The following is a 56,414-nucleotide window of genomic DNA, read 5'->3' as shown; positions in this document are numbered from 1 at the left end:
CCGTGGTACTCGTGCACCTCGGGTCCGACGGCGGCGACCGTGTCGAAGTCCCAGCCGGGGCAGGAGAGCCCGTCCAGCGCCACGAGCGGACGCTCGCTGCCGAGCAGCCGCGGTGCGTGGTCGCGGGCGAGTTCCAGAACGGCGCGGGCCAGCGCCGGGTCGTACTCGCCCATGACGCGCATTTCCAGCACGCGGTCCCGTGCGACCACGGCATCGAACGAGAAGATCATGCGCGACCAGTGCCAGGCGTCCGGCACGCCGGGTACGGGCTCGGCGCCGGGCTGGGCGGCCAGCTTCGACGTCAGGTCCATGGTGGGTGGCTCCTCTGAGGTAGGGGGCCTGCTCAGGTGCAGGAGTAGTTCGGGCCGGTGTCCTGGCGGTAGGTGGAGGTCATTTTGCCTCCGCCGCTGGAGTTGTCCTTGCGGGACATGGGCTCCATGTTATTGGCGTCGTTGTAGAAGTCATTACGGGTGGGACGGTCGGTGTTGTAGCCCGTCTGGTTCCAATGGTCGACGACCGGGTGCAGGTGCTCGTAGGTGAGGTGGTCCTTGCCGGCGGGCACCGGTTCTCCCTTGGAATTGAACCAGGTCAGCTGGTCCCGCGGGATGCGGTCGCCGGCCTGCGGGTGGCCGGCGGGGAAGCGGGGGGCGCCGCCCTGCGCCTGGCCCTCGACCGTCCACTTGGCCGTCATGGCGTCGTGGGTGCTCTGCCGATAGCCGCCGGGGTATTCGCTGTCGCGGTTGTGGGTGGCCGGGCCGTTCGGGTTCGGGAGGAAGCGGCCGTTCGGCCCCCGCTGCGGCGTCAGGCCGAGGGGGTCGGCGACGGTGAACGGGTTGTCGACGTAGGCGTAGTGGTTGGGGGCCGCCGCCAGCCCCAGCGGGTCGGGGGAGAGGTAGCGGGCTGTCTCGGGGTCGTAGTGGCGGAAGTAGTTGTAGTTCCACCCGGTCTCGGCGTCGGCGTACTGGCCGGGGAACCGCAGGGGACAGGTATCCGGTGTCCGGTCGCCGACCGGCATGCCCCAGGCGGTGGTGCGCAGCCGCCACGTGATCTCCCCGTCAGGGGTGACCAGCTCCGTCGGGGCGCCCGAGAGGTCGGTGACCACGGTGTGGAAGTCGCGGCGGCCCCCGGCGTGGACGACGGTCTGGGTGAGCGGCCGGTGGGTGCCGGAGTGGTAGTCCCATGCGGTGGCGGTGCCGTCCGAGGTCACCTGCTCCGCGAGCCGGGTGCCGTCCCAGACGAAACGGGTCTCCTCGGCCGCGGTCCCGTCACCGCCGAGGCGGCGTTTGGCGATGCGCCGGCCCGCCGCGTCGTAGTCGTACGTCCAGTGCGTGCCGTCGGCCAGCACGGCGTCGGTGAGCTGGTCCGCCGTGTTCCACGTGAAACTGGCGGTGCGGGTCTGGCCGTTGAGGAGCCGCGTGGTACGGCGTACCAGCCGGCCGTCCTCGTCGTATGCGTAGGTGTGACGTCCGCACCGTTCGAGGCGGTTGCCGGCGAAGGTGCGCTCCGTGCCGGGCGTCTCGTCGCCGGGGGTGTCGGCGTGGGTGAGGTTGCCGGCGCTGTCGTAGGCGTACGTCTCGCTCCAGTCCTGGGCGCGCACGGCGGTGACCCGGCCGTCCGGGTCGAGCTCGAACTGTCGCGTGCCGCCCGCCGAGTCCGTGATGCCGCGGAGGTGGCCGTCGGCGCGGTAGGCGTAGGCGCGGTGCTGGAGGGTGTCGGCACCGCGGGTGACGGCCTGGGAGCTGAGCCGGCCCGCGATGTCCCACTCCTGGGACAGCACGAGGTCGGGGCCGATGAGCCGCCGCACCTCCCGGTCGGCGTCGTCGAACGTGAAGCCCACTCGGTCACCCCCGACGTCGAGGGCTTCCGGCCGCCCCGCGGCGTCGTACGACCACGTGGAGAGCACCCCGCTCGGGGTGCGCCGGCTGATGCGCCGCCCCAGCGCGTCGTAGGTCCAGGTGGTGGTGCGGCCGTTGATGTCCTCGGAGAGCTTGCGGCCGAGGACGTCGTAGGTCTGGGTGACCGTGGTGGTGTCGTTGGCGGACCGCAGCAGGCAGCCGGCCGGGTCGTACACGAAGGTGGCGATGCCGTCGGCCGAGTGCTCCTCGACGGTGCGGCCCAGCTCGTCGCGGACGAACACCGTGGTGCGGCCGGCGGCGTTGGTACGGGCGGCGAGTTCACCGGTGGGGTCGGGCCGGTATTCCACGGCCCGGCCCTGGAAGTCGCTCTCGCGGATGAGCTGGCCGACCGCGTTGTAGGCATAGTCCCAGGTGTGGCCGCGCGGGTCGGTGACGGTGGTGAGCCGCCGCTCGGTGTCGTGCGCGAAGGTGTGGGTGGTCCCGTCGGGGGCGGTACGGCTGACGGGCAGGCCGAAGTGGGTGTACGTGAACCGGGACACCTGGCCCAGGCGGTCGGTGTGGGCCACCAGGTTGCCCTCGCCGTCCCACTCCCACGTCTCGGTCGCGCCGTCGGCGAACTCCCGCCACGCCGGCTTGCCCTCGCCGGTCCAGCCGAAGCGCTCGGTGCGCCCGCCGGCGTCGGTGAAGGCGCTGACCCGGCCGAACGCGTCGCGCTCGACGACGGTGGTGTGGCCCAGAGGATCGGTGACCGCCAGCGGCAGGCCCGCCGGGCTGCTCGCCACCGTGCGGGTGTGGCCGAGGGCGTCAGTGACCGCGGACAGCCGTCCGCCGTCGTAGGCGAAGCCGGTGACGGCACCGGCCGGGTCGATGGTGCGGAGCTGGTTGCCCAGGGCGTCGTACTCGTGCCGCCAGGTCGCGCCGTCCACATCGACGATCTCGACGGGCAGGCCCAGTGTGTTGTAGGCAGCACGGGTCGTGCGGCCGTCCGGGCGGGTGACGGTGGTGAGGTTGCCGTCGTCGTCGTAGGTGTAGCTGCTGGTGTGCCCCAGCTCGTCGGTGACCGAGGCCAGCAGGTCGGGGCCGGCCCAGGTGCGGTGCGTGCGGTGGCCCTCGGCGTTGGTCCAGCCGGTGAGGCGCCGCTGCTCGTCGTAGTGGTAGACGGTGGTGCGGCCGAGGGAGTCGGTGTAGCTGTTGGCGCGGTTGAGGCGGTCGTAGGTAAGAGTGCAGGACAGGAAGCCGTCGGACCCGGTGCCGCGCACACAGCGGTCGGCCCCGTCGTACTCCCAGCGGTACCAGCCGTCGTTGCGGTCGACGCGTTCGACGATGCGGCCCGACTCGTCGTAGTCGAAGCGCGCGGTGCGGCCGAGCGCGTCGGTGACCGCGGTGAGGTTGCCGTCGTCGTAGCTGTAGCGTCGCAGGACCGTGCCGGCGTCGCCGTCCTCGGTGCCGAGGAGGCGGAGTGCCACGACGCGGCCGCCGTCGGTGTCGACGGCGATGCGGTATCCACCGCTGTGCCGGATCTCGAAGGGGGTGCCGTCGTCATCCCGCCAGATGTCGATCCGGTGGCCGTTGCGGTCGGATATGGCCTCCAGAGGGAGGGTGACCCGGCCGGCCGCAGCCTCCGCCGGGGTCACGGAAGCCGGCAGGAAGTGCAGGGTGTGCCCGGTGCCGCGGTCCGTGACCAGCATCTCGCCGGCCGGTGTCCCGTCCCAGCGCAGCTCCCGGCGGGGGCCGTGATGGGGGAACACGGCGGTGTCCGGGGCGGGCACGTCGTACGAGAGCAGCATGCCGTCGGCGGTGGCGAGGACGAGGCCCCGCTCGTCGGCCTCCAGGCGCTGGTCGAGGGTGGAGGCCCAGGAACTGCCGAACCACTGACCGCAGCGGTAGGACGACAGGTGGGTGCGCTCGACGACGAGATCGAGCAGGCCGGGCAGGCGTACGTCGGTCTCGGTGAGGATCATCTCGCCCGACACCAGGTCGATGGGGTCGCCGCCCTTGCAGCGGCCGCCCGAGGGCTTCGACGAGCCCACGCCGTCCCGGTTCGCTCCGTCCCGCAGGGAGTCGTCGGAGTTCGGCCGACCGGATCCGGGGCCCTTCGAGGGGCCCTTGGGGCCCCCGCCCTTGGGACCCCCGCCCTTGGGACCCCCGCCCTCCGGCCCGGCCGACGGGTGTGGTGACGAGGAAGGCGAGGTGTGGGGGGCCTTGGGCGTGTCACCGTGCCGGCCCTTGAGGATGTCGTCCATCGCCGACGCGTGTTTGGCGTCGGTTTCGGCGTGGTTCTTCGCCACCTGCCGCAGGCGGTCGCCGGTGTCGTGGTAGAGGTTCTTGACGGCCTTCCTGGCGTCGTCGCCCAGTGTGCCGCCGAGCCGCTTGGCGCCGTCCTCCAGCGCCTTGACAATACGGTTCGTCATGCGAAGCTCACCCCGCTCAGCTTGCTCTTGAACTCCGCGGCGTGCGCCTCCATCGTCTCGGCATGCTTGGTCAGCGCCTGCGAGCGTGCGTGGAGTTCCTCGGGGTGGACGGAGAAGCTCTGCCCCGCGCCCCCGCCTGCGGGGACACCGAGAGCGTTGGCGGCGCCCTTGAAGACAAGCCCGCTCACCGCATTGCCGACCACCTCGACGAGCGGGGTGATGGCAGCCTCGATCACCTGGCCGATGACATACTGCTCCAACTGCTGTTCCAGATAGCTCGTCGCCTTACGGGCCGCCGCGATGATGCCGGCCTCCGCGACCTCGGCAAGACCGAATGTGAAGGCCGCGGCGGCCTGATCCGCGACAAACGTCACGGCAAGCACCACCAGTTCGGCGATGGCCGCCCCCTTCATGGCCACAATGACACCGGCCGCGGCGTCCAGGGCGGTCGCCACCGTGTGGCACGCGGTCACCAGCTCGCGCATGTGACTGGACGACATCTGGCCCCACTTGGCCATCAGGGCGTCGTAGGAGGCGCCCTGATAAATCTCGGACAACTGTTCCACCGACGAGGTGGCGTCCTGGTGGCTCTGCTCGACTTTGTTCGCGAAATCCCTTACGTGGTCGGCGAATTCGCGGACCTTGTCCTCGTTGACATTCGGCCAGTGGATGCCGATGAAGTCGAGAAACGACACCACCGCGTCGGGTAGTTCCAATGCCACAGGGTCCCCCAGGTGAGATCTCGTCAGCCCCGTTGGTGCAACGTATCGCCGCTGATTAAAGGCCAGGCAATCTAATGGTCAGTTTTATCCCAGATGCCGTTGAGGGGTTCGGTGCCGAGTCCCCCATTCGACCGCGACTGTTGGACGAGGCGCCGGCAGCGGCTCGACGTCATCGGTGATCCCATACCGGTAGGCGGCCAGGAGGAGCGGCACATTGACGACTGAAGTGCGTTGCAGAAGGTCGTGAGCAAGGGATCTTCGTGTATGGGCGGGGCGTTGAGTACTGGCCGGTACGGGTGTCGGTCTTGCTGAAGAAGACGGTCACCTCTTCCGGAGCTGTGACCGTCACGGCATCGAAGCTCTTAAAACCCCTATCGGAATGAGTTCAGGCGTCGCCAGCAGATCAGTGCGCATCCGAGGGTGAGGAATACTTCGTGGATGTCGTCGCGGATCTCCCATCGGATCCGCAGGCGGCGGAACCAGTGCAAGTGTGCGAATGCGCGCTCCACGACCCAGCGTTGGGTGTCGAGTCCGGAGACGTGCTCGATGCCCCGGCGGGCGATCAGCAGTTTCACGCCGAGATCCCAGACCATGCGGCGGCACTTGCCGTGGTCGTAGCCGCGGTCGCCCAGCACGGTATCGGCCCGGCCTCATCGACGGTTTCATCACCAAGACCGGACTCGAACCCGGATGTGGCTGAGTGCGCTAGGTGTATCGACCCACAGGGTTGTTCACGCGGGTGATGGGTGACTGGCCTGCGAGTGCGGTGTGGCAGCGGTGGTGGTTGTAGGTGTGGAGGAAGGCTGTCAGGGCTTCGGTGCGCTCGCGGTTGCTTGTGTAAGGCCGGACGTAGCGGGTTTCACCATCTGACGTGCTCAGTTCGTCTGGGTCCTGTTGTTCTGTTTGCGTTTGGTGTCAGTGGTTTTGGGTCATGTGGGCGAGGATCTGGGTGGCGCTGTCGGGCGCGAAGGCGCTGTTGATTCCCTCGGCGGCGCCTTCGGCTGCTTCGATGGAGCGGGGCAGGAGGTCCTCGTAGGCGCGGATGGCGTCGTCGATGGCGGTGTTGTCGATGAGGGCGCGGGCAAGGTCGGCGCCGTCGAGCATGGCGAGGTTGGCGCCCATGCCGGAGAACGGCGACATGAGGTGAGCGGCGTCGCCAAGGAGGGTGAGTCCGGCGGTGTGCTGCCAGGTGTGGGGGACGGGCAGGGCGTACAGCGGCCGGTTGATGTACCCGGTGTCGGTGTCGGTGATGAAGCCGAGCAGATCGGGGTGCCAGCCGGTGAACTCCTTGAGCAGTGCTTCGCATACCGCAGCAGTGTCGGTCAGGTCGAGGCCGGCCTTCTGGTGCCAGTACTCGTCGGTGCGCATGCCGATGTAGATGCGGATGTGCTGGTGGCTGTTGCGCTGGGCGACGAAGCCCTGGTTGTTGTCGAGGGCCATCATGGTGCCGTCGCCGGTGAGCGCGGCGAGTGTGGGGTGGCGGGCATCGGCGTTGTCGAGGCCGGTTTCGACGAAGGTGACACCGGTGTAGACGGGTATGGCGCCGGAGAGCAGGCGGCGGACTTGCGACCAGGCACCGTCGGCTCCGATGACGAGGTCGTGCTCGGTGGTGGTGCCGTCGGCGAAGTGCAGGCGGTGGACGCCGTCGGTGAGTGGTTCGGCGTGGGTGAGCTTGTGGCTCCAGCGCACCGTGTCGGGCTTGAGCGAGTCCAGCAGGAGGTCGCGCAGCTGGCCGCGGTCGATTTCCGGGTTGCCGTCCTCGGTGTCGGCCCTGGGCGGGACGGCGTCGAACAGGACGCGTCCGTCGCGGCTCACCAGGCGCATCTGCTGGCCTTCGGGGCGGGCGAGTGCCAGGAAGTCTTCCAGCAGCCCGGCTTCGCGCAGGGCCTTCTGACCGGAGTCGGGGTGCATGTCGAGTGTGCCGCCCTGGTCGCGGGCGGTGCGGGAGGCGTCGAGGTCGTAGACGGTGGCGGTGATGCCGTGCTGCTGGAGGATGCGGGCGCAGGTCAGGCCGCCGGGGCCGGCGCCGATGATCGCGATGCGGGCTGCGGTGGAGGCGTTCATGGTGGTGCTCCGTCCGTCGGGTGCTCGGCAGGCAGGAGAAGTGGAAGGCCGCGGCCCGGGCAGTGCCACGTGGCCGGCCGTTCCAGAAGAGCACGCCCGACCCAAAAGTGCAACAAGGCAACTTTTGAAGTTGTGCAACCAAGAGGTAGGATTGAGGCATGAGCGAGACGACTGGGGAGCACGCACCGAGGGGGCGCCGCGAGCGTAAGAAGGCCGCCACCCGGCAGTCCCTGGCCGATGCCGCCTTGCGCCTCTTTCTCGAACGCGGCTACGACCAGGTCGGTATCCGGGACATCGCCGATGCGGCGGACGTGTCCACCACCACCCTGTTCAAGCACTTCCCCGTGAAAGAGGCGCTCGTCTTCGACGAGGACACCGACCAGGAAGCCCGGCTACTGGCCGCCGTGCGCGAGAGGCCCCAAGGTCAGTCCGTCCTCGCAGCTCTGCGCGAGCACGCCCTGCACCACCGGGTCAACCCCGGGGGCGCCGACGCGAACTTCCCGGCCTTCGTCGAACTCGTGGAGAGCACCCCGGCCCTGCGCGACTACGCCCAGCGCATGTGGCTGCGCCACGAAACCGCGCTCGCGCACGCCATCGCCGAGGCAACCGGAGCTCCCGCCGACGATCCGGACTGCGCGGCGCTGGCCCACTTCGTCCTGGAAGCGCCCCGCACCGCCCGTGGACGTGCCGACGGCCACGAGACGGTTACCCGTGCCTTCAACATCCTCGAACGCGGTTGGAGCAACATCAGCCCCAGGGCCTGAGTGCGTATGCACCCATGGACTTCGGCTTACGCACCGATGCCTCCATGCCCCCACAGCGCGCGTGCACCACTTCCCGCGCAAACCCGCAGGGGAGAAGTGAGGTGTCCTGTCGCATTGAAGTTGCCCATGGATCTCGCCGTGAGCTGCAGACCTGTCAGGCCGGTTGGGAATCCCGCCGGGCTGCGTTCTCAATGGGGCTGGCTTGTGCAGAATCTCGGAGTGCCGGCCGAACCTGGCCGGGGCAGGCTTGAGCACCCGCCACCGGGTGAGCCGCCGTGCGGCGACTGCGCTCATGAACGCTTCAGGAGCCTCAAAGAGAACGTTACGAACGCCAGGACGATTCCCACGTTCACCATCAGCCGCTCCCAGAACTGATGCCTGAAGAACACGACGTCCACGCCAACCACGACGGCTACCAGCGTGAGCACGTAGAGCACGACGACCGCCTGGCTTCTCACCCTTCTTCTCTCCTACGTGCGGTCGCGGTGGGAGTGAGCAGGAGCAACACCATCTCTCAACACAAGCGGGGCAATGCACCGCCGGTATCGCGGCAGTAGCCGTGCCCCTCGCAGGTCGTACCGCGATCGTCGACTTCGGACCAGCGGCAGGCGGTTGGCCAGGGGCCGAGGATCTGGTGCTTCGCCGCCGAGGTCTCGATCCGCAGGATGCCGTCGGCGTATTCGGCCTTGGTCTGCTCCGCGGAGCAGACCAGCGGTAAGGGTGCCGTGGTGCTCAGGACACCTGGCGGGTGCCCGAGCCCACCGGGAGTTGCTGCCTCAGTTCGCTTCAGGTGATCGAGCTGGTGGTAGCGGCGATCGAGCCCGCGATGGCGGCGTTGGTGTTGCCCCGCGCCGCCCGCTCTCCGGCGCGCTGCACCTGCTCAGGGGTGGCGCCCCGCGCCGCCGCTGCCAACATGGCCTCCGTACGGCGCTGCTCGATCTGCTCTGCTCGCTTACGCCTCAGATTGCTGAGGAATGACATGTGGATCACCTTCCAGGTTGGTGGCACAACAAACGCCCTACCGGGCACGGGTGTTGAACACGGCGAACGCGCCGCCGACAGTCACCTTGCGGTAGTTGCGGTCGTCACGGTTGATTTCGATGGGGCCATGCCCCTACGGGTCACCACCCAGCGTCCTTGCAAGGGCCCGCACGTCGCCGTAGCTGGCTCATCCATGGTGAACCTCCGCGGCTACGGATCCCAAGCTGCCCGCTGAGCCCGGGCCACGTGACTGGTGGATGCGGACTCACCGTGGGGACCGGGCGGCACACGGCTCGCTCCGCGCATCTGCTCAGCCCGCGCCGCGTCGACCTGTCCGGGAAGTGGGCCCCCGGCACTCGCGCGCGGTTGCTCGGCGTCTTTGTCCTCGCGGCGTCAGGTCGCCGGCTCATCGGTGTCGACGCGACGGGCTTGCCCGGTCTGCCGTGCCTGTTCGACGATCTGGTGCAGTGCCGCGATGTGCGCTTGCAGCGCGCTGCGTCCGGTATCGCTGAGGCTCAGCCAGGTGCGCGGGCGCTTGCCCACGTAGCCTTTGCGGACTTCGATGTATCCCGGCTTGCTCAGCGTTGTCACCTGCTTGGACAGCGCTGAGTCGGACATGCCCACCGATTCCCGTACCAAGCCGAACTCCGCCCACTCCGTTGCGGCAAGCAGGGACACGATGGACAGCCTCGTGGGATCGACCAGCAGTGGGGACAGCTCAGCTGCGGCCATCGGGGAGGCCCCCCATACGGTGGCCGCTGCCGGCCAGCGTGGCCAGGCCGGCGCGGAGTCGGGTGCCGAATCCGATCAGTGCGGTGGCCAGGACCGCGCCGAGGATCGTGCTCAGGTAGGGCACGTACATGCTGGTGTGCGCGCTGCCCAGGAGCGCCACGGCCACCACGGAGGCTGCCACCACTGCGGCGAGGGTGAGCCGTGCGATGAGAACGAACCTCGGCGAAACCGCCTGCCGGTGGATCCGGGCGGATTGGCCCAGCAGCGCCGACCCTCGCCTCGTGCGGAGCGCGATGGCGTATCCGACGGCCAGTGCGGCGAAGATCCAGCTTCGCCACACGGCGCTGCCGGGGAAGAAGTCGATGGACGTGCAGTACAGGAAGATCACCGCGCCGGCGAGCCAGTCCAACCAGCGTGGCGCGTTACGCAACGATCCACGGGCCTGCTCGGCGCGCTGGTCGATGTTCCGCAGCGCCTCGGCCGCTTCCTGCGGGGTGGGCTGAGAAGCCATCACTACCTCCGTGCTTCCATGGATTCAATTACTTTCCTGAGGAGAAAGTATCAGGGCGCTTTCCGCTCAGGCAAGTATTTTCCCAGGAAGCGAGGAGGGCGGCTGAGGTGCGGGGTTCGGCCGCGGCAGAAAGCCAGCATGAGGCACGGCCGCACGGCCGCACGGGCCCGGCGCCTTGAAGCGTGGTGATGTTCCTGTTTGCCGTTCGGATGGGCGTCCAGTGGGCGGGCAGCCGAACGGCAGTGGAGGGATCTTCAGCCGGCTGTCGCGAGGGTGTCCGGGACCTCCTCGGTGTGGCGGAGCTGCCGGGCCGGACGGCGGGACATGAGGATGATAAACGCCCACTGGATGTGGGCTTCGGCGTGGGACTGGGGGCAGCGGCTGCTGCGCAAACGCAGTCGGCGGCGGAGCTGGACGTCACACCGGCTTTCACCACCTCGGTCCCGCCCACGCCCGCCGCATCCGCCGCCAGTGCCGCGACCGACACTCAGACGAACAGAACACTGCCGTCGCCTTCGCCGCCGGCATCAGCGGACGTCCGCACCCACGGCACAGCCGCGGCCTCGGCTGGAAGTCGGCCAAGATGGTCGATGAGGTCTACGGGCACGCCGCGCCGAGCGTTGCAGGGAGAGCGCGACGTTTCGCCTGCTCGTGGACGTACGGGCGGCGTGCCTGACCCCGGAGAACGCGCCACAGGTCGCGACCATGCCCCAGGCTCTGTCCACGCCCTCCCGATTGCTGATCCTCGCCCGCCTGCGCGAGGGGCCGTGCGCGGCGACCGAGCTGACCACCGCCGTGGGCATGGAGCAGTCCGCCTGCTCCCACCAACTGCGCCTGCTGCGCAACCTCGGCCTGGTCACCGGCACCCGCCAGGGCCGCTCCGTCGTCTACGCGCTCCACGACAACCACGTCGCCGCACTCCTCGACCAGGCCCTCCACCACGTGGAACACCTCCGCCTCGGCCTCACCGACACCCCCGCCGCAGCTGTCCCGCAGGAGGACGCGGCCGTGCCCGCCGCGGCGCACTGAACGCCGCGGCACAGCCTGGCTCATGGGCGTGGCACTCGCGTCGGTCTGCGGCTGCGGCGGCTCCTCGGACGCCGATGTGAACGGCAGCTCTCGGATCCCGTACCGGCTAGCCTCGATCCACCGGTGTGCTACCTGGGAGATGTGTGGCGGGAACGTGAGAGATGCCTCTTGACCTGTGATGATGGGCTTGCCGAAGGCTTCTTCACGCACGATCGGTGAGGCATCTCGTGGGTGAAAGCGTCCCATGCCGATTCGGTGGTCTTTGTCTGGCTCGACGGAGCGAGTCTGATCGCGAACGCGGGTCTGTTGGCGGTGAACCGGCTGGCGGATTGGACCCGACCGCCCTGGTGCACCAGACCGGTACGGTGAGGACGTGACGCTACCTGACAGTAGATCAGCCGGACATGAGGCTGTGGAGGAAATCACCTATCGCCTTGCTGAGAGCGAGAGGGACAGGTCCGTAGCCATCAAAGGCGAGTTCAGCTCTGACACCGTCTTCGAAGTGTTCGACTCCGGGGACGGGTTCACTATTCGGTCCACTCGGCTGGACCCGCCGGTTCACAAAGTCTTCCCCGACGACGAGCCCGAGGATGATGAGGCGTCGGCGGGTGAGCGTCGGTTCGTCGCGCTGGACGGCGATCGCGTATGCGGCTATGTCGACACGGAGTATGAGCCCTGGAACCGGCGGCTGGTCATTGCCGATATTGAGGTGGCCGGGCCGTACCAGGGCCGCGGAATCGGACGCACGCTGATGAGCCACGCCATCGACTGGGCCCGGGCATGCGGTGCCGGGCACGTCTGGCTGGAAGTGACCAATATCAACGCTCCGGCCATCCGCGCCTATCAGCGGATGGGTTTCACCTTCTGCGGCCTGGACACTTCCCTCTACAGCGGAACCGAGTCCGAGGGGGAAACGGCACTGTTCATGAGCCGTCTCCTCGACTGACTCGCCGGTCGATAGCCATTCCAGGGCTTGAAGATGGAGACGCGGATGGCCTCTGAACTGGGAAGATGGGACTTCCTACGGTTCCGCATCCACAGAGCAAGAGAACATCCGCGAGATGCAGTCTTCCCATGCCGCTTCGGCGGAGTCCGCCGCGTTCGATGACAGAAATCTGGTCGCGTATGCCGGGCTGGTCCCGGTGATGCGGCTGGCAGAGCGGTGCGGGCTCGCCCGTCTGACGGCGCAGAAGGTGGGGCTGAGCGGGGCGAAGAACAGCGCGGGTGCCGCAGCGGACGCCAAGGTCGCCAGCATCGTGGCCGACATGGCCGCAGGCGCGGACTGCATCGACGACCTGGACGTCCTGCGGCACGGTGCCATGCCGACTCTGTATGGCGGAATCCGTGCCCCCTCCACCCTCGGCACCCGCCGACGGCTCACTCCCCGCGTTCACCTTCCTGGAGCCCGCCTGGAAGCACGACGGAAACAGCCAACACCCCAACGATGACGTCGCGCAGGGCGAACAGCTCATCCTCGACGTGTACAACGCGCTGCGCACCGGACCGGACTGGGACAAGACCCTGCTGGTCATCACCTATGACGAGCACGGCGGTTGTTACGACCATGTGCCACCGCCCGCCGGCGCGACACCGCCCGACCAATCGGCCGGAGAAGCCGGTTTCGACTTCACCCGATTCGGGGTGCGCGTGCCCACAGTGCTGGATTCCCCGCTCATCGCGCCCGGGACCGTCTTCCGCGTCCCCGATGACAGCGTGCCGCTGGACCACACCTCGGTGCTCAAAACCATCCAGCAGAGGTGGAGTGTGAATCCGCTCACCGCCCGGGACGCCGCCGCCCCCGGCATCGGAGAGGTCGCCGGAATCACCGGGCTTGATTCCGGCCTTCTGGCGGCGGCGTTGCCACTCGAACTGGAACCGGGACCAGAGCTTGGGAGTGACGATGGGTTCCCACGAGCCGAGCAAGGGGCGTCCCTCGTCGTCGAAGAGGACGACGGACCAGCCGTCTCCGGCCGTAGCAGCTTGGATCCGGTGTTTGCCGGCGTAGGAGACCATGCCCGCGTAGCGGGGATTGCGGAGCATTTTGGCCACCATTGTGGAAGACCAGGTGCGGGCGGCAGGAGGCCCGATCCCTTCGGCATTGAAGGTCTTGGCGATGCTGTAGGCCGATTCCCCCGACATGAAGTCCTGGAAGATACGGACGACGATGTCGGCTTCATCAGGGACAAGTTGTCCTTCGCGCTCACCCTTGCGAACCCAGCCGTACGCGATGCGACCCTGGGCGATCCCATGCGATGAGGTCTTCGAGGTCCCGGGGCTGGCGGACGAGCCGGTCGAGGTCGTAGAAGATCACACCGTCGATGACACCGTTGGCGGGGTCGGCCAGGAGCTGGCGGAATTCGGGGCGCAGGACCATCCAGTCGATGGAGCCGTCGGGCTTGATGACCTTGCGCTTCTTGAAAGCGGAGGTGTCGTTCTCGCGGTAAACCTTGGCGAACGGGCCCCAGCGCAGGCGTGCACGGGTGTCTTCGGCGCCCTCAAGCTGGCGCTCGACGCCGGCCTCCAGGCCGAAGCGGTCAGAGGAGATCCCCAGGTACGCGCCCGGGCGCCCAGGTACGCGCCCGGGCGCTTGGGGGCGTATGCGGCCAGGTGGTCGTGGAGGTTGAGGGTGACCTGTCCGCCGCGGGCATGCGCGGGGACCTCGAAGTCCTCCCAGACGGTGGGGGCTGCTGTGGGTACGGTGTCGGCTCCTGGCGCTCGATGGGTCCGATACCGGGCACTTTCTGTCGAACTCAGGGGTTTGGTGGTGCCGTGGATCCGCTGTAGGATCCGCGGCCGCCTGTATGGATACTGATCACCATGCGCATTGACTTTGACCCCGCTGAGATGTCCCGCAACGAGTTCTACAAGCTCCTGACCGCGGTGGTGGTCCCGCGGCCCATCGCCTGGATCTCGACGATCAGCCCTGATTGTGCTTCTGCGGACCTAGCCCCTGCGAAGTTCTGAGGGAAGTGGTATCGGAGTTGGGACGTTAGCCCAGGTCGGGGAGTGGGGCAACGAGCAATCCGACGCTTCGGTGTGGCGCCCGCCCTCTTCGGCGTCGTGCGACGCTTCAGCTGCCGGAAGTCATGTGCGGATGTCCTTGCGGTCGTCGGAAGATGCACGGATGGGCCAAGCGATTTCGCATGGATCACCGGTGGACCAGACGAAGACGTCTGCAGTGTGGCGTCGAGCAAGCACATGGTTGCTGTCTTCGCCGGACTTGCTGTTCTGATGCCTGGGCAACCGGTGCCCGAGCAGAGCTGACTGCCCTACGGTGGGGCGCTATGAGGGTGTCTTGAGCATCGGCGGCAGCGGATTGCTCACAGCCGTCACCCCGCGGGGCGGGCTGCATGCCAGGATGGGCAGGGCCTCGCGCCCGCACACGGTGGCGGCGCATTTCAGCTGCCGTGTGCCAGCTCCCGTTCGGCGACTGCCCGGAAGCTGTGTGGCGGGCGGCCGGTGAGGCGGTGGACGGTGTCGGTGGTACGGTCCTCGGCTCCGTCGGCGATGGCACGGTCCATGTCGGCCAGCATTGTGGCGAACTCCAGCGGTATCTGTGTGGCCAGGCGGTCACGCGTGGCGTCGTATGTCAGGTGGTGGTGGGCCACGCGGCGGCCGGTGACCTCCGTCATGATCAGGGCGATGTCGTCGTGGCTGAGGGCCTCCGGTCCGGTCAGGACCAGGTCGGTGTTGGGTGCGCGGTTGTCGGTCAGGGCACGTACGGCGACGGCGGCGATGTCGTCGGCGTCGATGAATCCGACACGGCCGGTCCCGGCCGCGGTCAGGATGATGCCGTCTTCACGGATGCTGCGGGCGTGGGCGTGCGTGCCAGTGAAGTTCTGCATGAACCAGGAGGGCCGGAGGACCGTCCACTGGTCGAACAGGCCGGGCAGGGCCTGGTGTACCGCGCCCACGGCCGGGCCCCCTTCGAGGATGGCCGAGGAGCTGAGGAGTACCGCGCGGTGTACGCCTGCGGCGCGGGCCTGTTGGAGGAAGGGCAGCATGACTGCGGCCGGGTCCGGATCGCCCACCGGCGGGATGAGGTAGACGCGGTCGGCTCCGGTGAGGGCGTCGCCGAAGGTGTCGGGGTCGTACCAGTCGAAGCGGACGGGTTCCGTACCCGGCAGCGGGGTGGCGCGACGGCTGGCGGCCTTGACGCGGTGGCCGGCTGCGATCAGCTGGGCGGCGGTACGGCTGCCGGTGGTGCCGGTGGCGCCGATGACCAGGGTGGTGTCGGTGGCGGTCATCGGGGGTTGCTCCTGGTGAAGTTGATGCCGGGGGCGTGGACGGCGAGCGGGTTCCAATAATCGCGGTACGAGGTGAAGCGTCCGTCCTGAACAGCCACCACGGCGATGTAGGTCATGTCGAAGGGGCCGCCGGTCGCCACCACGCGGCCCAGGCCGCGCATCTCGACCACGATGGTCCCGGGGTCGGTGGTCTCGTGGATCTGTACGTTGGGGAAGTCGTGCAGATCGATGTGGTCGGGATAGTCGCGCATGTAGGCGGCGATGGCCGCCCTGCCCTCCAGGCGCGCGGGCCAGCCTGGGGGAGCGAAGGGGAACTCCATGATGCCGCCCTCGGCCCACAGGCCTACCCAGGCGGGAATGTTCTTGTCCAGCAGGAGGCGCAGGCTGTGGCGGTACAGATCTGTCGGTGAGGTGTTTGCGGGCATGACATGCTCCGTTCTCCGTCCCGTACGATACGGACCGGTGGTCCGCTTCGACGAAAATACGGACCGCGGGTCCGTATTGCAACTGGAGGGATCACATGGTGGCCGAGCGCAGACCACGCAAGGACGCAACCCGTAACCGGGCGGCCGTACTGACCGCCGCCGACGCGCTCTTCGCCCAGTGCCAGAGCCCCGAGGACGTCACCATGGCCGACATCGCGGCGGCGGCGGGCGTCGGCAAGGGAACGCTCTTCCGTGCCTTCGGTGATCGCACGGGGCTGATCCGCACACTGTACGAAGCGCGACTCGAACCGATCAGGAACGCCGTCGAAGAGGGCCCGCCGCCGCTGGGGCCCGCCGCGCCGCCGATTCAACGCGTACCGGCCCTGCTCGACGCCGTCCTGTGCTTCAAGCTCGACAACCGCCACCTCGCGCTGGCCCTGGAGGGAGCCGGCAGCGACAGCCCCTACCGAACAGAGCACTACGAGCGATGGCACACTCTGCTCCGAGATTTGCTGAATCTGATTCCGGGGCTGATCGAAAGCGACTTCACCGCCCACGCTCTGCTCGCCGCCACCCGAGCCGACCTAGTCGAGTATCTGGCCGACGAGAAGCGCGTGCCCCGCGAGGAAATGCGGGAACAACTGGCGAACTTCACCGCCACCATCCTCGGCACCTCTGCGCGACGGGGAGTGGCAGCCGAAGACTGATCACGGGGCGGGTGGATCAACGACCCTGGTGAACCAGGTGTGTCGGAACGCCCGGGAATGCCTGACCGAGCCGAAATCCGTTACCTGTGAGCGGCCCCCTGAGGTTCGTCGCCTGCCGACGGCATTCTGCCGGCCACTCGACCCGTCCTCAGCCGGAGCCGAGTACAGAGCGGAATTCCTCTGCACTGGTCAGCAGAGCGTCCCCCGCAAAGCGCAGCGCAGCGAGTGAACGCTCGGCGGCCTCCCTGTCGCCGCCGCCACAGGCATCGGTGACGACAACCGGGATGTAGCCCAGGTCCGCCGCATGCCGGATGGTGGGTTCGATACCGATCTCGATGGCGACACCGATGACGACAACGGTGGTGATCCCACAGTCGCGTAGCACGATATCGAGCCATGTGCCTTCGAACGCCGACATGGTGATCTTGTCGATCACGGCCTCGTGAGCCGTGGGCCGCATTTCCGGGATGAGCTGAGTCTGCGCGGCATCCGGCGGGAAGGGTGACACCACATCAGCTGCTCGCTCGACCCGCTGCCAGCCACTCCACATGCGCAATTGCGATACGCCCATGAGTTCAGGGGGAAGCGTCACGTGTCGCAGGAAGAACGTACGGACTTCCGCGGCCCGGGCCGCCTGGACCACCTCCACGGCGCGCCGAATGACACGATCACGTTCGTTGATCTGTCCCAGGATGCCGGCCTGCATGTCGTAGACCAGCAGTGCCATACGTCGCGGATCGCACGCCTCTTGCAGCGAACGCGGAACTTCCAGACCAAATCGCCCATCCACCCGCGAGACGCTACCCCGTTCCTCCTCGGCAGGATCGGACCCACGCGCGCAGATCACCTGACGGGCCGTGGTGCCGGTATCTCGGCATGGCCTGGATCCCAGGGCTGTCCAGCCGTTGATGTGGCTCAGCGAAATGAGCCTGGCGAAGAGCGGTCACGGAGGCCCACGAGCTGCGCAACAACCTGCGCTATACGAACGCGACTTGGGCCCGGGAGCCGTCAAGGGCTGAGGAGCAGGTCGTCGCCGGGACTGGCCAGGCGTTCGTCCGGGAGCTGGTCGGCGAGACCGGTCATTGGCTTGTGCGTGCAGCGACTGGGCGAGTAGCCCTCTGCGTCCCCGTTCACACCAGCGCGGTCTTCCACGCTGGTGGGGCCAAGGGCGTGCTGGAGCTCGTCGCTGGCCACGGCCGCGACGCCCTGTACTTCGCCCAAGAGAGTTTCACCGTCCAAGCTCACCGCCTTCAGTGCCACCGGCCGTCAGCAGCTCCAGGAAGCCGCCCGCACGCAGGGTGTCGCCAAGTGCGTGACCACATCGGTCCACGACGTACGTGATCCGCTGCCCGTGCCTGATGCCTCGGTGGATGCACGTCGAATTGCGCCGGTGGCAGTTCGCCGCGTCGTCGACCGGGAGCGACCGGCAAGGAGACCGGCGCCGCGTACACGGGCCGGCCGGATGCCCCTGTAGAGCGGCACCAAACAACTTCGCGTCATGAGTAGCTCAGCTGCTCGTCCCAGTCGGCTGCGCGCCCGTCCGGGGTGAGATCGAACATGTTCCAGAGCGGCTCCAGGGTGCTTACGTGCCGGGGGTCCTGACCGGGATCGGTGGGCGCGTAGAGCATCTCCGAGCCCCAGAAGTGGCGGATCTCGTCACCGTTGCGGCGGAACACGTTCAGCATCGGCATCGCTGAACCATCCTCCGTCTCGGCGAGGTAGTTGCGGCTGTACGTGTTGGCGCCCGACGACAATAGGCGCAGCCGCCGCGACTCGTGCACCTCGCGACTGCCTCCCCAGTTAGTCGACGTGGTGGAAGCCGATGTCCGGATCGCGGGAAGGCTGCTCCTGTGCCGAATGCGGGGAGGGTAAGCAACTCCCGTTTCGCCGGCGAAGGCGCCAACCTCGCCCTGCTCAAGGGCGCCGAACTCGGCCGAGCGCTCGTCGCCCACCCCGGCGACGCCGAGGCCGCTCTGGCCGCCCGCGAGCAGGCGCTCTTCTTCCGAAGCCAGGGCTCCGCCGCCGGTTCCGCCGCCAGCATGGAACTGATGTTCGGCAGCGACGCCATGCAACGGCTGCACGACCAGTTCGCCTCCCACCAGACCGACAACTGAATCGCCCGCTCCTCGAACCGCCGTGGTCGCCGGCGTCCTGTCCCATCGACCATGCGGATTTTCAGACACCACCGCGACAACCATGTGGCTTCGCGCAGGTGCACCGCCTCCGGTCCGACCAGCGCGTCGACGACGCGTCGGAAGGTCGCGACGGCCGGTTGACCATCGAACCCCGAAACCGGGAACCCGGGCATAGCGCTGGCGCCCGGAGAGCCGGACAGCCAGACCGTCCGCTCCACGGCCACTCAGGGGTTGCCCTGGGGTCGTGGTCCTCGGCCGCACTGGGGGAGCGGCTCCTGAATGAGAGCGACCTGGTCACAGTTGCACCCGCAAGCCGCCGCGTCCCGTGCGGCACGACGACGGCAGAACCGCAGGAGGCGCTCCGTCGACCAAGCTTCCGGAAACGTCGCTGACACTCGCCGCGTGAACCTTGAATGGTGAGCTTCAGCGACAGGAGATGACTTCGATGCGTTCTTGCCGCATCGGTATCTGATGTGGTCCGGGCAGCGGCCACGCGCCTCAGGTCGTCCGATTTTGCCCGTGATGGACGTAGGCTGCCCGCGCTGACCATTCGTCAGGAAAGGGGCGTCTTGTGGTCTCTCGTCTTAACCCGTACATCAGCTTCTCCGGTGAAGCGAAGCAAGCCATGGAGTTCTACAAGGAAGTCCTCGGCGGCGACCTGGCTGTCCACACCTATGGCAGCTTCGGTTCCGAGAGGCCCCCCGGATACGCCGACAAGGTCATGCACAGCATGCTGGAGACCGCCAGCGGATTTACGTTGATGGGTGCCGACAATCCGCCCGGGACGGAACACAAGCCCGGGAACAACTTCGCGGTGAGCCTGAGCGGCGACGACTCGGACGAACTGCGTGGCTACTGGGACAAGCTGTCCGATGGTGGCAGTGTGTCCGTCCCGCTGGAGAAGCAGATGTGGGGTGACGTGTTCGGCATGTGCACGGACAAGTTCGGCATCACCTGGATGGTCAACATCAGCGAGCGGCAGACCTGAAATCCAGACGTCGGAGCGTCGGTGGCCCGCAGGGTTGCCGACGCATTTTCCGTGTCCCCGGAGGAAGAGGGAGCTGGCGATGATGCGGCCCTGGGCCACGTAGAGGGCCGTACGTTGTCGACCACGACACCCTGCGCGCGAATCCCGTCCCGCCGCAGCCGCCGCACCACTGCTGCCTCCCGCAACGCGAAGCCGAGAAGCAGCACCGCGACCGCCCCGCAGACCACGGCACCCGTCAGCCTGTTCGACATCGCCCCGCCTCCTCCGCCTGGCCCGGCTGCGCCGAGCCCTCGCAGACAAGGAGACGTGGCACTCCGAAGGCCGGTTGCGACACTGGCCGAGCCGACGATGAGAGCGCCGGATCGGTTGCGCCATGGCGTTCGGTCGGAGCCGACCCGAGTGCTGTGTGGGCTCCGTAGCTGGAATGGGCGAGGGCGATCAAGGGGGGTGGGTCCGGCGAGGTCGACCTGGGTGATGCCGGGGCGTGTGGCGATCTGTTCCTGCGGCACGAAGGCGAGGCTGAGGTTGCGGTGGATCACGGTCAGGGCGGTGGTGGTGTCGACGACTTCCAGGGCGACGGTGCGCTCGATGCCGGCGGCGGCGAAGAGGCTGTCGACGATGGCGCGGTTGCCCCAGCCGGCGGAGAAGGCGATCAAGCGGCGGTCGGCGAGGTCGGCGCAGGTCACGTTCCGGGCGTGGGCGAGGGGGTCGTCGCTGCGGCAGGCCAGCCCGAGCCGCATGTGGGTGAGCTGGTCGGTGATGACGTCCGAGCCGAGCAGTGCGCAGCCTTGGGAGGGCACGGGCAGCAGCATGAGGTCGTAGCGGCCTTCACGCATTGCTGCCGCGTGCTCGGTGAAGGATCCACTCGACCGCCGTAGCCGGACGACGACGTCCGGGTGTTCGGCCTGAAAGGTGCTCAGGGCGCACCCGACACGCACCGCATGGGCGTGCTCGTAGTGGGTGGCGGGCCCACGGCATGACCGTCGCCGGCGATCTCGCCCGCGCCGGCCGCACGGTCACCGTGCTGGAGCGCTGGCCGTCCATCAACCCCTCCAGCCGCGCCTTCGCCACCATGGCCCGCACCCTGGAAGTCCTCGACAGCCGCGGCCTGGTCGACGAACTGCTGGCGGATGCCAGCACCACCGGACGCGTGAATCTCTTCTCCGGTGTGGCCGTCGACCGTACCCACCTGCCCTCCCGCTACCCGTACGGGATGATCACCCCGCAGACCAACGTCGACCAGGCCCCCGAACGCCACGCCCGCAAGCAGGGCGCGGCGGTGCTGCGCGGCATCGAAGTCACCGGCCTCGACCAGGACACCGACGCGGTGACCGTCACCGCCCGCCCTAAAGGCGGAGGGGAGACGTCCACTTGGAGGGCCCAGTACGTCGTCGGCGCGGACGGCGCCCACAGCACCGTTCGCGATCTGCTGGGCGTCGACTTCCCCGGCACATCAGTCCTGTCCTCCGTCGTCCTGGCCGACGTCCGCCTCGCGCACGGTCCGGCAGGAACCGGGCTCACCTCGGCAGCACCCGCGACTGCTTCGGCTTCCTCGTGCCCTATGGCAAGGCCCGCCCCGCCTGGTACCTGTCCATGACCTGGGACCGCCACCACCAGCTCCCCGACACCGCACCCGTCGAACAAGCCGAGGCTCCACGTCTCAACACCCTGCTCGCACAGGCCCGCCGCACCGAGGACGGCCCCGCGCTCCTCTCCGCCCCGACGGCTACATCGCCTGGGCCGGCCCGAGCGTCCACACCAACGACCCGGGCGGCTGGGAAACCGCCTGGCAGACCTGGACAGGACCGGCAGCCTGCGCGGGCAGCTAGGGCGATGTGTGATGTCGCGATCAATCGGCTGCTTGCATGCGGCTGAGTACGCTAGTTGGCCACTCTGAGCATCCCACTGGGCCGCCGGGTAGCGACGCGATCGCCCCCTTTAGGCGTCGAAGCGGTGGCGGGAGGTCTCGATGTGGCCGAGGTAACGGTGGGTCCAGTCGCACAGTCCGTCGATCGTCACGCGCAGGGCCTGGCCCGGCTCGGTGAGTGCGTACTCGACCCGCGGCGGCACGACGGGATGCACCGTCCGCTCGACCAGGCCGTTGCGTTCGAGCATGCGCAGGTTCTGGGTGAGCATCTTGTGGCTGATGCCCTCGATTTCGTTCCGCAGCTCACTGAAGCGCAGCGTTTGCTCGCCCAGGGCCTCGATGATCAGGAGCGCCCATTTGTTGGCGACGTCCGAGAAGATCTCCCGCGCCAAAGAGTCCGCGCGCCTCAGGTCCGCTTCGTCGGGTGAGCCTGTGAACTGCTTGGTCACCATGAGGTTCCTCCGTCACTGAAAAGTGCGTACTTCCACGTCAGCGGCCACTCTCCTACGGTTCCTGAGTAACCACAAGAGACCAAGGGACGTCTTGGTCCGGTGACGGCGAGCCCCCGGGCTCCCGTGACAAGGAGGCAAGCAGCATGGCCATCACACTGGTGAACCCCAGCGGATTGCCCAAGATCGATGTCTATCGGCAGGTGTCGATCGCGACGGGGACGAAGCTGGTCTTCATCGCCGGGCAGGTCGCCTGGGATGCCAAGGGAGTCACGGTCGGCGCAGGCGACCTCGCCGCCCAGGTCGAGCAGTGTTACCTCAACATCGCCACCGCCTTGGCCGAGGTCGGCGGTTCCTTCGATGATGTGGTGAAGCTGACCGTCTACGCCGTCGACTGGACCTCCGACAAGATGCCCGCACTCCTGGAGGGGATCCGTCGGGCGTCCGCAAAGCTGGGGATGACCCCGGTACCGCCGGCCACCCTGCTGGGCGTTGCGGCATTGGACATCCCCGACCATCTGGTGGAGATCGAAGCCACCGCAATCCTCGGCTGAACGTATTCCCTTCGCCCGTTGAGCACCGAAGTGGCCCACTACAAAGCTCAGTGGCCTACTAGGGCGTGGATCGAGTCGTGATCAATCTGCGGGTTTCGCCCTCGTGGCGGGACCTGGAGCGGTTGACCTTCTTGCGTGACGCGAGTGCAACTGACCGACGAGGAATGGGAGTTCATCGGGCCGTACCTGCCGATCGGCGAGTACGGCCCATACCCCGAGCGGCTGCGGCAGCAGTTCGAAGGCGTGACCTGGCGGTTCAAGACCGGCGGGCAGTGGCGGGAGATGCCGCAGGAGTTCGGCGCCTGGTCGACCGTCCACAACCGCTTCCGGCAGTGGCGTGACGCGGGTGTCCTCGAGGCCCTGCTGGAGGGCCTGATGGCGCAAGCCGCGAAGCGGGGTGCGGTGGACCTGTCCCTGGTCGGCATCGACTCCACCACCGCGCGCGCTCACCATGACGCGGCCGGGATGCGCCTGGGCCAGGACGACCTCGGCGCACTGGAGAAGGCTGCCGCCGAGGCGGAGAAGGCCAGGTCAAAAGGGGCAGCCTCGAAGAACAAGACGGATACGACGTCGCGAGCGATCCCGGGCGGGAGGAGCGACAGCGCATCCGGCGTCGGCGGAAACTCCGGCTGAAGGCCGCCCTCCTGGGACGTTCCAGGGGCGGACAGACCAGCAAGGTTCACCTCGCTGCCGACCGCAAGTGCCGCCCGCCGGCGTTCGTGCTGACCGTCGGCCAGGCCGCGGACAGCCCGCAGTTCATCCCCGTGCTGGGGAAGATACGGGTCCGTGGCCCCGTCGGACGACCCCACACCCCGGCCGGACGCCGTCACCGGGGACAAGACCTACTCCTCCCGCGGCAACCGGGCCCACCTGCGCAGACGCGGCATCAAGGCGGTGATCCCGGAGAAGAGGGGCCAGGCCGCCAACCGGAAGAAGAAGGGCTCAGGGGGCGGTCGGCCCGTCAGCCACGACACTGGCCTCGACAAGGAGAGGAACACCGTCGAGCGTCTGATCAACAAGCTCAAGGCCTGGCGAGGCGTCGCCACCCGATACGACAAGACCCCGGACAGCTACCTCGCCGGCCTCCATCTGCGCGCCTCGATGATCTGGATCAAAGACCTCACCCGGACCACCAACTGATCACGACTCGATACGCGCCCTAACCATCTCGGACGGGCTGGTATGTGAGGAAGGCGAGGCTGTCACCAACGGTGCGGGTGTTGATGAGGCGCATCGGTTTCTTGTCGCTGAGCTCGGCGAAGAGGAGCTTGCCGGCCCCGAGCACGACCGGGAACATGGTGAGCCGCAGTTCGTCGACAAGGTCGTGCTCCATAAGCATGTGCACGAGCTGGATGCTGGCGTAGACGACGATGTCGCCGTCCAGCTCCTGCTTCAGCTTCGAGACTTCGTCCACCACGTCGCCCGTCAGTACCCTGCCCTTGAAAGCCGTCGAGTTGCTCCACTTGGGCTCCTGGAGTGTCGAGGACACGACGTACTTGGGCATGCTGTTCAGTCTGTCCGCCCACTCACCACTGCGGGAGAGCCACCGCGCGGCGAACCACTCGTCGCTCCGCCGGCCAAGCAGTAGGGCTTCGGCGCCCAGGGCTTCGTCGAGCGCGAGCTTGGTCCATGCTTCGCGGTCTTTGTCCCCCATCTGGAGGAACCAGCCGCCGCGGTTGAAGCCCTCCTCACCGGTCGGGTCCTGGACGACACCGTCGAGCGAGACGTTCTCGCTGATGATGATCTTTCCCATCTTGGTCTCCCCGGTTGGTGTAGCGAGCCACTGAGGTCGACAGGACGGTGTGGGGGAAGCGGCGCCCGCCAACCACTCCTTTCGCGCTTCGGCCGTGTCCGGGGCACAGGCAATCGCCCGCTGGCCACGACAGCCGCGACCATGACCATGTACGCATCCGTGCTCGGGTCGTCGTCGAACACGGTGATGACAGCTCTTTCACGCTTCCGGTCTCGGCTACCTGCTCCGAGATCCCTCGTCCGACGGGAGCCGGTACGGGCGTAACGGGTCGGGTTTTAGTCAGGCCGGCGTCGGGCGCCTCGGCTGGTTTGGGCCACCCACTCCGGTGCCGGCTCGGCTTCGCCGTATGCGTCGTGCCAGTTCCACCATTCGTACGGCGGGGTTTGGGGATAGCCCTCGGGCGAGTGCTCCCATGTCTCCTGCCGCCCGAGCGCGGTGATGTCGAGGTAGCTCCAGAGGCTCCCCATCGCCTCGTCGCCGCGGGCATTGACGAAGTATGTGCGGAACACGCGGTCGCCATCGCGGACGAACGAGTTCGTGCCGTGCCACTCGTCCACACCGAAGTCGGTGTCGAAATCGTCGATGATCGTGTACCAGGGCATCGCCCAGCCCATCCGTGCCTTCAGACGTCCGACGTCCGGCTGCGGCGCGCGCGAGGCGAAGACGAGAGTGGTGTCGCGGGCGTTCAGATGGGCAAGGTGGCCGACCTGGTCAGCAAGCATGGAGCAGCCGCGGCAGGCGTGGTCGGGCCAGCCGAACACGCCGGGCTCGAAGAAGGCGCGGTAGAGGATCAACTGACGACGCCCCTCGAACAGGTCAAGCAGACTTGCCCTCCCCTCGGGTCCGTCGAACTCGTATTGCTTCTCCACCGCCTGCCATGGCATCCGCCGGCGCTTGGCGGCCAGTGCGTCACGAGCGTGGGTCAGCTGCTTTTCTTCCACGAGCAGCTGCTGGCGCGCGGCCTCCCACTCCTGCGGTGGAACGATCGGGGGTGTCTTCATGGTGACATTCACCTTCCAGTTCGGTCCGAGCTCATGCGCTGGGCCAGGGGTGTGAGGGGCGCTGCTCAGCAGGGCCCCTTGCGTCCAGGGTCGGCCGACACCAGCACGGCGCACACCGGTACGCTGCACAGCTCCGGTAGGACCTCGTCCCCGTCCGGCTCGTCGACCGACACGCTTCCTGTCTACTCCTGCCACCACACCGTGGCACCTCTTGGCATGTCCCTGCAAAACCGGTCACAAGGGGGCAGGACAGTTTCGTGCAGACCGGCCGCAGTGAGCAGATAGGCCGGGGCGACGGTGGCGGCCTCGCGGTGAGCCGCTCGATCACGGCGGCACCGGCGCCCTCGGGGGTCAGCGGTTCGCCCTGCTGCCGGACGTACTCGTCCTCGGACTGGCTGGCGCGCGCCTCGTACGCCTGCACAGCGGGCCGACGGAGCTCGGTGAGGGGCGTGTGCCGAGGCAGCACGGCAGTGAAGGTGATGCCCAGGGCGGTGTGCTCGGCTTCGTCCCGTGCTTAGGCGGTCATGAGGCGCTGGGTGGCCTTGGCCCCCGCGTGTCCGCCGCCGAGCGGCGACCCGGCCAGTGCGGCCCCACTGCTGACCACGACCATCCGACTGCCGGGTGCCAACGGACGGAGCAGGGCCTCGCGCAGCCAGTGGAATGCGATGCGGACGTCGGCGTGCCGGTCGACCGAGAACGGCTCCCATGTTTGTTGCTGAAGCGGACGCATGATCGGGGCGGCGCCGGCCACCAGGACGACGGCGCCGGTTCGTAGCGGCCCAGGAGGCACCCGGGCGTCCCGGCTTCGGCGGCATCTGCGGCCTCGGTGCGGATGTCCGAACGGGCGGCCGCGTGAATGGTCCGGCTGACCGCGGTCACCGGAGGGCCGGCGTCGGCGAGTGCACCCGCGATGCCGCGCCGCAGCCCTCGGCTCGCTCCGACGACGAGAGTGGTGGAATCCGATAGATCGGTCATGACGGGTCATCCTCCTTCGGACTGAGCCGGCCATCGGCATGGTGACCTTCTCCGTTTCAGCTCTGCTGGTGCGGCCTTGCACAGAGATGGACACGGCGGCCGTCGGAAACTGGGCGCGCCGGTGGTGACCAGTTTCGTCGGCCGCCGGTGTCACTAACTGAGTGGGACGACGACGAGAGAGGTGCCCGTGTCGGACGAACTGCTCCAGCCGGCGCGGGCGGGTGAGCGTGACGCGTTCGCCGCGCTGATCGAGCCGTACCGCTGCGAGATGCAGGTGCACTGCTCTCGCATGCTCGGATCGGTGCAGGACGCCGAGGAGGCTCTGCAAGAGGCGTTGCTGTCGGCATGGGTCGGCCGGGTTCGAAGGGCGGTCGTCCATCCGCACCTGGCTGTACCGCATCGCCACCAACCGGTGCCTCAACATGCTGCGGTCGTCCGCGGCCGACGTGGCCGCGGCAGCGCCCCAGGGCCCGAGGCCCGGTGCGAGTCTCGCGAGGCGATCTCGCTCGCGTTCGTGACCGCCGTACAACTGCTGCCGCCGAACCAGCGAGCGGTGCTGTTGCTTCGTGGGCGGTCATGTCTGGCCACACCGCGGTGGCGATCGCATGGTCGATCGGCCGCAGGTGCTCGACCTGAACGCCCTGCTTCTCCATGATCCGCGAGCTGAGGTCGATCAGGCCCTGCGTGTGGCTGCGCTCCGGGCTCTTCTTCGGCGTGCAGTTGAGGAACAGTGCACGCAGGTCGTCATGGCTCATACCCCTCAGTGCGGCCTGCGCGTCGAACGTTACAAGTGATCCTCGAACCGTTCACGCCCGTCGAACCACGACGGCTAGCCCGTCAGCGCCGCGCCGGCCAACCTGCTGGAAGCCACCGGACAGCAGCTCGCCGGCTCGTCACTGCGCAGCGCCAACTCACCCGCAGGCCCGGAGGCGTAGCGGGGGGGGGAAGGCGATCCGTTCGCCGTGGAGTTCGGCCAGGACGGCGGTGGCCGGGCGGAGAAAGGCGGCGGGGCCGGGGAAGACAGGGACGACGTCAGCGCGGCGTCTGATCTCCCGGCGGTTGGCGTAGTCCTGCGACGAGGAGTGCGACCAGTGGGCGTGCGTCGTAGTGGGGGTCGCTTTCGGCGCCGATGCAGAGGTTTCCGATGCCGCGCATGAGTGGGTAGGCGTCGAGGCCGGAGCGGATCTCACCGGAGGCGGCGGCAGCGTCGAGGAGTTGGGTGCATACCGGCAGGAGGCGGTCGAGGAAGTAGGCGTGCAGTGTCTCGAAGCCGGTGTTGTCGGTCTGCATCGCGGCGGCGAGGCCGTGCTTGGTGACCAGGAAGTCGACGAAGAGGTTGACCCACCGCCCGAGGGCGGCATGGGGTGTCGGGCCGGTCGCCAGCAGGGCCGGGCCGGCTTCGGCGCAGGCGTCGACCTGGTGGCGGTAGACGGCGATGATCAGATCTGCCCGGGTGGGGAAGTGGCGGTAGATCGTGCCCATCCCGACGCCGGCCTCGGCCGCGATGTCGCGTACCGGCGCTTCCACGCCCGAGGTGACGAAGACCGCGGCGGCCGCGTCCAGCAGGGTCTGCTGGTTGCGGCGGGCGTCCTTGCGCTTGGACCCGGCTGTGCTTCCCGTGCCCTGGCCGCTGTCGTTCACCGCGGCGCTCCTTCCGTGACTGACCTTGCAAACCGGAACACTGCTCCGTATTGTTATCGGAGCAACGTTCCGTTTTGCTCATGATGCCAGAACAGGGGCGCGGCACCCAAGCCGCGCACCGCCTTCCCGCTTCGCCCTCTCCTCGCCCCGGCACTGCGGCGCCGCTGATCGCCGGGTCCATCACACCACCACGCAAATACACCGAACGGAAGCACTGCCATGTCCGATTCGAGCATCACGCATGCGCAAAAGACCGCGCACGCGACCACCACGGTGATATCCGCGAAGCCGGTCATCCTGCCCGCCCCGGCCCGCGGCGAGGATCTCCAGGTCCGCGTGTCCGCCCCCGCGACCGGCAGTGACCTGCCCGTCATCGTCCTCTCGCACGGCTTCGGCTGGTCGATGAACGGCTACGCCCCGCTGGCGGACTACTGGGCCGCCCACGGCTTCGCGGTCCTGCAGCCCACCCACCTCGACTCCAGGACGCTCGGCATCCCCGCCGAGGACCCCCGTACGCCGCGGATCTGGCGCTTCCGCATCGAGGACCTCACGCGCGTGCTGGACGGACTCGACGTTCTGGAAGCCGCCGTACCGGGCCTCGGCGGGCGCCTCGACCGCAGCCGCATCGCCGTGGCCGGCCACTCCTGGGGAGCCCAGACGGCGAGCACGCTGCTGGGCGCGCGTGTCCTCGACTCCGACGGTGTTCCTGGCGAGGACCTGTCCGACCCCCGTATCAAGGCGGGTGTGCTGCTCGCCCTGACCGGCCTGGGCGACGACCTGACCCCGTTCGCCGCCGAGAACCTCCCCTTCATGAAGCCGTCCTTCGACACGATGACCACGCCCGCTCTCATCGTGGCCGGGGACGGTGACGACTCCGCCCTGTCCACGCGCGGACCGGACTGGTTCACCGACCCCTACACCCACAGCCCCGGGAGCAAAAGCCTGCTCACACTGTTCGGGGCAGAGCACTCGCTCGGAGGCATCCCTGGGTACGAGGTCGCCGAAACGACGGACGAGAGTCCCGCACGCGTCGCTCTGATCCAGCAGCTCACCTCCGCCTTCCTGCGCAGCGCCCTCCATCCCGAGGACACCGCCTGGCAGAAGGCGGCCGTCGCACTGGAAGAAGACCCCAACCCGCTGGGGAAGTTGCAGAGCAAGTAGGCGAGCCTCGCCGGGACGCGCCGCGCTCGGCGGGTGGTGCTGGTATGCGGCACGCTCAGGGGCGCCCGGGTGTCCCTGAGCCGTGCCGTGAGGCGCCATCCGTCCCAGGCGACGTACCTCGGGCGGGAACCGCCGGCACGGCTCAGGTCCTCGTCCGCAGACGCGCGTCAGGGCAGCGCGTTCCCCCGGCACTGCCGACGTTGAAAACCCTCACGGTTCCACGTGGAAAGGACCACGGTCCCATGACGCAACCTCTCCCTCCTCGCTTCGGGATCATGACCGCTCCCTCGCAGGTCGACTACCACGACATCCTGCGGGTCTGGCGCGAGGCCGACACCATCCCGGTGATCGAGCACGCGTGGCTGTTCGATCACCTCATGCCGATCGGCGGCGACCCCAACGGGGTGGCCTACGAAGGCTGGACACTGCTCTCCGCCCTCGCCGCGCATACTCGGCGACTGCGGCTGGGTGTGCTCGTGACCAGTAACCGCTTCCGGCCGCCCGCGATGCTGGCCAAGACCGCCGCGACCGTCGACGTCGTCTCCGGCGGACGCCTCGACTTCGGCATCGGCGTCGGCTCACGCCCCGGCCATCCGGTGGCCCGGCGCGAGTACGAAGCCCATGGTCTGCCCTTCCACGATACAGCGCAGGCGGTGGGCAGCCTCGCCGAAGCGTGCACGGTGATCCGGCGGCTATGGACCGAGGTCGAACCGTTCGACTTCCACGGCACCCACATCCAGCTGACCGGCGCCTTCGGCAACCCCAAACCCGTTCAACGCCCCCACCCGCCCCTTCTCATCGGCGGACGCGCCGCCTCCACGCTGCGCGTGGTCGCCGAGCACGCCGACCTGTGGAACATCCCGGGCGGTGACATCGGCGACGCCGTCGAGCGCAGCGCACTGTTGGACCGCTACTGCGCCGAGATCGGACGCGATCCCGCCGCCATCACACGCTCCATCGTGCTGCCGGTCTCCTACCGCGACCCCGATGCGACCCGGGGCGCGATCGGCGAAGCAATCGACGCCGGTTTCCGGCACATCGTCCTCGGACTGGCAGCGCCCTACCCCGACCACGTCGCGCGGTGGGTCACCGACGAACTCATCACCGCCTCCGCCAAGGAACACCACCCGGCATGAGCACGAGATCGACACGATTCAGAAAGGACAGGCGATGATCCTCGTCACCGGAGGCGTCGGCTTCATCGGATCCCACACCGTGCGAGCCGCTGGGGCGACGGCTTCGGCTGCTGCGGAGAGCTGCGCGACTTGTTGCCACAGGGTGGCGCCGGGTCACCATCACCGCGACGTTTGCTGTTGCCCCGTCGTAGTCGAGGCGCGCCGGCTCCTGGCGGGTGGCCCGGCGGACGACGGTGGGGAAGGGGGCGCAGGGGTTGGCACCAGCGAAGCCAGGGCAGTGCATGGATCGCGGTCGCGTGGCGGCTGATGCCGGCGGTGTGCCAGGTGGAAACTTGGTCAAGGGTATGGACTCGGCGGGTTGGTTGCGGCGCAAGCCCGCGCGGGCGGTGTTGGCGGAGCCCGTGAGGTTGACGTCGACGACCCGCTGCCACAGCTCCGTGGGCGTGCGGGCGAAGGGCCCGCCGATGGCGATGCCCGCATAGTCCATGACAACCGAGACCGGCCCCCATTCCCTCTCGACGCGGCGGGCGGCCTCGGCCGGGGCATACCGGTCAGCGACTTCCGTTCCCACGCACAGGCTGGGGCCCGGCAGTTCGGAGGCGACCCGGCACAGGGTCTCCAAGCATGTCGTCGGCCCTGCGGCGGATCCGGTTGGTGACTCCTCCCCCTCGTGAGCGAGGGGGAGGAGTCACGAGAAGCAGGCGTCCACGGAAGCGGCCGGCTTTCACTGCGGCCATGCCCGCGTCAGGCTGTTGCGCAACTCCGCCAACGCCGCGGGCCCCAGTTGACTGCCAAGAACTTGTTCCAGGTCGTGAAGAATTCCCAATGCGACGTCACGACGCTGACACCCCGCGTCGGTCAGCCCGATGAGGGTACTGCGCGGGAACCCCGGCCCTGGCGCACGGGACAGCAGACCTTCGCCGAGGAGCTGCGTGACAGCGCGATGCATCGTCTGGCGGGTGACGCCGGCACGGCGGGCCAGTTCGGCGACGCTCAGCGATGTCTCGCGGTCCAGGTGCGCGAGCACGGTCGCGTGCGCCGGCGTGATGGGGTCCACGCCTGCGGCCTCCAGGCGCTCCAGCAGCTCGTCGGAGAACCACCGGACACCTCGTTGCAGAAGGTGGATGAGTGGCAGGTTCGCGTCCGAATGATCCCCAGTGTCCACTTGTTTGCGTCCCTCTCACTCGCGAGATACATTCCTGTGTCAGCTTAGCTGACACAGGAGGTCTGCTTGCCATGACAAGCTATGACGTTGACGTCCTCGTCGTAGGGGCCGGCCCGGTAGGACTCACGGCAGCATTGCAACTGGCCCGGCGGGGTGTTTCGGTTCGCTTGGTGGATGCCGCGCCTGGTCCGGCCACGACCAGCCGCGCACTGGGTACTCACGCCCGCAGCCTGGAGATCTACGATCAGCTCGGGATTCTCGGCGACATCGCTCCGCACGGAACGAGGGTCAACGGGTTCATCCGCCATCAGGCCGACCGCACGTCCCGGGTCGACTATGACTTCGGCGGCCTGGTGACCCGGTTTCCGTACATGTTCAATATCGACCAGGTGATCACCGAACGCGTGCTTCGCGGAAATGCCGCTTCGGCAGGGATCGAGGTGGAGTGGAATACCGGGCTGGAATCGTTCCAGCACGACGATGACGCCGTCACGGCCCAATTGCGCCGAGGCGATGACTCAGCCGCGGGGCATGAGACCGTGCGTGCGCGATACCTCTGGGGCTGCGACGGCGGACACTCGACCGTCCGCAAGACCCTCCAGCTCCCCTTGGCAGGCGAAGCCGCCCACACCTGGCTGATCGCCGATGCGATCGTGCACACCGATCTGGAGCGAGATGGCCTGCACTGGCTGTTCCCGGCCGGCGGCGCGCTGATGCTGTTCCCGTTTCCGGACCCGGGCAAGTGGCGGCTCCTGGACACGACCGGCGAAGGAGATGCTGAGCAGTCCGGGCAGATTGCCAGGCAGTTCAGCACCAAGTTGTCGCAGGCTCTGGGACGCGACACCATCGTGGACATCCCCAGCTGGGTATCGAAATTCACCATCCAGCAACGCGCGGTACCCGCGATGCACGTCGGGCGGTGTTTCGTCTCGGGTGACGCCGCCCATGTCCACTCACCCGCATCCGGGCAGGGCCTCAACACCGGCATCCAGGACGCGTACAACCTGGCGTGGAAGCTGGCCATGGTCGTACACGGCCACGCCGATGCCGCACTGCTCGACACCTACGACGCCGAGCGCGTTCCCATCGGCCAGGCCCTGCTTGCCTCCACCGGAGAGGTCATGAACACAGCCATGGTCGACCCCACCACCAGGGACACCCAGGACTCCGATCGTGGCTTCATGCGTCCGCAGGGATGTACGTCGGGTGTGCCTGTGGATACGCAGCCGGACGTGCCGGTGGGGGCTCCACTGGATGTGCGGGCGGACATACAGCCGGACATTCCGGTGGATGCGTATAAGGAGTTACAGCCCGACGTGCCGGTGGTTGTTTCGGTGGGCACCCCGACGCCCGGCGGCCGCACGACGCAGCCGAGTGCCCCGCCCGCGCAGTCACGGTTCAAACGGGCCCGATTCCTCGGCGCTGTCGTCGGAGTGCTGGTTCTCTTAGCCGGCGTGCCGATCGCGGCGAACTCCTGGGACGGCAACGGCACGGACCCCGGTGGAAGCGGCGGTACGAACGGTGGTGCGGACGGCGGCACGGAGGCCACCCCGGCGGTGGTGACCGTGCCGAAGAATTTCCTCGGGGCGTGGGAGGGCGTGCCGTTGAGCGACACGCGCGTACGTGTCGAGTTCAAGAAGGACGAGCAGCACCGCACGGTCGCCAGGTCCTTCTTCCTGACCGGCACCTCGCTCTGCGTGGTGAACAAGGAACCGAAGAAGGCGTCCAAGGGCTCGGTTTCCCTGGGGGGACGCCCGTAGCGAGAACGCCTTCGGCGGCGGCACGTGCAAGTTCCTGCCGTCGTACACCCTGAAGACCCGTAAGGACGGCAACCTCGACTTTGCCACCCACAACGGCCAGTACAAGGCCGTCCTTCTCAAGGCCAGGGCCGGCAAGGCGCCGTGCCCGAGAAGTACGTGGGGCAGTGGGTGCCCAAGGGCGAGGAGGAAGACCCGACGGCCCAGGTCACCATCGAGCAGGCCAAGACCGGGGATATCTTCGTCGAGGGCTGGCGCAACTCCCGTCAGAAACACTGCGCTTGGAAAGAGGTCCTGGTGTTCGTGAACGACACCGGTCTCATCTCCAGGCCGGTCTACCGGCGCGGGTCGGCGCATGCCTGCGGCATGGCTCCCACCGGCGCCCGTGGGTACGCCCTCGCCGACTCCGGCATCCTGTCCATGAGCAATGCGGCGCAGAAGTTGGAGTTCGTCCGCAAGCCCGGCGCGTAACGCATATGTACGGGGGCACCGCAGGCGCACGACGTTTTCGCACCTCAGAGCCGCCAATGGCGCGCTAAGTGGTCTGCGTTGTCAGTCCTTCGGGGGGTTGATCATGTTGCGAGGGCGATGGAGGATTCTTCTGGCAACAGGAACTGCCAGCCCCCGAAGCCGTGTTCTGCCATGAACTCGTGCACCAGGTCAGCCACAAACCGCGTCGTTGAGAAGCTCACGTTCATTCTGTACACGTGACCTTCCAGACTGTTCGTCATACCGTCACAACACCAGGGCAGCTACCTCGTCACGCGGGTGTCAACAGCTGTGGTCGTTCCAAGCTCCGCGGTACACCGGGTCAGTCTCTCCGGCAGAAGGACGGAACGGGCTGGTCACAGCGGGGATCAGGAACAGCTTCTCAGCACCGCGTGGAGCGCGGCCTCGGCGGCGTCGAAACACCCGGGGAAGGGGCCCTCGCCGTCGGCCCAGCGACCGAACGCCTCCTCGGAGACAATCGAGGCCACCCGTGCGGCGAGGTGCGCCTCAGCAGGCCCGACCCCGCGCCGCTCCAGGGCGCCCTGAAGCGCGGCGGTGACCTCAGCCGACTTGCTGCGCTCGCGTTCCAGCAGCTCCGCACTGGACTCGATGATCGCTCTGCGCCGCTCGGAATCGGTGACGATCGCGCTGACCTCCGTACCGACCTCACGGAGGGCCGACAGCGCCGACCGCAGCGGCGCAAGCTCGGGATCCGCAGCGAGAACGGCCTCGGCCACGGCGAGTGGAAGCCGCTCGGAGCCGGCGAAAAGAATCTCCCGCTTGTCTGGGAAGTACCGGTGGAAGGTCCGCCGGGTCAGCCCCGCCCGCTCCGCGATCTGCGTCACCGTCACGGCGTCGTAGCCATGCTCGCCGAACAGGTCCAGTGCCGCCCGGCGCAGGCGTTCCGGAGCTCCAGCGTCCCAACGTGCCATGCCCGCATCTTACCCGTGGAGATGTCTCACTGTGACATCGATGTTAACCTGGTGATGACTCAGTGAGACATTGCAGAGAGTGGGAATTGCATGACGCAGGGCGAGATCTGGATTCTGGGGGCCACCGGCCGGGTCGGCCGGGCCGTCGCGGCACAGATCGTGGCGGCCGGGACCGTCCCCGTGCTGGTCGGGCGTAATGCTGGCCGGCTGCGCAAGGCCGCCGCCGACCTCGGGCTCGACGCCGACTCGAAGATCGTCGTCGCGTCAGGGGCGGACGCCATGGCAGCTGAGATCACCCGGCAGCGGCCCGCCGTGGTGGTCAACACCATCGGCGACTACGCCGAGAGCACCGTCCCGCTCGCACGCGCCTGTATGCCGGGCGGCCACTACCTCGACCAGGCCAACGACCCGACCGCCTTCCACCGCCTGTTCGCCCTGCACGACGAGGCCACCGCAGCAGGAAGCACCCTGGTGACCGGCGCGGGATTCGGCGTCCTCGGGACCGAGGCGATCGTGGCACGCATGTGCGAGAACCGTCCCGTGCCGAGCCAAGTCCGGGTGGACGCCTTCGCCTCGGTCGCCGTCGAGGAAGGGGTGCTCGGCGTCGCCCTTGCCGCCAGCATCGTGGACAGCTTCGCGATCGGGGGCCGCCGTTACGAAGGTGGCCGGTTGGTCAAGACCCGTCTCGGCGGGGAGGTCCATCAACTGACCCTGCCCGACGGGGAGCGCATGTCCTCGGTCGGTGTCCCCTCCGGTGAACTCATCGCCGCACACCGGGTGAGTGGGGCCCCCTCGACGTCGGCGACCTCCGGCCTCATTCCCGCCTCGCTCGCCGTTCGAGCGGCCCTGCCGCTGTTGTCAGCGATCCTGCGGATCCGGGCCGTGCGGACCTTCGCGATCGGCCGGATGTCCGGGATCAAGGCCAAGGCCGCTCCGCGACCGCGCCCCCACACCTGGGGCCACGCCGTCATCACCTGGCCCGACGGCACCGTCCGCGAAGGCTGGCTGCGGGCCGGCGACGCCATGGACTTCACCTCCGCCGTGGCCGCGCAGACCGCACTCCGGCTCGCCGCGGGCAAAGGACGTCCTGGCGCTCACACCCCGGCCGCCGCTCTCGGCCCGGACCTCGCCATCGCCGCCGGAGCCGACTTCGTGGACGACGCCCTTCTCTGAAGCTGCCGCCGCCGCAAATGGGGGCGCCGTTAACGAGCGGCGAACCAGGTGACAAGTAACCCGCCAGTAGCTTTCAGATCGAAGGTCGGCCCAGCCTGGCTGTTGCCGGCCGGCTGCACACCACGGGAACGGGCGCCTGGCCCGTTTCTCAGAGCGTCATCACAGTCGAATACGTTCCGACGCAGCCCGGTGGAGTTGCACGTGGCGGTCAGGCGACCGTTTCCCACGCCGCGAGCAGCGGTAGGTTCCGCGCGGTGGACGAGTCCGTTTCGACGGTGTAGACGATCAGCCGCTGTTCGGGGTCGTGCGGTTTCCCGACCGACTCGATCCCGAACTCCAGCGGCCCGGCCACCGGGTGCGCGATCCGCTTGCCCACCGACGTACGGTCGGTGACGCCGTGGTCATCCCACCAGCGAGCGACGTCCGGGTCGCCGGCGCGCAACTCGGCGACCAGCGTGGCGAGACGCCGGTCGCCGGGGTGCCGGCCAACCTCGTACCGCATCGCGCCGACGGCCGGGGCGGCGAAATCGGCCCAGTTCACGATGCGCTCGCGGGCGAGCGGGTCGAGGAAAAGCCAGCGCAGAAAGGAAGAACCAGGCTCCATCGGCGCACCGAGCACGGCGGTGAGGAGCGCGTTGCGGGCCAGGACCACGCCACGGCGGCCGAGCAGCAGCACCGGCACGTCGAGGTTGTCCATCATCCGCAGCAGGCCGGGGTCCGCCTGCTGCGACGCGCTGTCATCACGGGGGGGGGTACGCCTGACCGGGGCGGCGAGGTCACGGAGGTGCTCGCGCTCGACGCCGTCGAGTCCGAGCGCCCGCGACAGCGCCTCCATGACGTCCTCGCTGATCGTCGGCTGTCGGCCCTGCTCGATGCGGCTGTAATGGTCCGAGCTGAGCCCCGCGAGCACGGCCAGCTCCTCGCGGCGCAGTCCGGGCACCCGCCGCGGCCCGGGGAACGGCTCGATCCCCGCCTGCGCCGGGGTCAGGCCGTCGCGCCGCGAACGCAGGAAGGCCCCGAGGGCGGTACGGTCTGCTGGCATACCCACCAGCGTAAACGGCGCGGCAAGCGCGTGCCTGGTCACGCTGTGACCAGGCAGCACTCGCACTGGTACCCCGTTCGGAACCGGTGTTGCGTGGCAGGCATGACCCAGACACTCACCGGCCGCACGGCCCTCGTCACCGGATCCACCAGCGGCATCGGCGCCGCCACCGCGCACCGCCTCGCCGCCGAAGGCGCGCGGGTCGTCGTCACCGGTCGCGACACCGCTCGCGGCGACACCGTGGTGAAGGAGATCTGCGACAACGGCGGCGACGCCGTGTTCACCGCCTCGGACCTCACCGCTACTCCGGACGCCCTGCGCGACTTCGCTCGGGAAGCCACCGACGCCGCGGGCGGCATCATCGACCTGCTGGTGCACAACGCCGCGGTATGCCCGGCCGTAGACACGCTCGCACTGTCCGATGCGGACCTGGAGCGGACACTCGCGGTCAACATCCGCGCCCCGCACGTCCTCAGCGCCGCGCTGGCACCCGCGATGACGGAGCAAGGCCGCGGCGCGATCGTCGTAGTGGGCTCGTGGATGGCGGAGGTCGGGCATCCGTACGTCGGCCTCTACTCCGCGTCGAAAGCCGCCGAAGCGCAGCTCGCCCGCAGCTGGGCGGCCGAGTTCGGGCCGCGCGGCGTACGCGTCAACACCGTCGCGCCGGGCGCCACGCGCACCCCGATCAACGACGATTCGGACGACGTCATCCGCCGCATGACCGAAAACCTGCCCGCCGGGCGCGCGGGCACGCCGGACGACATCGCGGCTGCAGTCGCGTGGCTGGCCTCGGACCAGGCGGCGTACGTGTACGGCGCCACGATCGCGGTCGACGGCGGTATCACCGCTACCCGCGCGGGCTGACGAACTGTCGACCGCCCATGAACCTGGCGTCTGACGATCGGGCAATCAGACCCGGCTCGCGCCATCCATTTCTGTCTTCAAATGATGGCGAGCTCAAGCGGTCAGCGCATCACCGCTGCTCAGGAGGCCAGCGGAGACCTCTGCCGGAGTGCGGTATCCATGGGTCCTGCGCGGACGATGGTTGAGCTCGTGGGCGATGGCGTCCAGGTCGGCCTGGCCGCGACCGCACCGGCCAGGTAGTCGAGATGGGGAAGCGCGGCACCAGCTCCGGCACCGAAACCTCCACGACCACGAACTCGGACTCGCAGAACGACCAGGGCTACGACCAGGGCTACGACCAGGACAGCCAGCAGGACTGATGGCCACGGAGGCGGACGACGTCACCGCCGACATGGTGATCAGCGAACTCAACCGGCGAAGTGTGCCGGTGGTCAGGTTCAACCCCGCCGGCATCGGCGCGGACCTGACGGTCTCGGCTCGGTTCGGTACCTGTCCGGCCCCGGTGGCCGGGCAGGTCCGTGCCCTGTCGAGAACCGCCGACCTGGCTCATGTGCGGGCGGTGTACTGGCGCCGGGGGCGGGCTCGGCACGGTCACGAAGACGGTGGAGAGCTCCGGCGGGTTCGCCAAGCAGTACGAGCAGGTGGCGCCTGGTCACGTGCCAATCCGCGAAGACGCGGCGCAGAGCGCGGTGGCCGGAGGTGAAAAGCCGTTGTGCATCTCTACCGTGAGTTATCAGCCCACGTCATCACTCGTTCGGCGGATTTGTCGTTGAAGCTGGGGCCGCGTGGGGGAGGGTATGAGCGGTGTTGCGACGGTGGACCACGGCGCGCCCGCCGCGGGCGGGCGTCCAGGAGACGCCGCGGGACTTCCACTTCTCGTCCGGTGCGCATGTTGTGCGGAACTCGTAGTTCTGGAGCAGTGTCCGGAGAACGACGTTCATCTCGAGGTTGGCGAAGGCGGCACCGATGCACCGGCGTGTGCCGCCTCCGAAGGGGATCCAGGAGTACGTGTCGGGCCGGGCATTCATGAACCGGTCCGGATCGAACTTCTCGGGGTTGGGAAAGACGGTCTCGTCCATCTGCACGCAGTCAATGGCGATGACGACTTGGTGTCCTTTGGGGATGGTCCATTCCCCCAGTGACATCGTCGGTGCGACGACGCTGCGGCTGATGTCCGTGATGACGGGACGTGTGCGCTGGACCTCCAGGATGGTAGCGGCCAGCAGGTCGGAGCCGCCACCGTCGACCTCTGCCACGAGGCGGTCGAGGAGCTCCGGGTGCCGGGGCAGTCGTTCGACGGCCCAGGTCAGCGTGTTCGCCGTGGTCTCGTGAGCGGCGCCGAGGATGGTCAGCAGTTCGTCGGCGATCTCTTGGTTCGCCATGGCCTCGCCGTCCTCGTACCGGCTCTGCACGAGCATGGCGAGGACGTCTTCGCGCTCCTCTAGCTTCGGGTCTGCCCGGACGCTGTCGATGAGGTCGAAGGCAACCGTGTCGTACTCCCGGCGCATCCTACGGAAACGAGCCCACGCCCCCCACGAACGCCCGCGGTCGGTGAACGGCGACAGCGTCAGCCGGGCGCCGAGGTCGACCATCGGAGGCATCAGCTCGCGCAGCCGGTGCAGGTGCTCGCCCTCGGCCCCCAGAACCGTGCGCAGGATGATGTTCAACGTTAGCCGCATGAACCTCGGCGCCGTCGCGAACTCGACGCCCTGCGGCCAGGTCTCCGCCTCGCGGACGGTCTCCTCGACCATGAACTCCTCGTAGGCGTGCAGATGGCGTCCGTGGAAGGAGGGGGCCAGCAGTTTGCGTCGGTGCAGGTGTTCGGGACCGTCCAGCGCGAACGTTGAGCCCGGCCCCAGGACGTTGCCCAGGTTCGGCTCTCCCAGTCCAGCGATCGCCGGACTGGTCGTCAGCATCTGCCTGACCAGAGCGGCGCTGCACAGGAACACGCTAGGGCCGAACGGAGACATCGTCATCGTGAAGGTCGACCCGTAGCGCCTTTGAAGACAAGCAAGAAGCCGCTTGCGAGACGCGATCCACAATCCGGTCAGGATAGGCCCCGGCAGCGGAGGGCCGGGCGGGAGGGTGACCAGCACCGGGGACGTTCGAATGCTCATTCTAGCCTCTCCTCAAAGCGGGTACTGCTCAATTCCCTGAAGTCCAGACACCCACCGCGCACACCAATCTAACTTTAAGTACATATTCTGTTACTGTGTGCATTCACATGGCAAAGGTGTTCCGATGAATCAGGAAGACAGATCCGATGACATCCGCCGAGGTGCGTAGCGGGACGCGAGAAGACATCGACGAGGTCACGGAGATCCTGACCGACGCCTTCGCAGAGGGCCGCCTCTACCAGTGGATGTTCACCACGCAGGAGCTCCACAGGCGTCCGGCACCCGGCTATTTCGGGTGGGTGGTCGAGGAGAATCTTGAGGTGGGCGAGGTGTTCCTTTGCGAGGACATCGGTGGTCTCCTTCTCAGCCACCTGGCCTCGAAGAACCCCGGACAGTCCGCGTACGCGGCGCCACCGTGCTCGAGACGTACTCGCCATGCGACGGGGTCGAGATTGCCTCGGTGTGGTATGACCTCTGATCTAGACCTCAATCCACGCGTCGGCGCCCGTCGGCAAGACGACGTTGTCGGCGATGGCTCTCCTCACAGCTATGAACGGGCGGCCACGGCCGAGATGTGCGGGGCGCGCCGAAAGGTGAACACGGCTCAGGTGGAGGCGGCATGACCATTCGACGGAATGCGATCAGCACCCCTGGATCTCCCGCGACGCGAGAGCGCGTGCACCGGCTGAGGATGGCCGGGTACGACTTCGCCTGCCGGGTGCGTGCCGCATCGCAACCATCGACGCGTCGGCCGATCGCCCTGCTCGGCGGGGCTACGATGGACATGAACGACTGGGATTTGCTCGAGGCGTATCTACCCGACGACGTCACCGTCATCACGTTCGACCCACCCGGCTTCGGTAGCGCCTCGGAACTGGACGACGAGACCATCGCCGGTTACGAGATCCAGGCTGCGGCCGTCAACGTGGCCCTGGAGCACCTGGAAGTGCGGCAGGTTGACCTACTGGGGTACTGCTACGGCGCCGGCCTGGCCTGCCTTCTGCTGGAGCACCACGTCGACCGGGTCGCACGGGTGGTGCTGACCAACGCGAGCGAGAAACTGACGCAGGAGACGCGAAAGATGGTGGCACAAGCGGTGGACATGGCAGGACAGGGGCGGATCCTGGAAGTGTCCCTCTTGGCCTGCGACCACACCTTGGCTCCGCACAACCGGCAAACACTGCGCGAGGCACTCGCGCCCGCCTACCAAGACGCCTTTCGGCTTCCGCATACGACTGTGAACCTGCGGCGCGCCCTCAACGCGCACGACGCCGTGATGAAGTGCGGCCGGGGAAGCGAGGTTCCACTGCTGTTGATCTGCGGCGAACACGACACGTTCACTCCCGCACGGTCGGGGATGGGCCTGGCTGCGGGCCGCCGCGGAGCGCGGACCGTCGTACTCGACTCTGGCCACACACCAATGGTCGAAGCCTCCGCCGCCTTCGCCGCCCAGGTCATGAACCACTTCACCTCACCTTGAAGCGGTTTGTCCACGGGCGGTACGGGCCCGTTCGCAGCCACTCCTTCTCGGCCCTGTTCTCGTATCGCTAATCAGTGCTTAACGGTTCCGGTCCGGGTCGTTCTCCGGCGGGGACTGTTCGAGTGCTGGGCTGCCACGCCTGTCGTATAGCTGGCGTCCGATGCCTTGCCGTAGAGCGGCGGGCGGCCTGGTGCGCGATCAGGTCGCATGGGTGCCGACCGAACGCCGCGAAGAGCAGCGAGAGTTGGCGCTCATGCGACCATCGCACCGTTGTGCTCGTTGACCTCGTGGTGTGAGCACGCCGCACGGTGACCTCTTGAAAGTGCCGGGCCGTTGAGCCCTGGGAATAGGCAGAGGCCCGTGCGGTGCGCTGGCGCCGCGAGAGGTCTTCTGAGATGTCGGCACTTGATGCCTGTGATTAGCACGACGCGCGGTTCCGTAGGTGCTCTCACCAGCACTGATAACGACACATAGGCAGGGGAACCAGGGTGATCTACTGCGGGGTCGACTGGGCTGAATCGCACCATGATGTCGCCTTGATCAACGATGCCGGCGAGCTGCTGGCGAAGCGTCGCATCATGGACGACGTCGAGGGCTACAAGATCCTCACGGACCTGCTCGCCGACTACGGGGACGGCCCGGATGATCCGATCCCGGTCTGTATCGAGACCACACGCGGCCTGCTCGTCGCTCTGCTCAACCAGTGCGGACGCAAGGTCTACGCGATCAACCCCATGGCAGCATCGCGCTACCGAGACCGCCACGGCGTCTCGCGGAAGAAGTCCGACCCCGGCGACGCCCTGGTCCTGGCGAACATCCTGCCCACCGACATGCACGTGCACCGACCAATCCCCGCCGACACTCCGCAGGCCAGGGCGGTGGCGGTCCTGGCACGCGCCCAGCAAGACGCCCAGTGGAACCGGCAGCAAATGTCCAACCAGGTCCGCTCTCTACTGCGCGAGTACTACCCGGCTGCCCTGGATGCCTTCGCCACCTGGACGAACCCCCTGACCAGGCTCGAGGCGCGCGAGATCCTGCGTCTCGCCCCGACGCCGGCCAAGGGCGCCACGCTGACCATCGCGCAACTGCGCGCCGCCCTTGCGCGCGCAGGCCGCAGCCGAGGTATTGAAGCCACCGCGGAACGCATCAAAGGTGTGCTGCGGGGCGATTACGCCCACCAGCCGCGCGTGGTCGAGGACGCCATGGGCGCCCAGCTTCTTGGCCTGCTGCGGCAGCTCGACGCCGCCTGCATCGCGGCCGACGAACTCGCCAGCCAGGCCGAGACGGTGTTCCGTGAACACCCCGACTCGAAGATCATGCTGTCCTTTCCCGGCATCGGTCCGCAGCTTGGGGCGCGCATCCTCGCTGAGATCGGCGACGACCGCACGCGCTTCTCTGACGCCCGCACCCTCAAGGCATACGCCGGCTCCGCGCCCATCACCCGGGCATCGGGGAAGAAGCACCACGTCGGACGCCGCATGGTCAAGAACGACCGGCTCAACCACGTGGGCTACACCTGCATGCCCCTGGGGGAGTGACCCTACGATCTCCCCAGATGGGACGGCAAACATGCAGGTCAGATGCGCTTTTAGTGGCCCTTGGGGTATGTCCAGGTTCGGTAGCGTGAAGCACGGTCTGGCAGGGCTGATACTGACCCAATGCTGACTTAACTGAAGGCGTGTCAGTTTTGATGAGCTCCGTGGCGGTGGACCTGAGGAATGGTCGGTGGTGCTGTGAGCGACCGGGGCGGTGGAAGGGACGCCGGCGTCGGTATCAGCACCGCGGCAGGAACCGTCGCCAGGGCGAGTGGCCCTGATCGGTTGGTCCAGTTCGCATGGCTATCGAGCAGGGCTGCACTCAACCGTTCCAAGAAGGGTGGCGTGCACTACCGGCCGCGAGGGCTGTTGTGTGAGCTCTGTGGCACGACAAGGGACTGGACCGCTGAACGTCGTGGCAATGCGCTGGTTGCGGCGACGCTTGGTGGCTCAAATGACCCTTTCTTCGAACTTCCTCTCTGGCTTCAGGCGCCCTGCTGCAACAAGCTGCTGTGGGCCTACAACGGCGGCCACATCGATGTGCTTGAGGCATATATAGCCGCCCGCCTCCGGGAACGTGTCGGCTTCCCGACCATGAGCATGCTCGACCGCTTGCCGGCATGGATGAAGAAGGCCGGTAACCGCACCGCAATCCTGAGGGCATTGCAGCGTCTGCGTCACCAGCTCGAACTGAGCGCACCAAATGACCGGTCCGACGTCGCTTATCCCCGCCCGGGAAGTGTTGGCGCTCGCCCAGTGAGGGCGCCATAGTTCCGGCCTCCCTACTGATGCGTCGCCGGGTCTGAGACTCGATGTGCCCGGCCGCTCGTACGGCTTCGTCCGCAGCATCCGCACCTGATGCCGGAACAGCCTCCGCGGACAAGGGGAGCGACACATCGGTACACCAGCGAGGGAAGGATAAAGAGATGCCGCCCATACCCGAGGGGCTGACGCAGGCACGCTGGCTGTGGATCCGCCTGATCACCAGCTGCCAGCCGATCCGCTTCATTTATCACCCGCCTTCCTATCCCGCCGACCGGCAGCAGATCCGGATCTACGAGCCACAAGATTTCCATCGAGCAGGAATGGCAACGCCACGGTATTGGCCGTCGCCTCATCACCCGTGCACTGCGCGGCGCCTCTGGATACACATGGACGACTACGGGGCCGTCGGAGGAGGCCCAGCGCTTCTTCCCCGTGATGTTGGCGGAGACTGGAGCCGCCTGCACTGCCCTTGCCAAGGCATGCCCGCACATCCGGGAAGACGACCGCGTCCCCTACGATGAGAGGCCGAAGCCAGGTCTCGAACGCGGCCTTTGAGCCCCCGCATATGAAGCTCTGCACACTCAACCAGAACTGAAGCCTGAGCTGTCCACGAGATCCACAAACGCGGCTACTCAGGGCCTTGTCGTAGGTGCTGACGGACCTTGTGATCTTTGTGGTATACAGCCGGTGTGCGAGATGGGTAGGGGCGGGGCGAATTACGCCGGGCAGCTGGTGACCTGGCCAAGGAACGGTTTGGCGTCATTACGAAGACCGTCGGCTGACTTCCGAACGCATCGTCACACCGGCGCACTCGTCCGAGGCGCCAGGGCCGGTGCTTCCATCACGATGGGTACCAGAGGCACGCACTTCGCGCCGGGGCGGCTGGATTCCCTGATGAAGCCCGGAGCACACCTACACCCGCCTTCGCCGACGACGGGGGGACAGATGGGGGCCGGGTTGTCCAATGTTGGTTCGCAGCCGTTGAAGATCGGGTCGAACACCTCGTTCTCGCCGCAGCTTGGATCGCGCGTCGCTGAAGGACGGTTGCCGAGGTGCTGTCCCATAGGCTTACCGTGCGGACATGTACCCAGGGTGCCGGGAGCAGCACTTGTCGGACCTTTCAGCGCGTAGCCCGCAACGACGCTCGGCGGGCCTTGTGCGGTAGCAGTAGAGTCGGCGACGGCAGGGGCGGTGAGGACGCCGAGGAGTGCGGTGGCCCCGAGGATGCTGGTAAGGACACGGCGCATGGCGATTCCCTTTCACGGCAGGAAACGTGGCTGGACTGGTCAGCTCAGTGTGGTCGAAGCAGACATTCCGGCCCCGGGCACTCTTACGTTGACGTGGACCCCACAGATGAGGCAGAGCGCGAACGGGAGCGCGCGAGGCACCCGCTGCCTAGCCCCAAGACCCGTGAAAGACGAATGGGATTTGTGGTGTCAGCGTGCCACTCCTTCTACTCAGGTTGAACTCGCCGTGTCTTGGGCTGTGTCCTACGTGGTGAGGCGCGGATGCGGTGCTTACACCAGCACAAGGCTGCTGCAAGCTCTAGAAAGGCCAGGTAGTTGCAGGGATTCGATCCTGTCCCGCTCGAAAAGTCGTCGCCGCAGGTGAGCGGGGTGCGGTGGGTCCACTGGGACCATGTCCGCGTGAACGTGTCCTTGCCGTATAAGGTGGCTCGGAAGCTGCTGTCCATACCGTCGGTAGTGCTTCGCAGGGAGGCGGCGAAGGACGCGGAACTGGTGGTGCTGCGGCACGAGAATGGGGTGTTGCGCGGGCAGTTGGCCGGTCGGGTCCGCTACGGGCCCGCCGACCGGTTCTGGTTCGCCGTGCTGTCCGCGCTGATACCCCGACGACGCTGGCGCGAGGTCTTCCCGGTCACCCCGGCACCCTGCTCGCCTGGCACCGCAGGTTCATTGGCGCGAAGTGGGACTACGGCGCGCGTCGGTGCACCGGTCGCGCGCCTGCCAGAGCAGCGGTCAAGATGCTCGTCCTGCGGTTTGCCCAGAAGAATCCCGACGCGGGACTGGACAGTGCAGCAGGCGAGGAATCTCGCCGTCGACCTGGGCAAACGCATGGAGTCCCTCCGCTTCTTGCTGCGTGACCGTGATAGCAAGTACGGCGAGGCGTTCGACTGGGCGTAGCCCCCGGGAACGCCCACGCTAACGGAATCCCAGAAGGGCTCGGACTCGCGGAAGTGCCCGCCCCCCGTATGCCACCTGACCCCGGATAGCCACGGCGCAGAGACCGGAGAGCGGCTGATGCGAGGCCGCAGCGCGTGTAGCCCTCATAGGAGTGAGGCGATTCCACCCAGCCGATCTCGCACAGATCGCAGACCACGTACTCGACCTCGAAAGCCAGGTCGGATCCGAGATATGCCGCTCGGATGCGCCAACCTGTCCGCTCATAGGCCCCGGCTGGCCGGTCGACCCAGGGTCTCGGCGAGGTGGCGGCCCGTTCGAATCGGTAGAACTCGGGGTACGCCCATCGGCGGAGGCGGTTGCGCAAGGTTGGCTTGTCGGGACACTCCCGTAGCCAATGCACGTGGTCAGCGAGCTGCGCTATGGCATGGATCGCCGTTTCCTTCTCTGTCATGGGCTCTCATTCCGTGTCTTCCGTGTCTCTGGAGTTGCCGTCGGTCATGGTCAGTCGTGGGGGCTGTTGTACAGCACGGCGTGTGACTGCGTTGCGAAGCCCCAACACGCTTTCCAAATGTTCGTCTGGGGGTCCGGCGGGGGCCGTGGGTGTCCTGACCTGCGGCGGAGGGGCCGAGACGCCACAGTCCGGACGGTGCTGGACGGAGGCGAATGAGACCAGGGCGGGTGGCCCGTCCAGCTTCCGCGATGCTGTCAGGCTTGGATGGTGAAGGCGGGCTCGTAACCTTCATCGACCTTGATGTCTTCGTAAACCACGGTCTCGCACAACCGGTTCCAGCGGTTGCCGAGGAGGACTGCGAGTCCCTTTGGGCAGGCGAGGAAGAGGTGCATGCGCCGCACAGGACGGGCTACACGGCGAAGATGATTGCGAATTCCGACGGCCAAGGCGTTTGCTGCCGAGCTATCGGGAAGGGAGTTGTCCTTCGCCACGCCCCCGGGCGGTGTGTAGATCACGAGCTTGGAGACCGGCAGGCTCTGCTCGCGCAGGTACTCCAGGACGTCGTCGGTCGGATCGGTTGCGACGGCGATGGCAACGGCGAGCTCGTCGCCCTGGCCGAGTGGGTGCTCTGCGATTCCGGGGACCAAGGCGTGGTCGTACGCATCGTTGGTGGACCAGAGCTGGCCACGCTGATCAGCGGCGAGATCGGTCCCGGTCACCATGCGAAAGGTGGTGCCGACCAGGAAGGCTGGTGCCAGCCGGATGCTGCCGGTGACGGAGATGGCGGTGGTGCCTGCGGGAAGGTGCCCGGGGGCGGCCTCGATTTCCGCCTGGAGCTGGCTCCAGGCGTTTGTAGGGACGGGGCGGCGCTTGGTGAAGTCGGAGTCGCCGTCGAAGCGGTCGACCCAGTCGATGGCGTGGTCGGCGGTGCGGGCCATCGGATCGGGCTTGAGGGTGGCAATCGACAGGATGGCCTGAGCTGGGCCAGCCTTTAGGCCGAGGGTTTCCACGGCGGACCGGACCATCTCTGGGGTGAGCTTGCGTCTGCCGTCGCGAACCATTTCGGCGACCCAACCCGCGCCGATCTTCAGCGCCTGCTCATCGTGGCGCAGACCAGTGAGTGCCATCAGCAACTGAAGGTGCTCCTGGTACCGGACTATGTCCTGGGCCAGGTCGAAATGCAGTACGGACAAGAGTTCACCGAGTTCGGACTCGGTCAGGCCGGCTGCCTGGGCCCAGCGGGCACGGGCCCGACCGAGCTTCGATGCGGCGCCCCCCGATGCCGCCTTGGGCAGCAGGAGACCTGTGCGGGCATCGCGCACGGCCACCAGCTCGTCACCCGGGTCGGGCGCGCGGTTGCTGACGAGCAATAGCTCCGCGCTGTCGCCGTCCGCGGTCAACTGACGCCATGCCTTGGCGATCTTCTTCAGGACCGACGGGCCGCCGTCCCTGCTGGGCTTGGTCAGGTACTCCTCGTTGACGGGTGTGGAGCTGTCCACCGCGTACTTGACCTGTTTGTAGGTGCTCGGAGGGGCGTCGCGCAGAAGGACGACGTCGTCGAGATTTCCGACTCCATCGAGTTCCACGCCGACGCATCGGACCGGGTTGTGCGAGCGGGCGGCGTTCTCACGTAGGAGGCACAGGCAGGCATCCCAGACGGCGAGCCACTGGTAGTAGTCGCCCATGGTCCGAACGCTCGTGGGACCGGGTGCAGGGAGGGGTTCCATCAGCGCTCCTCAGTAAAGACAGGAGTGGGCTGGAGGGCTTCGGCGAGGGAGAGAAGGTCCTCGTCGGACACCGGCCTGTCAGGGAAGGCGCGGAAGACTGCGGCCGGGACCAGGCGCTGAGTGAGGTCGGAGAAGGTGTAGCCGGGTCGGTCGGTGGTGGCGCCGGTCAGTTCAGCGATCTTGCTGACGGTTGCGGTCCCGATGCCGAGTCCTTCCAGCGCCTGGGTGAGGACAGCATGGCGCTGCTGGCCGTTGGGACGGGTGAAGGTGAAGGTCGCTGCCGCGCGGCGCATGAGGGCGGGGTCGAGGGCGCCGACGCGGTTGGTGCACAGCACGACGATGACTGGGACCCGGGTGCCGGCGAGGCTGTCGATGCCTGCCAGGAAGGCGTCGACGCCGGCACGGTCCTCGTGGTGCATCTGCTGGGCCTCGCGGGACTGGACAAGGGCGTCGGCCTCGTCCACGACGAGGATGTGGACGGATCGCACACCGTGAGGGCCGGTTGCACGTTGGCCCGCATCGTGGATGTGGGTGAAGGCGTCGCCGATGAGGGACGTCATCTCGCCGACCAGGCCGCTACCGCGAGTTGCGAGCTTGAGCCTGTACAAATAGACGGGCAAATTGAGGTAGTCAGAGAGGTCGCAGCCGAATGACTCGGCAAGGGCCGATTTTCCGGAGCCGACGTCACCGGCGAAGATGAACAGCGGCGCGCGGTCAGCGAACAAGGTGAGTGCGGCGACATCGCCGCCGTGGTGAGTGGCGGCCCAAGCCTGGAGGCGGCGGGGGTCTGCGAGCAGGGCAGCCTCCTTGCGCAGGCGCAGCTTTATGTCATCCAGGCCCACGAGTCGGTCGTAGCGGGCGCGGCGGGTGCTCTCGGGCAGTTCGATGACGGGGTGGAACAGATCGTCCTGGCTGGTCACGTGCTGGTCCTCCTGCTGGTAGCTCTGGGCTAGAAGGCGACGTAGACGTCGCGGGCAACGGCAGCGCCGTTGCGGGCGTAGCTGCGACCGGTCGTGCTGGTGCCCGCGAGTGCGGTCGGGGCGTCGCCGGTCGTGCGGGAGATCGGCAGGTTTCCCTTGACTCCGGCCTGTTCGCTGCTGGACAAGTCCGAGAACGCAGAGCTGTAGGTCAGGTAGCTGTAGAAGCGGCAGCCCGCGAGCTCGGTTGAGTCCGGGAGGCTGCCCGGCCGCCCGTCGGTGAGCTGGCCGCCGCGGGTGGCCTTGTAACGCAGGCGCAGCTTCCAGGCGTTGCTTCCAGGATCGCGAAAGCCGTAGTCGACCATGTCGAGATACCCGTCCCGCAGGAGGAGGGCGACCCCTTCGATGTAGTTGTCGATGCTGCTCAAGGCAGGCGCGCCGAAGTAGTTGTGTAGTAGGCGCAGGTCCGCGCCGATCTTTCCGCCGATGTATCGGGCGTCGGTGATCGTGAACGAGGACGATCTGGAGTACGAGCCGGTCATTACTACGCTCCCGGGAAAGTAGGGCCGAACAGCTCGCGCCAGGCGTCGTTCGCGTCACCCTTCGTGGTCGCGTGGGCGGCCCACGCGACCGTGTCGAGCGTCGTCTTGGCGTGCTTCACCAGCCGCTGACGGTCCAGTTCGGTATAGGTGGAGGTGACGTTGTTCTCCGGGTTGACCGGGTCCCAGACTTGGACGGTGGCCCAGGAGGGCGCGATCTCATTGGCCTCGTAGTAGTCGGTGAACACGATCGGCTGCTGCAGGCCGGTGCGGACGATGTAGGAGAGCACCTGCTCGATCGCTCGCGGGTAGTCGTTGACCTGGAGCGACTCGCCGTTCCAGCCGGTCTCCCACAAATGGGCGACCAGAAGTTCGAGCAGGAACGACTTGCAGCGCAGGTCGGGGTCGGTGATCTTGCTCTCGCGGATCCACGCCTTCAGGAGACGGATCAGCTCTCGGTAGGCATCGCCGGCGGCGTCCTTCCGCTTCTTCATGAACTGCAGGTGCAGGGTGACCGACGTGAGCACCTTGCTGCCCTTGCTGGTGACCAAGTAGCCCTTGTCGTCCGGCTCTCCGGTGTAGAGCACTGGTACGACATCGATCTTCAAGCCGGTGCCTCGCATGGTGATACCTACGGCGTGGTCCGACGGGACGAAGTCGTCTGCGACCTTGGTCTTGCCGTAGACCTCGATGCAGCGGTCCCGCAGCCAGTCCAGCACGGTGGAGACATCGACCTTGGGGTCGGCGACGCGTAGATAGGCGGCTACGTCTGCATCAGAGCCCTCTCCGCTGCGCCGCCGGATCGCGGTGTGCTTGGCCGTGCTCCCGGAGGCCCGGAGCTTGACCAGGTCGAAGTCCGGGTGGTCGGCGATGTAGCTCTCCAGCCGCTCCCTAAGGTGGTTCACCTGCCGACGACGCTCCTTCGCCTCCTCCCCCGGCACGTTCACCTTGTTGCCCGCGAAGGTCTTGAGGACCTCGTGATCGACGTAGAGTTCCCCTGCCATGTCCTGGCCACCTTTCACTCAAACGGGCCAACTCGTCCGTAGCGCAGGCATATCACCTGCCGCTGACAATCCCGGGTGAACTTGACAACGGCGGTGCTACGTCGTCTGCCAATCCGAGCCAGCCCCGCCTCGCAGTGTTGTTGCGGCACAGCGAGTCGGTCGAGGAGGCGTGCCGTCTTGGCGCACTGCTCCTCGTTGCGGCGGCCGAGCGTTCCTGGCAGCCATGGGCCGATGCCCCATCTCGGCGCTTACGCGCAGGAAGGGCCGTGGCGCCAGGCCGCAGCGAGCTGGGGTATTCCCCGCCCGAGCTCTCTTCCTCCTTGGCGGGGAGCGCGTCACAACCGGGACTTCCTGAACAGCGGACGGTGCTGGCCTGGGAGTTCGAGCCCGACGCCTCCACCGACCACTAGTTCAATGCTGTACTCGACTGCAGGTGGCCAAACGCCGGATGGTTGGCCGCCGTTCCTGCAAGAACCTCTGGCGGTTAGTTCTATCCGCTGGTTTCGGCAATCGCCGCGCGACGGGATCAACAGAACTGGCTCAATGGATACATGGAGATGGGTGTCGATTACGCCATCCGGGGGAACCGCATTCCCGCTGGCCCCACCCGATGCCCCCAGTCTCCCGGCAGGTTTGATGTCCCGCAGACAGCGGGGATGCGCCTGATATGGACACCGCGCTCCCGCCCCGGGAGTGCGCTGTCCCCCGCGAAAGACCCGGCCGCTGGCCCCCGACCCGGTAGCCAGAGATCGGAAAGGATCCCCCAGGGGCGCAGGAACACCCCTCCCGCTGTGCCACCGCGCAGCACCCCAAGAACCGAACACCCGTCCAGGCAGCCGACCTGCAGCACCAGCGGTGACCTGTGGGCTCCTGGCCCCGCAAGCAGAGCCAGGGAGCCGGGCAGGTACAGAAAGCCAGACCACGCTCTCCCGGCGGAAAACAGCGGCCAGTGCGCCCCTCATCCGCCCCCGGGGCCTGTCCCTCCTCCTCGTCCCCTTCGCCGCTCACCTCCACCCTCGCCCCGCCGTATCGGCCCCCGTGGCACAAGAACAGGACACCCTGCCGTACCCGTCCGACTCCGAATAGAACAGGAGTACCCCCATGCGTATCCTTCACGGCTCCAGCGGCATCCGCCGGTCCCTAGCCATGAGCACTGCAACGGCCCTGGCCTCATTCGGGCTGGCCGTCCTGCCCGCCACCCCCGCCCACGCCCTGCCGATCGGGTGCACGGGGACCGAGACCCCCGGCCCCGATAACATCTTCTGCCCGCTCCTGCTGGCCGGGCAGACCATCAAAAGCGGCGCCGGCCAGGACACCATCACCATCGGCGGCGACGCCGACGGAACCATCGACGCCGGCGGCGACGCCGACACCGTCCATATCGTCGGCAACATCAACGGCCAGATCGACCTCGGCAGCGGCAACGACGTCTTCACTGCCGCCGGTTCAACCAGCGCGCTCGCACCAGGCCCAACCGTCCACGACGCAGGCCCAGCCGTCCACGGCGGTGACGGCAACGACATCTTCGACATGGGAGCCTGGAATTCTGGCACCGTGTACGGCGAGGGCGGCGACGACGCGTTCGACGCCTACTCGATCACCAGGCTCCCAACAGCTCCCCCGTCTGCCCTCGGCGGTGACGGCAACGACACCTTCGGACGCCGGACATTCTTCCCTATGGCCGCTGCTGCCTATGGCGACCAGTCCGCCATTCAAGGTCAGCTCGGCAACGACATCATCCGAGGCGGGATCTGCATCCTCTCTGTCGTAGAGGGCAACGACGGCAACGACTCAATCTCGTTCATCGACAGCAACGGCTGCATCCTTCGGGGCGGTGACGGTAACGACAAGCTCCATGTCGGCGCCGAAGCCACCGGCGAGGTCAACGGCGGACCCGGTAACGACATGTGCACCGAGGACCTCCCGTTCTTCGGCACCGAAGAAGCCTGTGAACCTGACACCCCGGCTCCCAGCCATGCCCCCCGCAACGGATCACAACAGGATCCAGCCAGTGGGTCTATCACGCGGGCCTGAGCCTCCTGGACAGAGTGATCACTGAAGTCAATGCCCAACTACCTGTCTGAGAGGGTGTTTGATCTAGGTGGATTGCCCTTTATCTCCTAGTAAGTTCCTCGCCAGGTGGATGTCGTCTCGTCTGTTATGCGCTTGGTGAGGTTGTCGATCGATGCGATGTGGATCATGGCCTCGGAGCTGGCGGGCAGGGTCTCGTGGTCTCGGGCGAGACGTCGGTGCAGCATGATCCAACCGATACTTCGTTCGACAATCCAGCGCCTTTTGACGACGTGGAAGCCGCGAACTCCTGGGTTTCTGTTGACGACTTCGACGTCGATTCCGAGGCTGGCGCCGTGCTCGATGACGGCGTTCTTGAAGCCGGTGTCGACCCAGCTCTTGGAGATGGTCGGGTAGGTCTTCTTGGCTTGGTCGAGGAGCTGGATTCCGACGGCATTCTCGGACAGGCTCGCGGCGGTGACGGTCACGGCGAGGATGAGTCCGATCGTGTCGGTGAGGATGCCCCGTTTCCTGCCGACGATCTTCTTGGCGGCGTCGGTTCCCTGGCTGGTCAGGGGCACATTGGTGGAGGTCTTCACGCTCTGGGTGTCGATCACGGAAGCGGTCGGTTCGGGCTTGCGTCCTTCCTTCACGCGGGCCAGGCCGGTCAGGTCGTAGTTGAGCTGGGCGAGGATTCCCTCGTCGCGCCAGGCGGCGTAGTAGGCGTAGACAGTGCCGTGGTTGGGGAAGTCGTGCGGGAGGTATTTCCAGGGGATTCCGGTGCGGTTGATGTAGAGGAGTGCGTTGAATACGTCGCGCAGGTCGACCTTGGCCGGCTGCCCGGTGGGCCTGCGGTCGAGCCGGGCCTTTCTCCAGGCCGTCAACGTCGGCTCGATTAAGGCCCATCGGGCGTCGGACAGGTCGCTGGGGTACGGCTTCCGCTGGCTCACGGCGTAGCGTGATCATGGATGCGGCGGACGGTGCTGTTCCGTTGCTGCTGGGCGTTTCTGCCTGATCTTCAAACCAGACGGACTTCGTGCATGAGAACCGGAGCAAACAGGCGTCCAAGTCCGCAGCTCTATGGACGCGAGGGTGCATGTATAGGGCAGATGCCTCAAGCCTGACGGCCGCGAAAGTTACTTACCGACACAGGCCATCTCTAAATGCCCACTTAGTGGGCATTTGCCGTGTCCGTAGTCCGGCGGGCCAACGAGCTTTGTCTGTGGGCGGCCAAGCTTGTGCACTATGTCGCGCTTCTGTCAACGGATGTGGATCCGGTCCCTGTTCGGCCCGAGGGGGCGATCGGGTGTGGGCCGGTTGCTTCTCGGTGCGACTGGAAAATTCACCTCCCCCGAACCTCTTGACGGCCAGGGTGCCCACCTGGAACCTTCTGAAAAAATCTGAGTGAAAATGCAGTACACCAAGCAGCTTCACTCATCCACGGGGGGTAAATCGGGAGGAAGGGGAGGCAAGGATGAGACGACGCCGCTGGATCACCGGGCTGTGCACCGCGGTGGTGCTGGCTGGGGTAGGGGGGCCTGGAACGACCGCCCTGGCCGGAACGACCGCCGGCCGGGCGCCCGCAGACAGCGGTGCCGCCAACACCGACACCCCTATCGGGCAGAAACCCATGATGGGCTTCAACAACTGGGCGCGGTTCACGTGCGCGGCGCAGGCCCGGCTGGACGGGACCCGGGCCGGCTACTCGTTCCAGCACTTCATGGAGGACCAGGCCAAGGCGATGAAGGCCACCGGTCTGGTCGCCGCCGGGTACAAGAACCTGACCGTGGATGACTGCTGGATGCAGCGCACTTCGGCCGGATACCTGCACGGCGCCGCGCACTGGGGCGGCAGCAGTCAGCCCGGCTTCGACTGGGAACTCACCGGCTACGCCGACCGCCTGCACGCCCTCGGCATGGAGGCCGGGCTCTACAGCACCTCCGGTGAGAAGACCTGCCAGGGCGTGCCCGGCGGCGTCAAGGGCCACGAGGACAACGACGCCCGCTCGCTCGCGTACTGGGGCATCGACTCGCTCAAGCTGGACAACTGCGGTACGACGTGGAGCGACCGGCAGCAGATCTTCACCACCATGGCCAAGGCACTGAAGACCGCCAGCACCGGCAAGGACCGCAAGATCCTCTTCAACGAGTCGGCGCCGGCAGCCGCTTCGGGTGCCGAGTCGGTCAAGTACAAGACCATGGACTGGGTGCGTGGGCTCGGGCAGATGTGGCGGGTCAGCCCGGACATCACGGTGTGGCCCAAGGCCGCCTGGAACGACCCGAGCGCCGGGTCGGCCTACCAGGGCGGCGTCTACCAGAACTTCACCGACACCGTGGCGCTGGCCCGGTACAACGGCGTCGGCAACCACAACGACGCCGACATGCTGCTGATCGGCGACAACAAGCAGCTCACGCTGCCCGAGCAGCGCAGCCAGTTCGCGCTGTGGTCGGTCATGGGATCGCCGCTGATGATCAGCACCGACGTACGGAAGATGGCGGCGCACCCGAAGGACTACCAGGAGCAACTCGCCATCCTGAAGAACAAGGACATCATCGCCGTCGACCAGGATCCGCTGGGTGCCGGTGGCTACCTCGCCTCCCGCGACAACGCCTCTGCCACGGCCGGGATCGACGTCGTGGTCAAGCCGCTCGCCGGCGGCAGCCGGGCGGTGACCGTCCTCAACAAGAACTCCTCGTCGGTGCAGTACAAACTGGACCTGGCCCGGCTCGGCTTCGGCAACCTCAGCTGCACCCGCATCGCCCGCAACCTGTGGACCCACCAGGGCTCCCGGGTCACCGACTCGATCAGCACCACGATCGGCGGCCACGACAACGCCATGTTCACGGTGGCGCCCGGCAGTTGCGGCGGAGCGGCGGACGCGGTCGGGCAGATCCAGGCCGCGCAGAGCGACTTCCAGAAGACACCGTTCTGCCTGGACGCGCACCACGGCGCGACGAAGGGCGCCGAGGTCGCCCTGTGGGACTGTACCGGCGGCGCCAACCAGCAGTGGCGGCTGCGCGGCAACGGGCTGATCTCCAGCCTCCCGGACGACGGCCTGTGCGTGACGGGCGACCCGGCTGGCCTGCGGCTGGCCGCCTGCGATGACAGCGACCCGCACCAACGCTGGACCTACCACCGCTCCGGCGAACTCCGGCAGGCCACGGGTGCGTGCGCGGACATCAACGGCGGTGCGCTGGACGACCGTTCGGCAAAGGTGACCACCTACCAGTGCGGCACGTACCAGCCCAACCAGACCTGGAGCGCCCCCTTCACCGCCCCACCTTCTGGCTGAGCCGCGGTCCCTGGCGTTGTACGCACGACGCCGACGCCGAGACGGCGCCCCGTCACTACCGCACGGCTGTGACGGGGCGCCGCGTTGCGTGAGGGGGGAGCGCCGGTCACGGAGTGTCCGATCTGGGTACTCACCTCACGAGAAGCCGTGCCCACGAATGGCGGCGGCGGGCGTGTGGACGTGGCGAGGGCAATCGTCAAGAGTTGTGGATGAGTCCACTTACCACGATTGCCGACCAGACCTACTGAGCGAGGACGTCGGCAGGGGGCTGCCACCGACGGTCAGGTCGCCGCGAATATCGTCGAACATGCGTCCTCTGTCGGTCACTGTCAGCTGGTGGGATCGACGTCACGAGGCGTGAAGCTCAGCGATGAGGCGGGCGGCCTCCTTCCGGGCGGGGGCCAGCCGGGGATCCTCCGGGTGCGCATGCGGCCCTGCGACCTTCGAGCAGATGAACAGCGCCATCAGCCGGCCGGACCTGGACTCCAGGTCCGGCCGACGCTCGCTCCAGACCCGTTCCGCCAGACCCGGGACAGCGAGGGCATTCCCCCCCACAACGTCGCCGCGTCCAGCCCTCGCGGCGCCATACCCCAGTCCTCCCAGTCGATCATGCAGAACTCCGGTCCCATCACGTTCGCCCATGTCAGGTCCGCATGTGCCAGGCGCCACTCGTCCACCCTGGTGTCAGTTACCTCGGGAAAGGCTGTGCAAATGGTCGCGGTCACCAGTTCTTGGTCGATGGTCTCGGTGTCCGGCGTGGCAACGCGAGGAGCGGGCTGGTCGGCGAGCGCGTCCAGCGAAGCGTTGAGCGCCGCCCACCAACCGTCCGGCAGCTTGGGGTCGTCGATCATGAGTGCTGCTTTCCCGACTGGCGCGGCGGTGATCAGTTCCATCTCGTCCGCCCG

General features: G+C 67.4%; 51 protein-coding genes and 12 pseudogenes (1 of these 63 running past the window's edge). 28 read left to right on the top strand and 35 right to left on the bottom strand.

All coding sequences use genetic code 11. The features are described 5' to 3' along the window. The 6 genes and pseudogenes from SNA_RS19625 to SNA_RS19605 form a co-directional block, all read right to left on the bottom strand. Positions 1-311, bottom strand: the 5' end (the start) of a protein-coding gene (locus SNA_RS19625; RefSeq protein WP_052808940.1) for a hypothetical protein. Its footprint begins 427 nt before the window's first position; only the first 311 of its 738 coding nucleotides appear in the window; it begins with the start codon at positions 309-311; its stop codon lies off the left edge, out of view. A gap of 32 nt (positions 312-343) precedes the next feature. Further along, on the bottom strand, positions 344-4,267 hold the full coding sequence (locus tag SNA_RS44750) for an RHS repeat-associated core domain-containing protein (RefSeq protein ID WP_052808939.1): 3,924 nt from the start codon (positions 4,265-4,267) through the stop codon (positions 344-346). Then, on the bottom strand, positions 4,264-4,962 hold the full coding sequence (locus SNA_RS19615) for a WXG100-like domain-containing protein (RefSeq protein ID WP_241779741.1): 699 nt from the start codon (positions 4,960-4,962) through the stop codon (positions 4,264-4,266). Before SNA_RS19615 ends, SNA_RS44750 begins: the two co-directional genes overlap by 4 nt. 398 nt (positions 4,963-5,360) lie before the next feature. Next, entirely contained in the window at positions 5,361-5,624 is a 264-nt protein-coding gene (locus SNA_RS19610; protein ID WP_044366021.1) for a transposase, read from the bottom strand. 70 nt (positions 5,625-5,694) lie between these two features. Then, positions 5,695-5,850, bottom strand: a pseudogene (locus SNA_RS41400) (IS481 family transposase); the annotation flags it as partial. Positions 5,851-5,904: 54 nt separating this feature from the next. Next, a complete protein-coding gene (locus SNA_RS19605) occupies positions 5,905-7,053 on the bottom strand; it encodes an FAD-dependent oxidoreductase (RefSeq protein ID WP_030068133.1) in 1,149 nt (382 codons plus the stop codon). Between the two features lie 158 nt (positions 7,054-7,211). On the opposite strand from SNA_RS19605, the gene SNA_RS19600 reads away from it, so the two are divergent. Further along, positions 7,212-7,817 carry a TetR/AcrR family transcriptional regulator gene (locus tag SNA_RS19600; protein WP_030068134.1) on the top strand — a complete coding sequence of 202 codons (606 nt, stop codon included), beginning with the start codon at positions 7,212-7,214 and terminating at the stop codon, positions 7,815-7,817. 290 nt (positions 7,818-8,107) lie between these two features. Here SNA_RS19600 and SNA_RS43310 read toward each other — a convergent pair whose 3' ends face one another. The 4 genes from SNA_RS43310 to SNA_RS19585 all read right to left on the bottom strand — a co-directional run bounded on the left by SNA_RS43310 (position 8,108) and on the right by SNA_RS19585 (position 10,041). After that, a complete protein-coding gene (locus SNA_RS43310; protein ID WP_198535093.1) occupies positions 8,108-8,275 on the bottom strand; it encodes a hypothetical protein in 168 nt (55 codons plus the stop codon). 328 nt (positions 8,276-8,603) lie between these two features. Beyond that, a complete protein-coding gene (locus tag SNA_RS19595; protein WP_044366019.1) occupies positions 8,604-8,798 on the bottom strand; it encodes a hypothetical protein in 195 nt (64 codons plus the stop codon). Between the two features lie 393 nt (positions 8,799-9,191). Continuing rightward, complete coding sequence (locus SNA_RS19590; RefSeq protein ID WP_030068136.1) at positions 9,192-9,530, bottom strand: winged helix-turn-helix domain-containing protein; 339 nt, start codon at positions 9,528-9,530, stop codon at positions 9,192-9,194. Next, complete coding sequence (locus SNA_RS19585) at positions 9,517-10,041, bottom strand: hypothetical protein (RefSeq protein ID WP_030068138.1); 525 nt, start codon at positions 10,039-10,041, stop codon at positions 9,517-9,519. Before SNA_RS19585 ends, SNA_RS19590 begins: the two co-directional genes overlap by 14 nt. A 645-nt stretch (positions 10,042-10,686) precedes the next feature. On the opposite strand from SNA_RS19585, the gene SNA_RS19580 reads away from it, so the two are divergent. The 4 genes and pseudogenes from SNA_RS19580 to SNA_RS45255 all read left to right on the top strand — a co-directional run. Then, positions 10,687-11,070 (top strand): ArsR/SmtB family transcription factor, encoded by a 384-nt coding sequence (locus SNA_RS19580; RefSeq protein ID WP_044366017.1) that lies wholly within the window; start codon positions 10,687-10,689, stop codon positions 11,068-11,070. A gap of 412 nt (positions 11,071-11,482) precedes the next feature. Beyond that, positions 11,483-12,016: a GNAT family N-acetyltransferase gene (locus SNA_RS19575; RefSeq protein WP_030068141.1), complete on the top strand. Its 534-nt coding sequence runs from the start codon at positions 11,483-11,485 to the stop codon at positions 12,014-12,016. 115 nt (positions 12,017-12,131) lie between these two features. Next, a complete protein-coding gene (locus tag SNA_RS43305; RefSeq protein WP_198535092.1) occupies positions 12,132-12,518 on the top strand; it encodes a hypothetical protein in 387 nt (128 codons plus the stop codon). Then, positions 12,403-12,777 (top strand): annotated as a pseudogene (locus SNA_RS45255) (alkaline phosphatase family protein); the annotation flags it as partial. The gene SNA_RS43305 and the pseudogene SNA_RS45255, both read left to right, overlap by 116 nt. Before the next feature lie 222 nt (positions 12,778-12,999). Here SNA_RS45255 and SNA_RS45250 read toward each other — a convergent pair. Both SNA_RS45250 and SNA_RS45245 read right to left on the bottom strand, forming a co-directional pair. After that, a pseudogene (locus SNA_RS45250) lies at positions 13,000-13,209 on the bottom strand (recombinase family protein); the annotation flags it as partial. A gap of 61 nt (positions 13,210-13,270) precedes the next feature. Beyond that, on the bottom strand, positions 13,271-13,444 hold the full coding sequence (locus SNA_RS45245; protein ID WP_420823494.1) for a recombinase family protein: 174 nt from the start codon (positions 13,442-13,444) through the stop codon (positions 13,271-13,273). 443 nt (positions 13,445-13,887) lie between these two features. On the opposite strand from SNA_RS45245, the pseudogene SNA_RS39945 reads away from it, so the two are divergent. Beyond that, positions 13,888-14,031 (top strand): annotated as a pseudogene (locus SNA_RS39945) (flavin reductase family protein); the annotation flags it as partial. 437 nt (positions 14,032-14,468) lie between these two features. On the opposite strand, the gene SNA_RS19560 reads toward SNA_RS39945, so the two are convergent. Both SNA_RS19560 and SNA_RS19555 read right to left on the bottom strand, forming a co-directional pair. Beyond that, positions 14,469-15,317, bottom strand: coding sequence for an NmrA family NAD(P)-binding protein (locus SNA_RS19560; protein WP_044366015.1), 849 nt, complete (start codon positions 15,315-15,317; stop codon positions 14,469-14,471). Beyond that, entirely contained in the window at positions 15,314-15,742 is a 429-nt protein-coding gene (locus SNA_RS19555) for a nuclear transport factor 2 family protein (protein ID WP_030068145.1), read from the bottom strand. Before SNA_RS19555 ends, SNA_RS19560 begins: the two co-directional genes overlap by 4 nt. 95 nt (positions 15,743-15,837) lie before the next feature. On the opposite strand from SNA_RS19555, the gene SNA_RS19550 reads away from it, so the two are divergent. Further along, positions 15,838-16,449: a TetR/AcrR family transcriptional regulator gene (locus SNA_RS19550; RefSeq protein ID WP_030068146.1), complete on the top strand. Its 612-nt coding sequence runs from the start codon at positions 15,838-15,840 to the stop codon at positions 16,447-16,449. A gap of 148 nt (positions 16,450-16,597) precedes the next feature. On the opposite strand, the gene SNA_RS19545 is transcribed toward SNA_RS19550, so the two are convergent. The 3 genes from SNA_RS19545 to SNA_RS43300 form a co-directional block, all read right to left on the bottom strand. Beyond that, the gene (locus tag SNA_RS19545; protein ID WP_044366013.1) at positions 16,598-17,176 is read right to left on the bottom strand and encodes a cysteine hydrolase family protein; all 579 of its coding nucleotides are present in this window, start codon (positions 17,174-17,176) and stop codon (positions 16,598-16,600) included. Between the two features lie 281 nt (positions 17,177-17,457). Beyond that, positions 17,458-17,670: a hypothetical protein gene (locus tag SNA_RS42510; protein ID WP_157879994.1), complete on the bottom strand. Its 213-nt coding sequence runs from the start codon at positions 17,668-17,670 to the stop codon at positions 17,458-17,460. Positions 17,671-17,945: 275 nt separating this feature from the next. After that, entirely contained in the window at positions 17,946-18,230 is a 285-nt protein-coding gene (locus tag SNA_RS43300) for a DUF899 family protein (RefSeq protein ID WP_030068150.1), read from the bottom strand. A 69-nt stretch (positions 18,231-18,299) separates the two neighbouring features. On the opposite strand from SNA_RS43300, the gene SNA_RS43295 reads away from it, so the two are divergent. Together SNA_RS43295 and SNA_RS19525 are read left to right on the top strand one after the other, a co-directional pair. After that, positions 18,300-18,563 (top strand): hypothetical protein, encoded by a 264-nt coding sequence (locus SNA_RS43295; RefSeq protein WP_030068151.1) that lies wholly within the window; start codon positions 18,300-18,302, stop codon positions 18,561-18,563. Positions 18,564-19,155: 592 nt separating this feature from the next. Beyond that, positions 19,156-19,572, top strand: a complete 417-nt coding sequence (locus SNA_RS19525; protein ID WP_030068153.1) for a VOC family protein — start codon at positions 19,156-19,158, stop codon at positions 19,570-19,572. Between the two features lie 506 nt (positions 19,573-20,078). On the opposite strand, the pseudogene SNA_RS45240 reads toward SNA_RS19525, so the two are convergent. Then, positions 20,079-20,510 (bottom strand): annotated as a pseudogene (locus SNA_RS45240) (LysR substrate-binding domain-containing protein); the annotation flags it as partial. 38 nt (positions 20,511-20,548) lie between these two features. Here SNA_RS45240 and SNA_RS19515 point away from each other — a divergent pair. Beyond that, entirely contained in the window at positions 20,549-21,169 is a 621-nt protein-coding gene (locus SNA_RS19515; RefSeq protein ID WP_051877407.1) for an FAD-dependent monooxygenase, read from the top strand. 341 nt (positions 21,170-21,510) lie between these two features. Here the strand turns inward: SNA_RS19515 and SNA_RS19510 are convergent, their stop codons facing one another. Continuing rightward, positions 21,511-21,891 carry a winged helix-turn-helix transcriptional regulator gene (locus SNA_RS19510; protein WP_030068155.1) on the bottom strand — a complete coding sequence of 127 codons (381 nt, stop codon included), beginning with the start codon at positions 21,889-21,891 and terminating at the stop codon, positions 21,511-21,513. 143 nt (positions 21,892-22,034) lie between these two features. Here SNA_RS19510 and SNA_RS19505 point away from each other — a divergent pair, with 143 nt between their 5' ends. Further along, positions 22,035-22,442 (top strand): RidA family protein, encoded by a 408-nt coding sequence (locus SNA_RS19505; protein WP_030068156.1) that lies wholly within the window; start codon positions 22,035-22,037, stop codon positions 22,440-22,442. 135 nt (positions 22,443-22,577) lie between these two features. Further along, positions 22,578-23,582: pseudogene (locus SNA_RS39925) on the top strand (IS5 family transposase). A 19-nt stretch (positions 23,583-23,601) separates the two neighbouring features. Here the strand turns inward: SNA_RS39925 and SNA_RS19490 are convergent. From SNA_RS19490 to SNA_RS43285, 3 genes are all read right to left on the bottom strand, one after another. Then, the gene (locus tag SNA_RS19490; RefSeq protein ID WP_030068158.1) at positions 23,602-24,195 is read right to left on the bottom strand and encodes a dihydrofolate reductase family protein; all 594 of its coding nucleotides are present in this window, start codon (positions 24,193-24,195) and stop codon (positions 23,602-23,604) included. 275 nt (positions 24,196-24,470) lie between these two features. Beyond that, complete coding sequence (locus SNA_RS19485) at positions 24,471-25,196, bottom strand: DUF899 domain-containing protein (RefSeq protein ID WP_030068159.1); 726 nt, start codon at positions 25,194-25,196, stop codon at positions 24,471-24,473. 514 nt (positions 25,197-25,710) lie between these two features. Continuing rightward, complete coding sequence (locus tag SNA_RS43285; protein ID WP_198535091.1) at positions 25,711-25,986, bottom strand: Rossmann-fold NAD(P)-binding domain-containing protein; 276 nt, start codon at positions 25,984-25,986, stop codon at positions 25,711-25,713. A 562-nt stretch (positions 25,987-26,548) separates the two neighbouring features. Between SNA_RS43285 and SNA_RS44745 the strand changes: the two genes are divergently transcribed. Next, positions 26,549-26,689 carry a hypothetical protein gene (locus tag SNA_RS44745; protein ID WP_338059811.1) on the top strand — a complete coding sequence of 47 codons (141 nt, stop codon included), beginning with the start codon at positions 26,549-26,551 and terminating at the stop codon, positions 26,687-26,689. 514 nt (positions 26,690-27,203) lie between these two features. Here SNA_RS44745 and SNA_RS19475 read toward each other — a convergent pair. Further along, positions 27,204-27,812, bottom strand: a complete 609-nt coding sequence (locus SNA_RS19475; RefSeq protein ID WP_044366011.1) for a TetR/AcrR family transcriptional regulator — start codon at positions 27,810-27,812, stop codon at positions 27,204-27,206. A 219-nt stretch (positions 27,813-28,031) separates the two neighbouring features. Here SNA_RS19475 and SNA_RS19470 point away from each other — a divergent pair, with 219 nt between their 5' ends. Together SNA_RS19470 and SNA_RS19465 are read left to right on the top strand one after the other, a co-directional pair. After that, positions 28,032-28,973 carry an alpha/beta hydrolase family protein gene (locus SNA_RS19470; RefSeq protein WP_044366009.1) on the top strand — a complete coding sequence of 314 codons (942 nt, stop codon included), beginning with the start codon at positions 28,032-28,034 and terminating at the stop codon, positions 28,971-28,973. 242 nt (positions 28,974-29,215) lie between these two features. Then, complete coding sequence (locus SNA_RS19465) at positions 29,216-30,109, top strand: LLM class flavin-dependent oxidoreductase (RefSeq protein ID WP_044366007.1); 894 nt, start codon at positions 29,216-29,218, stop codon at positions 30,107-30,109. Here the strand turns inward: SNA_RS19465 and SNA_RS39905 are convergent. Further along, positions 30,075-30,680 carry an SDR family NAD(P)-dependent oxidoreductase gene (locus SNA_RS39905; RefSeq protein WP_241779744.1) on the bottom strand — a complete coding sequence of 202 codons (606 nt, stop codon included), beginning with the start codon at positions 30,678-30,680 and terminating at the stop codon, positions 30,075-30,077. The two genes, SNA_RS19465 and SNA_RS39905, sit on opposite strands and share 35 nt — an antisense overlap. 153 nt (positions 30,681-30,833) lie before the next feature. Then, complete coding sequence (locus SNA_RS19460; protein WP_037790265.1) at positions 30,834-31,274, bottom strand: MarR family winged helix-turn-helix transcriptional regulator; 441 nt, start codon at positions 31,272-31,274, stop codon at positions 30,834-30,836. On the opposite strand from SNA_RS19460, the gene SNA_RS19455 reads away from it, so the two are divergent. Further along, complete coding sequence (locus SNA_RS19455) at positions 31,238-33,034, top strand: FAD-dependent oxidoreductase (protein WP_241779739.1); 1,797 nt, start codon at positions 31,238-31,240, stop codon at positions 33,032-33,034. The two genes, SNA_RS19460 and SNA_RS19455, sit on opposite strands and share 37 nt — an antisense overlap. 141 nt (positions 33,035-33,175) lie before the next feature. Beyond that, the gene (locus SNA_RS19450) at positions 33,176-33,502 is read left to right on the top strand and encodes a hypothetical protein (protein ID WP_030066431.1); all 327 of its coding nucleotides are present in this window, start codon (positions 33,176-33,178) and stop codon (positions 33,500-33,502) included. A 386-nt stretch (positions 33,503-33,888) separates the two neighbouring features. Here SNA_RS19450 and SNA_RS19445 read toward each other — a convergent pair whose 3' ends face one another. Further along, complete coding sequence (locus SNA_RS19445; protein ID WP_030066432.1) at positions 33,889-34,452, bottom strand: TetR/AcrR family transcriptional regulator; 564 nt, start codon at positions 34,450-34,452, stop codon at positions 33,889-33,891. Positions 34,453-34,542: 90 nt separating this feature from the next. Between SNA_RS19445 and SNA_RS19440 the strand changes: the two genes are divergently transcribed. Continuing rightward, entirely contained in the window at positions 34,543-35,625 is a 1,083-nt protein-coding gene (locus tag SNA_RS19440; RefSeq protein ID WP_030066433.1) for a saccharopine dehydrogenase NADP-binding domain-containing protein, read from the top strand. A gap of 208 nt (positions 35,626-35,833) precedes the next feature. Here the strand turns inward: SNA_RS19440 and SNA_RS19435 are convergent, their stop codons facing one another. Continuing rightward, on the bottom strand, positions 35,834-36,667 hold the full coding sequence (locus SNA_RS19435) for a helix-turn-helix transcriptional regulator (protein WP_030066434.1): 834 nt from the start codon (positions 36,665-36,667) through the stop codon (positions 35,834-35,836). A gap of 102 nt (positions 36,668-36,769) precedes the next feature. On the opposite strand from SNA_RS19435, the gene SNA_RS19430 reads away from it, so the two are divergent. Further along, positions 36,770-37,531: an SDR family NAD(P)-dependent oxidoreductase gene (locus SNA_RS19430; protein WP_030066435.1), complete on the top strand. Its 762-nt coding sequence runs from the start codon at positions 36,770-36,772 to the stop codon at positions 37,529-37,531. A 93-nt stretch (positions 37,532-37,624) separates the two neighbouring features. Here SNA_RS19430 and SNA_RS43970 read toward each other — a convergent pair. After that, a pseudogene (locus SNA_RS43970) lies at positions 37,625-37,747 on the bottom strand (IS30 family transposase); the annotation flags it as partial. A 14-nt stretch (positions 37,748-37,761) separates the two neighbouring features. On the opposite strand from SNA_RS43970, the pseudogene SNA_RS39900 reads away from it, so the two are divergent. Together SNA_RS39900 and SNA_RS43965 are read left to right on the top strand one after the other, a co-directional pair. Next, a pseudogene (locus SNA_RS39900) lies at positions 37,762-37,890 on the top strand (putative ATP-grasp-modified RiPP); the annotation flags it as partial. Further along, positions 37,890-38,105: pseudogene (locus SNA_RS43965) on the top strand (ATP-grasp ribosomal peptide maturase); the annotation flags it as partial. The pseudogenes SNA_RS39900 and SNA_RS43965, both read left to right, overlap by 1 nt. A gap of 172 nt (positions 38,106-38,277) precedes the next feature. Here SNA_RS43965 and SNA_RS19425 read toward each other — a convergent pair. Continuing rightward, complete coding sequence (locus SNA_RS19425) at positions 38,278-39,648, bottom strand: cytochrome P450 (protein WP_030066436.1); 1,371 nt, start codon at positions 39,646-39,648, stop codon at positions 38,278-38,280. Between the two features lie 146 nt (positions 39,649-39,794). On the opposite strand from SNA_RS19425, the gene SNA_RS19420 reads away from it, so the two are divergent. From SNA_RS19420 to SNA_RS39880, 5 genes and pseudogenes are all read left to right on the top strand, one after another. Next, positions 39,795-40,271: a hypothetical protein gene (locus tag SNA_RS19420; RefSeq protein WP_030066437.1), complete on the top strand. Its 477-nt coding sequence runs from the start codon at positions 39,795-39,797 to the stop codon at positions 40,269-40,271. After that, a complete protein-coding gene (locus tag SNA_RS19415; protein ID WP_078970016.1) occupies positions 40,268-41,128 on the top strand; it encodes an alpha/beta fold hydrolase in 861 nt (286 codons plus the stop codon). Before SNA_RS19420 ends, SNA_RS19415 begins: the two co-directional genes overlap by 4 nt. A gap of 470 nt (positions 41,129-41,598) precedes the next feature. After that, positions 41,599-42,642, top strand: a pseudogene (locus SNA_RS19410) (IS110 family RNA-guided transposase); the annotation flags it as partial. A 366-nt stretch (positions 42,643-43,008) separates the two neighbouring features. Then, entirely contained in the window at positions 43,009-43,434 is a 426-nt protein-coding gene (locus tag SNA_RS43520; protein ID WP_241779738.1) for a hypothetical protein, read from the top strand. Between the two features lie 1,640 nt (positions 43,435-45,074). Continuing rightward, positions 45,075-45,560 (top strand): annotated as a pseudogene (locus SNA_RS39880) (hypothetical protein); the annotation flags it as partial. Positions 45,561-46,274: 714 nt separating this feature from the next. Here the strand turns inward: SNA_RS39880 and SNA_RS19400 are convergent. Genes SNA_RS19400 through SNA_RS19385 form a run of 4 tightly spaced genes read right to left on the bottom strand, consistent with a single transcriptional unit; the run spans position 46,275 to position 50,207 of the window. Then, positions 46,275-47,705, bottom strand: coding sequence for an SAVED domain-containing protein (locus SNA_RS19400; RefSeq protein WP_241779737.1), 1,431 nt, complete (start codon positions 47,703-47,705; stop codon positions 46,275-46,277). Between the two features lie 41 nt (positions 47,706-47,746). Further along, on the bottom strand, positions 47,747-48,667 hold the full coding sequence (locus SNA_RS19395; protein WP_030068534.1) for an AAA family ATPase: 921 nt from the start codon (positions 48,665-48,667) through the stop codon (positions 47,747-47,749). A 29-nt stretch (positions 48,668-48,696) separates the two neighbouring features. Continuing rightward, positions 48,697-49,206 carry an HORMA-1 domain-containing protein gene (locus tag SNA_RS19390; RefSeq protein WP_030068533.1) on the bottom strand — a complete coding sequence of 170 codons (510 nt, stop codon included), beginning with the start codon at positions 49,204-49,206 and terminating at the stop codon, positions 48,697-48,699. Between the two features lie 2 nt (positions 49,207-49,208). Next, positions 49,209-50,207, bottom strand: coding sequence for a CBASS oligonucleotide cyclase (locus SNA_RS19385; RefSeq protein ID WP_030068532.1), 999 nt, complete (start codon positions 50,205-50,207; stop codon positions 49,209-49,211). A gap of 1,101 nt (positions 50,208-51,308) precedes the next feature. Between SNA_RS19385 and SNA_RS19380 the strand changes: the two genes are divergently transcribed. Continuing rightward, positions 51,309-52,241, top strand: coding sequence for a calcium-binding protein (locus SNA_RS19380; RefSeq protein ID WP_044366002.1), 933 nt, complete (start codon positions 51,309-51,311; stop codon positions 52,239-52,241). 86 nt (positions 52,242-52,327) lie between these two features. On the opposite strand, the gene SNA_RS19375 is transcribed toward SNA_RS19380, so the two are convergent. After that, on the bottom strand, positions 52,328-53,167 hold the full coding sequence (locus SNA_RS19375) for an IS5 family transposase (protein ID WP_030068528.1): 840 nt from the start codon (positions 53,165-53,167) through the stop codon (positions 52,328-52,330). Positions 53,168-53,691: 524 nt separating this feature from the next. Here SNA_RS19375 and SNA_RS19370 point away from each other — a divergent pair. After that, entirely contained in the window at positions 53,692-55,509 is a 1,818-nt protein-coding gene (locus SNA_RS19370; protein ID WP_030068527.1) for a ricin-type beta-trefoil lectin domain protein, read from the top strand. 348 nt (positions 55,510-55,857) lie between these two features. Here the strand turns inward: SNA_RS19370 and SNA_RS19365 are convergent. Continuing rightward, positions 55,858-56,414 (bottom strand): annotated as a pseudogene (locus tag SNA_RS19365) (hypothetical protein); the annotation flags it as partial.

This window comes from Streptomyces natalensis ATCC 27448 (assembly GCF_000935125.1).
GTDB lineage: Bacteria > Actinomycetota > Actinomycetes > Streptomycetales > Streptomycetaceae > Streptomyces > Streptomyces natalensis.
Note: the sequence above shows the minus strand (reverse complement) of the source record. Positions and strands in the feature narration are given on the sequence as shown.

Bases quoted from the DNA above. Each gene is read 5' to 3' on its own strand.
- SNA_RS44750 (WP_052808939.1), bottom strand. From the start codon at position 4,267: ATGACGAACCGTATTGTCAAGGCGCTGGAGGACGGCGCCAAGCGGCTC.
- SNA_RS19605 (WP_030068133.1), bottom strand. From the start codon at position 7,053: ATGAACGCCTCCACCGCAGCCCGCATCGCGATCATCGGCGCCGGCCCC.
- SNA_RS19600 (WP_030068134.1), top strand. From the start codon at position 7,212: ATGAGCGAGACGACTGGGGAGCACGCACCGAGGGGGCGCCGCGAGCGT.
- SNA_RS19595 (WP_044366019.1), bottom strand. From the start codon at position 8,798: ATGTCATTCCTCAGCAATCTGAGGCGTAAGCGAGCAGAGCAGATCGAG.
- SNA_RS19590 (WP_030068136.1), bottom strand. From the start codon at position 9,530: ATGGCCGCAGCTGAGCTGTCCCCACTGCTGGTCGATCCCACGAGGCTG.
- SNA_RS19585 (WP_030068138.1), bottom strand. From the start codon at position 10,041: ATGGCTTCTCAGCCCACCCCGCAGGAAGCGGCCGAGGCGCTGCGGAAC.
- SNA_RS43305 (WP_198535092.1), top strand. From the start codon at position 12,132: ATGCAGTCTTCCCATGCCGCTTCGGCGGAGTCCGCCGCGTTCGATGAC.
- SNA_RS45245 (WP_420823494.1), bottom strand. From the start codon at position 13,444: ATGGTCCTGCGCCCCGAATTCCGCCAGCTCCTGGCCGACCCCGCCAAC.
- SNA_RS19560 (WP_044366015.1), bottom strand. From the start codon at position 15,317: ATGACCGCCACCGACACCACCCTGGTCATCGGCGCCACCGGCACCACC.
- SNA_RS19555 (WP_030068145.1), bottom strand. From the start codon at position 15,742: ATGCCCGCAAACACCTCACCGACAGATCTGTACCGCCACAGCCTGCGC.
- SNA_RS19550 (WP_030068146.1), top strand. From the start codon at position 15,838: ATGGTGGCCGAGCGCAGACCACGCAAGGACGCAACCCGTAACCGGGCG.
- SNA_RS19545 (WP_044366013.1), bottom strand. From the start codon at position 17,176: ATGGCACTGCTGGTCTACGACATGCAGGCCGGCATCCTGGGACAGATC.
- SNA_RS19515 (WP_051877407.1), top strand. From the start codon at position 20,549: ATGACCGTCGCCGGCGATCTCGCCCGCGCCGGCCGCACGGTCACCGTG.
- SNA_RS19510 (WP_030068155.1), bottom strand. From the start codon at position 21,891: ATGGTGACCAAGCAGTTCACAGGCTCACCCGACGAAGCGGACCTGAGG.
- SNA_RS19505 (WP_030068156.1), top strand. From the start codon at position 22,035: ATGGCCATCACACTGGTGAACCCCAGCGGATTGCCCAAGATCGATGTC.
- SNA_RS19490 (WP_030068158.1), bottom strand. From the start codon at position 24,195: ATGGGAAAGATCATCATCAGCGAGAACGTCTCGCTCGACGGTGTCGTC.
- SNA_RS19485 (WP_030068159.1), bottom strand. From the start codon at position 25,196: ATGAAGACACCCCCGATCGTTCCACCGCAGGAGTGGGAGGCCGCGCGC.
- SNA_RS19470 (WP_044366009.1), top strand. From the start codon at position 28,032: ATGTCCGATTCGAGCATCACGCATGCGCAAAAGACCGCGCACGCGACC.
- SNA_RS19465 (WP_044366007.1), top strand. From the start codon at position 29,216: ATGACGCAACCTCTCCCTCCTCGCTTCGGGATCATGACCGCTCCCTCG.
- SNA_RS19445 (WP_030066432.1), bottom strand. From the start codon at position 34,452: ATGGCACGTTGGGACGCTGGAGCTCCGGAACGCCTGCGCCGGGCGGCA.
- SNA_RS19440 (WP_030066433.1), top strand. From the start codon at position 34,543: ATGACGCAGGGCGAGATCTGGATTCTGGGGGCCACCGGCCGGGTCGGC.
- SNA_RS19435 (WP_030066434.1), bottom strand. From the start codon at position 36,667: ATGCCAGCAGACCGTACCGCCCTCGGGGCCTTCCTGCGTTCGCGGCGC.
- SNA_RS19430 (WP_030066435.1), top strand. From the start codon at position 36,770: ATGACCCAGACACTCACCGGCCGCACGGCCCTCGTCACCGGATCCACC.
- SNA_RS19425 (WP_030066436.1), bottom strand. From the start codon at position 39,648: ATGAGCATTCGAACGTCCCCGGTGCTGGTCACCCTCCCGCCCGGCCCT.
- SNA_RS19420 (WP_030066437.1), top strand. From the start codon at position 39,795: ATGACATCCGCCGAGGTGCGTAGCGGGACGCGAGAAGACATCGACGAG.
- SNA_RS19415 (WP_078970016.1), top strand. From the start codon at position 40,268: ATGACCATTCGACGGAATGCGATCAGCACCCCTGGATCTCCCGCGACG.
- SNA_RS19400 (WP_241779737.1), bottom strand. From the start codon at position 47,705: ATGGGCGACTACTACCAGTGGCTCGCCGTCTGGGATGCCTGCCTGTGC.
- SNA_RS19390 (WP_030068533.1), bottom strand. From the start codon at position 49,206: ATGACCGGCTCGTACTCCAGATCGTCCTCGTTCACGATCACCGACGCC.
- SNA_RS19385 (WP_030068532.1), bottom strand. From the start codon at position 50,207: ATGGCAGGGGAACTCTACGTCGATCACGAGGTCCTCAAGACCTTCGCG.
- SNA_RS19380 (WP_044366002.1), top strand. From the start codon at position 51,309: ATGCGTATCCTTCACGGCTCCAGCGGCATCCGCCGGTCCCTAGCCATG.
- SNA_RS19370 (WP_030068527.1), top strand. From the start codon at position 53,692: ATGAGACGACGCCGCTGGATCACCGGGCTGTGCACCGCGGTGGTGCTG.